This is a genomic window from Acidobacteriota bacterium (assembly GCA_003225175.1).
In the GTDB taxonomy this organism is placed as follows: domain Bacteria; phylum Acidobacteriota; class Terriglobia; order Terriglobales; family Acidobacteriaceae; genus Gp1-AA112.
Genome location: QIBA01000031.1, coordinates 57,672 through 115,342, shown reverse-complemented (window position 1 = coordinate 115,342; position 57,671 = coordinate 57,672). Strand labels below are relative to the sequence as shown.

Genomic DNA, 57,671 nt, shown 5'->3' with positions numbered 1-57,671 from the left:
CCGAACTTCGGGAAGGTGACATCAACATACGATCCTCGTGTGCTGCAGCTTGGCGCGAAGTTCAGCTTCTGATTTTTGACACCACGCACTTGAGCGCGACGGAAATTCCGTCGCGCTTTTTTTGAAAGGCCCTTTACACGCCAGGCGTGTAAGCAGAGTCGTTTCGGCTGTTGGAGGCATTCCGTTGATCGCGAGGTCCTTGTGTTTTTGCGACCCTTCGAAGAATAGCCGCATTGAGAATCCATCCTTGTTGCAACGAGATAAACGATGAGAACGAGTTTGCTGAATGCCGGGGTTCTAGCGATAGGTGTATCTGTGTGGTTTCCTCTGGCGGCACAAGTGCAGACGGAAGTTCCTCCCCTAGTCCCCGGTGCAAAGCCTGCGACGGTGGAACACCTGAAGGTCCATGCGCCAGCCCTAGAAGGCAACCTCGAGGGGAATGCGGTCGATCGCAAGGTGTTTGTCTTTCTGCCTCCCGGCTACGCGAAGGAAAAATTGCGACGATATCCCGTTGTATATGCCTTGCACGGTTATTCGATCGGTGCGGAGCAGTGGAGTAAGGAGATCCAGGTGCCACAGACCATAGAAGGCGCTTTTGCGCAGGGCGCCAATGAGATGATCGTGGTCCTGCCTGATTCAAAGACGATCCACAATGGATCCATGTATTCAAGCTCAGTAACTACCGGGGACTTCGAGCAGTTCATTGCCCACGACCTAGTGGCATACATCGATTCCCATTACAGGACCCTTTCAAACCGGGAGAGCCGCGGATTGGTTGGTCATTCCATGGGGGGATACGGCGCGACCCGCATCGGTATGAAGCACGCCGACGTCTTTGGGAGCCTCTACATCATGAGCCCATGTTGTTTGTCGCCTCGCGCGGCTGCACGGGCAAACCCGGAAATCGAAAAGGCCCTGGAGGCGGTGAAGACTCCGGAAGACTCGGCCAAGCTGCAGTTCTTTGCCCGCGCGCAACTCGCGAGTGCAGCGGCGTGGTCGCCCGATCCAAAGAACCCTCCGCTCTATCTGGACTTACCAACGAAAAATGGCGAGGCTCAACCGGATGTACTCGCCAAGTGGACCGCAAATGCGCCGTTAGCTTTTATCGATCAATACATAGGGAATCTGCGCACGTATCGCGCTATTGCGATCGATGTCGGCGACCAAGATCGCTTACGCGTGGACACGGAGAAGCTGCACAACGTTCTCGACAAGTACGGGATTGCGAACAGCTTTGAGGTCTACTCCGGCACGCACACCAGCAGAGTCGCCGATCGTTTTCAGAATCACGTAATGCCTTTCTTCAGCAAGAGTCTGTGCTTTCAAGCAGGTTGCAAATAAGAGCAGTTGAATACCTTCCGGGAGAAGAGATGAACCATTTGGGGAAGTTCATACTAGCCGTCCTAACCACCTGCATCGCGTTCCTTACCTCCACCTCGATCGCACAAGACAGTTCCAACCTTCCGTACATGAATCCGAAGCTTTCGCCAGAACAGCGCGCCTCCGACCTGGTACACCGCATGACGCTCGCGGAGAAAGCTTCGCAGATGCAGAACAACTCCGCGGCCGTTGCTCGGCTAAAGATCCCTGCCTATCAATGGTGGAGCGAGGCCCTTCACGGCGTGATCAACGAGCGCGTCACGGAGTATCCGGAACCCATAGGGCTTGCCGCCACCTTCGACGCCCCGGGTATTCACACGATGGCCGGGCAGATTGGCATCGAGGGCCGCATCAAGCACGTGCAGAACGCGCGTGAGGGGCACACTGGCATCATGGGAGGACTCGATTTCTGGTCGCCCAATCTCAATATCTTCCGCGATCCGCGTTGGGGGAGGGGACAGGAGACCTATGGCGAAGATCCCTTTCTGACCGGGCAGATGGGGGTCGCTTACGTAACGGGATTGCAGGGCGACGACCCGAAGTACTATCTCGCCATCGCGACACCGAAGCACTACGCCGTGCATAGCGGGCCGGAGCCCACGCGTCACTTCGCCGATGTGGACGTCAGCAAGCACGACCAGGTGGACACCTATCAGCCCGCATTCCGCGCCGCTGTCGTCGAAGGAAAGGCTGGATCGGTGATGTGCGCCTACAACGCGATCAATGGGCAGCCTGCATGCGCAAACGAATATCTGCTGCAGGACCAATTGCGGGGCAAGTGGGGTTTCCAGGGATACGTCGTATCCGATTGCGACGCAGTCAGAGACGTTGCCGCAAATCATCGTTATCGTCCCACCCAGGCGCAGGGCGCGGCAATCTCTGTCATTCGCGGCATGGACAACGAATGCGTCACATTTACTTCGCGTTTCGGCGATCCGGTTGAAAAAGCGTACATCGATGCCGTTCAACAGGGTTATCTGCCGGAAAGCGTTCTCGACACAGCGCTCATTCGCCTCTTCACCGCGCGAATCAAACTCGGCATGTTCGACCCTCCCGACATGGTGCCCTACACAAAGATCGACGAGAAGGAACTTGACAGCGCGGAACATCGCGCGCATGCGCGCAGGCTCGCGAATGAGTCCATGGTTCTGCTGAAGAACGACGGCCTTCTTCCCCTGAAGCCGGAGATCAAGAAGATCGCCGTCGTCGGTCCTCTCGCTGACCAGACAAGACCGCTCATTGGAAACTATGCCGGTCAGCCCACGCATATTGTCTCCATCCTCGACGGGCTCCATGCTGAGTTCCCCAATACAACCATCACCTTCGTTCCCGGAACGCAGTTCCTTCGCACGGATGGAAGCCCAGTGCCTGACAGTGTCCTGACCACGCCAGATGGCAAACCCGGGCTGAAGGCTGAGTACAACGAAGGTATGCCGAGAGGGCAACTTGCCCCCGGAGCGAACACCAAGCCGATCGTCAGCCGCACCGAGGCCAACGTAAAGCTCACCGACAGCAATCTGCCGGCAGAGATTGCCGGGAAGAAAACCTTCGGCGTGCAATGGTCAGGATTTCTCACCCCCACGGAGACGGGCGATTTCCTCCTTGGCATGCGCTGCCAAGGATTCGGGAGGCTGATAGTTAATGGCAAGCAGGTAGCGACGGCTTTCGGCGGTGGCACGCGCGGACTCGCAGCGGGCGTAGGTCGTGTCCACCTTGAGAAGGGACACAAGGTCGGGCTCGAGATCTCGTACGGAACCAGAAACAGCGCGCCGCATGCGGAACTGATTTGGGCCAAGGCGATAAATGGGGTTCCGTCGGAGGCAATTGCGGCGGCGAAGAATGCCGATGCCATCATCGCCGTGGTTGGAATCACCAGCCAACTTGAGGGCGAAGAGATGCCGGTCAACGAACCTGGATTCCTCGGCGGAGATCGCACCAGCATCGATCTTCCTCAGCCGGAAGAAGAGCTTGTTGAAGGTATTGCTGCCACCGGCAAGCCCCTGGCGGTCGTTCTCATGAATGGGAGTGCCTTGGCTGTGAACTGGATCAACGAACATGCCAATGCCGTTCTTGAGGCGTGGTATCCCGGGGAAGAAGGTGGCGCGGCAGTGGCTGAGACGCTGAGCGGAAAAAACAACCCAGCAGGCCGGCTTCCGCTTACGTTCTACACCGGCGTGGACCAGCTGCCCAACTTCGAAGACTACGGTATGGCGAATCGGACCTACCGCTACTTCGCCGGCAAGCCGCTTTATCCGTTCGGTTACGGCCTCAGCTACACGAAGTTCAGTTACGGCGACCTGAGCCTAACTGAGCAGAGCGTTGCTGCGGGAAAGCCCTTGGGCGCCGATGTGACTGTGACCAACACCGGCAAGGTTGCGGGAGACGAGGTCGTGCAACTCTATCTCGACTTTCCGGCAATTAAGGGAGCTCCCCGCGTCGCTCTCCGTGGATTCCAACGCATCCACTTCGATGCTGGCGCGAGTCAAAAGGTGCACTTCGAGCTGAAGCCGCGTGACCTCGGCATGGTCACTGAGGAAGGGAATCCCATCATCGCGCAAGGGGACTACACCCTCAGCATCGGTGGTGGCCAGCCCGATACGGGAGCGCCTGGCGCGACGGCTCATTTCCACGTTGACGGCCAGTATGCATTGCCTGAGTAGGATTGAGCGCGAGATCCACATAAACCACATAAAGAGGAGATGAGGCAAATGAGGCAGGTTGGGATATTCATAGTTTTGTTCGCGAGCCTTTGCTGGGCACAGGAGCCCAGCGATTTTCACCCCGCTGCCACCAATGTGTGGAGAGCGGAATACCCGAAAGTTGATAGTGCAGGAAGAGTGCAAATCCGTGTGAAGGCTCCCGATGCCGCAAAGGTACGCCTCAACTTCTGGAGCGGGCCCAAAGTGGATATGGAGAAACAGTCAGACGGATTCTGGACATTCACGACTGAACCTCTCGTTCCCGGTCTGCACTACTACACGTTGAACATCGATGGGGCTGATGCCAGCGACACCAATAGTCAGGCATTTTTTGGTGGAGGCAGATATGCAAGTGCGGTGGAGGTTCCCGAGCCGGGCAGCACTTATTACTTACCCGAAGATGTACCTCACGGGCAGGTTCGCGAGGTCTGGTACAACTCCAAAGTCACGGGAACCTGGCGGCACGCGCTTATCTATCTACCGCCGAAGTACGACGCGCAAACGAAAGTGCGTTATCCGGTGCTCTACCTCCAGCACGGTGGTGGGGAAGACGAAACCGGATGGATTCGGCAGGGTCACGCAAATTTCATTTTGGACAATCTCATCGCGGCTAAGAGTTGCAAGCCGATGATCGTGGTGATGGCATACGGGTACGCTCGGCGCGCGGGACAAGCTCCACCCGATCTCACCGGGAAACCGTTTGGCTCGCCGGAAATGATGAAAGCCATGCGGGACATGTCCGCGGCGTTCGAAGATGATATGACACAGGCTATCATCCCCTACATTGATTCAACCTTCCGAACGATTGCGGATCGCGATCATCGTGCGATGGCCGGTCTATCTATGGGAGGCATGCAGACATTCCAAGTTACGCTCGACCATCTGGATCTCTTCTCCTATATCGGCGGATTCAGTGGCGCTGGCGGGATGCTAGTGATGGGAGATAGAAAACTAGATCCCAAAACGGATTACAACGGAGTATTTTCCGATCCTGCTGCCTTTACAAAGAAAGTACATCTTCTTTGGGTTGGTGTAGGTACTAAAGAGCCTGAGAGAATGCGTGCAGGACTCTTACGGCTGCATTCGTCTTTAGACGAAGCAAACATTCCGCACATCTTTTACGAATCATCAGGCACGGATCATGAATGGCAGACATGGCGTCGCGATCTGAAGGATTTCGCCCCACGGCTCTTTCACGAGAAGGCGTCCACTAAACAGGAAGTAGCTCAACGCTAATCTCGAGTCTGTCTTGAAAACATGATCCGCAGATACAGTCTCATCATTCGAATCAGAGTATGTCTCCTCTTGGCCCTGAGCTCCTGCCCAAGCCTGTTCGGCGCCGATTTTGCCATGAAGGTGACCGACAAGAATTACCTCGACACGCAAGGTTTTAGCCTATTTCTCTACGACAGTATGTACCATCCGGTGTTCGTTGACCAAAAGAACACAGCCATGGAGATGATTCTCCACGGCCAGCGCATCGCCACCAACGGCGACGTGCGGCTGATACCAACGCCCGAGCAGTGGGACCTGGTGGCAACCGTTCTCCGAAGACGTAACGAAATTGGAGTCAACGTCAGACTGTCGCTGCCATCGTTTATTGAAGCGACATCCCCCGCAGATAGCAATTCTTATCCTTGGCGGGTGTTGTTTCAACTTCCCTAGCGCTCCACTCTTCTCAGCTCGACGAGAACGGTCGAAGGGGGGTGGGAAGGCCCTCTCGAAGGATCCGAGCCGTCCGGCGCAGGTCCAATCTCAGGGGCATCGGAAGCCTTCTCGGGTGGCTTTGTTGTGCTGGAGCCCGGACTGCCTGAGCGCTGTAGCTCAATGCGGTCTCCTTTGATGTTCCCGGCAAAGCTGCTGTTTCCCACTCTAAAGCTAATCGCGCTTCCATCGATCTTCCCGGCTTCGATAGGAGCGGGGATGTCACCACCGCCGAAGAAACTTGCTCCTGTGCCTTCCACTGTCCCGGTCAGGCTGCTGCCTTCCTGTTTAAAGGAGTAGATGGAATCTCCGATTGCGGGAGGCGCAGACGACTCCGGTCCTCCGTCGGCAGGCGCCGGCCTCCACAAGCCTGTGATGCCTTCCCCTTGTGGAATCTTGCGTTCCCACCGCGGCACTTGCGGTCGCAGCGTTGCGGCTTTCACTAGAAGCGTAACTGTCGCGGGTGCGAGTCCGGGTGAGGCGGCCTCGACTGTGATGTTTCCGCCCTGCTTTGTTGATTGCACTACTGCCATGCAATATCCGCAGAAGGCTTTTCGCGAAGGTGCTTTGTCCGAGCCTTGATCGGTTGGATCGCCATTGCCAACGCCAATCAGCTTTCCTGCGCCCGATACCTTGAAGGTCACTTCGTTCTCGGTGATCGGCACAACACGGTTCTGCGCATCGCGAACTTCGACGGCGAACATTGCGACATCCTCGCCGTCGCCCGAGAGTTCCTGGCGATCGGCAGACATCGCGATCTTTGCTGCCGGACCGGTGGTTTCGCGTTTTGCTGTCAGCACGACCTTCTCGCCTTTGTAACCGCGCGCTTCGATGGTTCCGGGCGCGTACTTCACCACCCAGGCAACGTGCGAGTCTTTCTTCATCTCTTTCGTGCCCAGGCTTTGGCCGTTGTGCAGCAATTCCACCTTGTCAAGGTTCGAATAAGCCCACACTGCGATTCGCTTTCCTTCCATACCCGGCCAATTCCAATGTGGGAACAGATGAAGAACCGGCTCGCTCGTCCACCATGCCTTGTAGTAGTAGAACGAGTCTTTTGGAAAGCCGCAGATGTCGATGATTCCGTACTGGGAGCTGATGTTGGGCCAGCCGTTGGGCGAGGGTTCGCCGCGATAGTCGAATCCGGTCCACACGAATCCGCCGGAGAGCCATGGCCGCGCATTGCAGAAGCGCCACCAGCCTTCCGCGGAGGCGCGTCCAGTGGTTGTGTATGGGTCGTAGGCCGCTACGTATCCTTTGGAGTAATCGGTGATGTAGATTCCGCGAGTGCCGACGGCGCTCACCGTCTCGGTACCCATCACCGGCTTTTTGGGATTCTCGTTGTGGTACTGCTCGGCCTGCGGATCCTGGTAGTTGTAGCCGATCACGTCGCACACGGCCAACCCACCGACCCCAATCGCGCGAATGGGAGCGATCGACACCGGTCGCGAGACGTCGAGTCGGTTGGCCATGGCTTTCATCGCCGTAAGGATCAACAATCCTTTGTCTGTATTTGCCGTACCTTCCTCGTTGCCCATGGACCACATGAAGACGCTGGGGCGATTGCGATCGCGGCGGACAAGATTGACGAACTGGCTCATGCCTTCAGGGTTTGACGACATCATGCGCGTTTCGTCGAAAACCAGCATGCCGAGTTCATCGCACGCATCGAGCAGCTCAGCAGTGGGCGGATTGTGCGAGGTGCGCAGTGAATTGCAGCCCATCTCCTGCAGCTTGCGCACACGGTAGTACTGCACTGCGTCCGGCACAGCAGCGCCGACCCCAGCATGGTCCTGGTGATTGCACGTTCCCTTCAGCTTTACGACCTTGCCATTGAGAAGAAATCCTTTTTCGGCGTCGAAGGCCACGGTACGAATACCGAAACGGGTCTCGTAGAGATCGACCAGGCCTGTTTCAGTCTGAACTTCTGTCACCAGCTTGTACAGATTCCGCGTTTCAAGTGACCAGAGGAGCGGCTTCTTGACATTGATCTTCTGCTCGTATGTTTGCTTCTCCTGGTTCGGAATCATTTGCGGAGAACTGGTCGCACTTCCAACGGTCTCTCCCGTCGGGCTCAGAACCGTCGAGATCACGCGCACGGTCTTCGCGGTAGCGCTCTCATTGTTAACCTCCGTAAGGATCGACAAATTTGCTCCGTCGGGCTTCACGTCGGCTTTCACGAACGTGCCCCATTGCGGCACATGAACTGCGTTGGTCTTCACCAACCATACGTGGCGGTAAATTCCTGCGCCTTCGTAGAACCATCCATCACTCGATGTGGCATCGACTCGCGCCAGCAACACGTTGCGGCCGCCTGGCGTGGCGAAGTCTGTAAGATCAAAAGTGAATGGATCGTAGCCTCCGCTATGACGACCAATGTAGAAGTTGTTGAATATCAGCATTGCTTCGCGATATGCGCCGTCGAACTCCACGGTGATGCGCTTGCCTTTGTCTTCAGCCGGCAGCTCGAAGACGCGCCGATACCAACCGACACTGGTGGCTGGATATTTCTTTCCGAGTGGATAGAAACCCTTGGACCTCAACGCGGGATCGTTTTGAAACGGCAGCTCGACAGCCCAGTCGTGTGGTAGGTCGAGGTCGCGCCATTGGCTGTCGTCGAAGGCCAGTGCGCCGGGAGGCACGAAATTGCCCGTTTTCTGGAAGTTGCCAGTGAATCCGAAATCTTTCGCAGGTTCGTCGGCGTGCCCAAAGTGGAAGCGCCAACCAACATCTAACAGCAGCCGCTCTCTCCGGGCGCGCTTCATCGCTTCATCGTTCGTATCGCGCAGGGGAGGTGCAAAAAATGGCTCCGCTGCATCGGGTGCAATCTCTATTGCTGCCGCAATAGGTGCTACGCCATGCACGGTTGCTGCTGCGGAAGCAAGCACGCTGGTCTTCAGAATGTCTCGGCGTGAAAACTTTTTCATGAGTCCTCCACACAGCCAAAATGACTTACCTGATGTAAATCGGAAAAGCTTGACCTATCGGAGCTAGGCAATCCAGGAAAGCAAGTCTTTCAACTCAGTCGCGTTGTTTGATTCCGTTCCTCGCGGCATCGAAGGACCGATGGCGACGGCTTGGGTGTGCCCTTCGAACCAAACCAGAAAAGAGGATTGTTCTGTTCCAGGGAGTCGCTGCTGATTAAGCCAGTTGTAGTACGCGCCCATATCTCCGTCGATGAGTGAGCCGATCACATCTGGTTCAGCTCGTTCCCGGCTCGCGGATAACAACTCATTCATCGGCCTTTGTCGTTGCCGCGGGGCGAAGCGCACGAGCAAGGTCAGCGGTTGGGAACGTCGCAATGCCTCGCGAGCGGCCCATTGCGCGAATGTTGTGCTGAAGATCTGAGTTCCGGAACCTTCTGTCAGCAGTTTTAGCTGAAAGCGATCGAGGATCGCGTTTCCAGAGTTACCCAGTCCGATGTCAGCCGGTCGCATGCGGGCAAGAATGGTCCGAAGCGCTTCGGGTCCCATTCCGGGACGATCTATTTCAGACCGCATCTTTCGCAACAGAGCATTCCGTGCCGGCTCCAATGATTCATAAGAGACACAGGTCAGCGCACTGTCGTGGTCATCCGCTTTGCCACCGTCGATATACCAGTGCGCGAAAGCAACGCGATGGGCTTTCGCCCTTGCCGCAACTGCATCGAGGAGTGTCCTCAGGCCATTCTCCGGATTGACACGATTGAAGTAAGCGCCTTGGCCTCGGAGTTTTCGAAATAACGGCGCATCATAGGAAGACATTCCCTTTCCAATAATAGTGATTCCGAGCCGTGGAATTGGCGGAGGCTGCGGAGGAGCTGCCGCGCGGAGACGATCCGCATATGCCATGGCCGCGCTTCGAAAGCTGTCGAGCTGATGTGTCGTCCAAAGGTGTGCCGAGAGTTGTTCGACAAATTGGGAGGGCGCATTCACCCAGTCCGAACGCTCTAGTTCGCCTGAAACGCGAATCTGAGCAAATCCACTCAACCATGAACCCAATTGCTCTGGCGATAATGAACTCAAGACTTCGAGTTCGTTTTCCAAAGCATGTCGGGATCCTAAGCTTCGGAATGAATAAGTGCCGAATGCGCTCTTGTGCTAAGAACTAGTCTTTTGTTTCTTGGAATAATTGTTCTTTCGATGGAATCTGCCTCGCCATTTCATCGCGGATTTTTTCCGCTTGCTTAGCGAGCTTCTTCTTATCGAGGCCGGGTCTGTAATTGAATACAATTCCTACGGCACCGATTCTCTTGCCAGCCTCATCAAGCAGCGGAAGTTCATCTTCGAAGTGATTTCCAGTTTTGTTTACTTCCAGATTGCTCACGCCGGTATCGATCACTCGCATATCGTCTTCGTCGGCTTTCTTGCCGATCCGGCCAATATTCGAGGCGATGATTACATTTTTCGATTGATTGGGTGGCGTGACATGGAAGGCCATGATCACAACTTCCTTGTGCTTGGCTAAGGTGTCGTTCACGAGTCTCTGGGCGTAGATTTTCGGTGGCTGAGAATCGGGTTTTGTTTGGTCCTGGGCCAGCACCTCAAAGGACAGAACCAAGAGTGACGCCCAAACAATTGCTCTTGCTAATGTCATAAATTTCCTCAGTTCAATTTGGATAATCGGAACAACCTCCCGCCCCAGCATTTGCGCCTTGGGGTGGTTACCTATCCCGCAATTCCACTCCTACACAAACGAGACTCCCAGAGCCGCTGCTTCATGCCTGTGCATCGCTTCAAAATAGCCGCTCACCAGCTGATCTTCAGCGCAACCTGAATCTGGCGCGAGGCGGTCTGAGTTGAAGTGACCAAACCTGCACCAGTGATCGGTGTTGTTCCTCCGGTCACAGGGAATAATGTCTTTCCCGAACTGGGCGGAGCAAAATTCGTGAAATTTAGGATGTTGAAGAACTCCGCTCTGAATTGGACGTTGAACGCCTCTGAAATTGCGGGAATCTTGTTGTTCTTGAAAATCGACAAATCAAGGTTCTTCAGCCCTGGACCGGTGAGCGAATTGCGCGTAACGTTCCCAAGTCTTGTGAGTGGGTTAGGGGAGGCGAAGCAGCTCAAGTTGATGTATTGGACCTGACCTTGAGCCGGAATGTTGTATTGCAGCCGCGTTGGCGAACCGCATCCTGGGACTCGGTCGGGAACGTCGTATGGGGCAGTGTTCTTGAGCCCAAGTGGGTCGCCGCCTACCAACGGTGTAAACGGAAGTCCGTCGCTAGCCTGAAAAATTCCACCGAGCTCCCAACCATTGGCAGCCCAGGCAAGTGGACCGTGCAACGACTGTACCGCAGGGGCAATCCAGATCAGATTCTGAACAAAGTTCTTTCCGATGTTGAAATCTGCAGGACCGCGTCGCGATCGTTCGTCGAAGAAGAAGAGCCCAGAAATGGAATTTGCGAATGGGTCTCCCGCAAGACTTGCAGAACCGTCATCGATGGCCTTGCTGTAGGTGAACGAACTTTGACTCTGGAGTCCATGACTCATTCTCTTTACAACCTGCAACTGAAGTCCATCGTAGTAGGAATGTCCAGTCCACGCGAGTGCTGCGATCTGTCCCACATTAGGATTTAGTTTCGTTCCGCTATTTCGCGGCGTTGGCCAGAGTAGTCCCTGCGGTGTAGCGGTTGGCAGCACCGTGTTCACATCGTCTGAGCGAAACGGCTGATGAATTCCGCGCGTGCCGACGTACCCAGCTGTTACGGTGAGGTTTTTCACTATCTGCCTCTCGAGGAAGAGATTCCATTGCATAACGTAATTGCGGCTGGGATTCGGCTGGATATAGGTCTGCCGCAAGGCACTAGGCGACGCGGAAATGAGTGAAAACGATCCGTTGGGAAAAGCCCCAGGAGGGAGCGGGACTGCGCTACCCAACTCCAGGAAGGGCGCCGCCAAGGATGAGAGTAGCTCAAATTGATAGGGGAGGGGCAAGCTGTCGAAGAAACCAAAGGCTCCGCGTATTGAGGTTGTTCCAGTATGGAAAGGATCCCAAGCAAAGCCAATCTTAGGCTCGAAGTTTTTCGTCGTCGGATTGGAGAAATAGGGATCGCCCAAGTGCGGTTGTGCGTCGGTCAGACTTCGGAGAGTCGAGAGTTTGCCGTTCACCTCAGTGGGAACCGTAGCCATCTCGTAGCGCAATCCCAGATTAAAGGTTAGATATGGCCCGAGGTGAATGTCGTCCTGCAGATAACCAGCAAAGAGATTCTGCCGCATATTGCGAGGGGACGTTGTGCCGGGAACGCTCGCGTCGAATTCGTTGGCCTGCCCTGCCATGAAGGTGGCAACGGAGTTGAAGCGGAACAGCCCGCTAGGATTGGACAGCGCGAGAATATTGTTTCGCATGCGCTCGAACGCAAAACCGAACTTTAGGAAGTGCTTGCCTTTGGTGAGAAAGGCGTCGTCATAAGCCTGAATCGATGTCCATCCGTAATGGTAAGCCGATGGCCCGTTCACGCCGCCACCGAAGGTGATGATGCCAGCAGTGATGAGACTGGGCGCGTTCTGTCCAGGCACCACTCCCAGTTTGGGATCGTTTCCTGCCGCCACGGGTCCTGGGGCTGAACCGTTTATATCTGCGGCCACGCGACTTATTCCGAAGCGAACGGTGTTGATTAGAGTTGGGCTGAAAGTATGCGTTGTTTCACCTGAACCAGATTGCCGCCGAGTATGTGAGCGCAGGAAGATGTCGTTGAGCGAATCCGGCTGAGTAAACGTACCGTTGTCGAACATGTACGAACCATGCAGTGCGTCTTTGTCGCTGATCCGGTGGTCCCCACGAACAGTAAAATAGTCTTCAGGTGTGATCTGTTGTCCGACAAGTGAGTACTGTCCAGTCAAGCTACCTGCAGGCGTGGGTCCATTCGGCAGTGGATAGAAAATTAGATAAGGCTGAGTTGCCGGGCTGGCAGTCGCTCGCGCAGCTGGAGAAGGCACTTGTCCGATGGAAGTAAATCCGAGCGATTGGCGGAGTCCTTCATAGTCTCCAAAGATGAAAGTCCGATCTTTAGTAATCGGACCTCCCGCTGAGGCACCAAATTGATTCCGCTTGAAGGGAGGAATCTGCGCGCGGTCGAAAAAGTTGCGAGCATCCAGGGCGCTATTGCGGAAGAACTCGTAGACACTGCCGTGAAACTGGTTAGTGCCAGCCCGGGAAATTGCGTTGATCACGCCACCCGAAGTTCTTCCATACTCCGCCGAATAATTGCTCGTGACTACCGAGAATTCCTGGATTGCATCGACTCCCAAATTGAGACCTACGACGCTACCAGGTGCACCATTGGAATAATCGTTGATGCTGATTCCGTCGAGGCGATAGTTATTCTGCTGCGGTCGAGCGCCAGCGATCGTGATCTGCACGCCATAGCCGCGATTGCCGCGATCGGCTCCGACGGCTACGGCTTTCTCTGTTCTGACTGCCGCTACTCCGGGTTGCAAGATTGCGAGCTGGGTCCAATCGCGTCCGTTGAGTGGAAGCTCGCGGACTGTCTGCGCGTCGACCACCTCGCTGATTTGAGAGGATGCCAGCTCAACATCAGCGGGTGAGTCCTTTACTTCGACACTTTGTGTCACGTTGCCGGGTTGCAGGCTGACGTTCAGTAAAGGTTGAGCGCCGACCTCCAACTTGACGCGCGACTGCGTCGTCGCAAATCCGCTCGCTGCGATTCGTATTTCATAGTCGCCCGGCTGAAGATTCGGTGCGACATAAAACCCTTGTGAGCTTGATGTGACTGTGGTCACGCTTCCCGTTTCAGTGTTGCGAATCGTGACTTGCGCGTTCGGAATCACTGAACCGGACGAATCTGCAACCGTACCCGATACTGTTGCGCCAACGGTCTGCGCTCGCAGTGAGGATGCCAGTAAGCTTACGAAAACTGCGACTGCGAAGTAGAAACACGCACGCTTTTGAATTCGAGTGAACATCGCTGCCTCTCCATTGCCGGTTTTCGATGAGCCGGCGACTCTTCAGCAAACCTTCTTCTCAGGAGAGGAGTAGCGTTCAGTTCAACTGTGGACTTCAGCGCTCCAGATGCAGATATTCTCTTGCCGCGCTTTCCTCGGTCGATTGAGCTCTACCATTAGCCCGGGGCATCTCGATACGAACCCGGGTGCCCTCTCCTTCACTACTGAAAATCGATAACTCCCCACCCTGTGCCGAGCAGATCGACTGCACGATCGAAAGTCCGAGGCCCGCACCTCCCGAGTCTCGCGATCTGGCTTTGTCTGCTCGATAAAACCGCTCACAAATGTGCGGCAACGCGCTGCCTGGGATCCCAATCCCGGTGTCGCGCACTTCGAGCACTGCCTTGGATCCTTGGATCTCAACTAGGAGTTCTACTGAGCCGCCCGAAGGTGTGTACTTTATGGCGTTGTCAAGAAGATTGACCACGACTTGCTTCAGCAGCGATGGGTTACCCACTACCATCACTCCGCAAGAAACTAGATATTCCAGTCGAATCGACTTTTCGTCGGCGAGCAATCGCATTTGCTCTGCCGTGGAGGTTGCAAGCTCACCGAGATTCACAGTCGTAACTTCTCTGGTCGCATCACCGGCCTCAAGCCTGGAAATCTCCAATAACTGGCTCACGATCTTGCTCAGCCGCGCAATCTCCTCGAGTGCGCTGCCGACGATTTCCAGGGCTGTGGGTGATAAGTGCTCATATTGCGTAAGTGATTCAAGCTCGCCTCGAAGGATCGTGAGTGGTGTACGCAATTCATGTGATACATCCGCCGAGAACCGGCTGATGTGACGGAAGGAGTCTTCTAGGCGCGCCATCATGCGATTGAGTGATGTGGTGAGGCGCTCTATTTCGTCCCCGGTTCGAACTACGGGCAGCCTCTCGCCGAAATTGCGAGACGTTATTGTTTCGGTCGTGTGCGTGATCTCGTCAAGCGGACGCAGAGCACGCTTCATGATCACGATGCCACCCAGGATGGCTGCCGCGATAATGACAGGCATCCCAAACAGTAGGGTGAGGATCAGCCCGTGCAGGACTGACTGAATATCGCGGGAGGACGCTCCAACCTCTATCAAAAAGGAAGTGCCGTTGGGTATGACAAAGGGAACGGCTTCAATCAGCACGGGATGGCTGCCGGCTCCCGACTCCACAAGCGAAAACGGACGAGAGCCCCAGCTTCGCAAAATGGGAATTCTTGATGGAAGGAACTTTTGATTAATGGGAGCCGGGGATTGGTACAGTGTGCTTCCGTCGCGCCGTGTAATGCGGATGAATCGTCCACTGATTTCCGGCGCCATTTCGTTGATTTCGCCTGTGACGAATGATTCGCCCTTCCGTTTCACATCGACCAGCAACTTCTCGCCGATTGATTGAGCATCACTCCGAAGCGAGTTTCTTAGATTGGAATCGAGATAGCGTGCCAGCCCCAGATAAACCGCCGCACCGAAGATCACGAGGCAAACGGCAAGCACGCCGGCGTACAATGCTGCCATTCGTAAACGGAGGGAATTGAAGTTCATCCTTCCGCTCCTTCCCGAATTGTGTAACCCACTCCGCGCACCGTGCGCAGAAGTTTGGAATCATGGCCGGTATCTACTTTGTTTCGGAGATGCCGGATGTAAACGTCGACGATGTTGGTTATTCCGTCGAAGCTCTCATCCCACACGTGCTCGATAATCATATTGCGCGAGAGGACTCGTCCGGCATTGCTCATAAGATACTCAAGGAGCGCGTATTCTTTGGAAGTAAGATCGATGCGCTGTCCGGCGCGCTTGACTTGCTGCGAGAGCCGGTCCAACTCAAGATCGCTCACTCGAATAGTGCTCGCGCGATTCACTGGACCTCGTCTCATCAGCGCCTTGATGCGAACCGACAGCTCGGCAAACGCAAAGGGCTTCGTGAGGTAATCGTCGGCGCCGGTCTCCATATTCGCAACCTTGTCCTGTACGGTGTCGCGGGCAGAAAGAATCAGCACTGGCACGGAAGAGTTCTCCCTCCGGATTCGGCGCAGCACTTCACTGCCATCCATGCCGGGCAACATGAGGTCAAGAAGTACAAGGTCGTACTGGTACGCTTGCGCGAGCTCCAGTCCGCTTCGACCATCCTTGGCAACATCAACTGCATATCTTTCGGCGATCAAGCCTCGCTTGATGAAGCTTGCTAACTTCACTTCATCCTCGATCAACAAAATGCGCATTCTCGGCTCCATATTAGGCGCGGCTGCAATGAACCGCACATGAACTCAAAATGAAAGTTCGTTCATAAAAATGGTCATTTGGGCTAGCGCGACATTCTCCCTCGGTTCGAGCGTATTTCCTGAATGAAATTTCATCCTCACTTCAGGAACGGCTCATGCTCTCTAACTAAGCTTCAAAATGCGTGGGGGAAAGAACATGAGGAGAGCTTTGCTAACGTTGGCAGTTCTCTGCGTAACGTGTGCGGCAGCCAGTGATAGCACACCGCTAAGACTTGTAGCGAGCGTTGATTTGCCAAAGTACTCTGGCGACTTCGATCATTTTGCCGCTGATGTCAATGGCAATCGGCTGTTCCTGGCAGCCGAGGACCACGGCACGCTGGAGGTCTTCGATCTGAAGAGCACCAGGTGGCTCAGGACAATCCGAGGCTTCGAGGTGCCGCACAGCATCCTCTATCTTCCTGCCTCACAAAAGCTGCTTGTGACCGACGGCGGAGAGAGTATGTCGAAGGTCCTCAACGGCCCAGATTTTCAACTCCTGAAGAAAGTCCCACTTATCCCGGGCGCGGATTCGCTCGCTTACGATCCGGACAAGCACCAGGCTTATGTGGTTACCGGGGGCAAAGACGTACAAATGAAGGAGTCGGTGCTTTCGGTAATCGATACGAGGGACTTTAGCAAGAAGGCCGATCTCAAGTTTGACTCCGCGCACGTCGAAGGCATGGCGCTTGAGTCGCAGGGTAAGCGGATGTTCGTCAACGTCACGGACCATAATGAGATTGACGTCGTAGATCGTGACAGCATGAAGATCGTTGATCGCTGGCGGCTTGAGAGTGCTGGCGAGAATTCGCCGATGATCCTCGACGAACCCAACCATCGTCTTTTTATCGTCTGCCGCAAGCCGGCCAAGCTCGTCGTTTTAGATACGCAGAGTGGTAAGCAGGTCGGGGCATGGGAGACAGCTGGACATTCTGACGGCATGGCTTTCGACAGGGCGCGGAAGCGCATCTATGTGCCTGGAGCTGAGGGATATATCGCCGTGTATCAACAGAAGGATGCCGATCACTACGAGCTAATCGCCAAGGTACCCACTGCGCCCGGAGCGAAGACGTGTCTCCTCGTTCCCGAACTGAACCGCTTGTATATAGCAGTGTCCCCTGGCGAAGGAAAATATGGTGCCCGTGTCCTTGCTTTCGAGACTCTGCCATAGTCTTCCTCCGGGAGAACTCGCGATCAAGCCGCACGCTGAGTTTCATTCGCGGGCCGTTCGCCCGGTGATGCGCAGGTCGATTGATGGCGTAGACAGCGCCACGCGAGCAGGATCAACTCACAACAGCCGCACCACGGTAGGCGGAAATGCATGACAATTTCCAGCTGCTCGCAAGAGTAGTGAGGATTTGAACCTCCGACGCTTGCTCTGGAACCGAAATCAAAAATCCAAGTGCTTGCTTTGGTGTGCTTAGGAGCCCAACACACCGTTCGTTCTCTCTCTCTCTCTCGTTGTACCGAAGTTGTACCGATAATCCGTGTGTGTCCGCACTTCACATATCCGCGAATTGGTTGAGATCGACCGCGCGAAAGATTGCGGAACCCAGCTGATATTGGCCTCGAGTTTCCATGAACAAACATTAAGGAAAAGTTAATGGGCAACCTGTTGTATCGTCGCGTCCAATTTAGCGGTGTAGCAGCGAAAGCGAGGTTCGTATGCGTCGTCGTGATGCGTGCACATTCGTCGTTGCGTTGATTATCGCAAGTAGCGTCGTATCCTCCGTCTCTGCCCAAGTCGCCGGCGGAGTCATTGCCGGCACGGTTTCCGACACTTCTGGAGCTGCTCTGCCCAATGCGAAAGTGATCGTGCACAACGTCGCCACGAGCGTTGACACCGAGTTGAATTCGAATGAGAGCGGGTTCTACCGTGCAGCGAACCTTTTACCTGGAACATATGACGTGACTGCCTCCGCGCGGGGATTCTCGAACCTTGTGCGAAGGAGTGTTGTTCTTACAGTAGGAGCTGAACTGACTATTGATTTGATCCTACGGGTCGGCGCCGCTCAGGACAAAATTGAGGTTACAGCGGAAACACCCATTGTGGATACGTCGACGTCGACGCTGAGCTCAGTCGTGAATGCTTCCACGCTTCGCGAGCTTCCGTTGAACGGGCGTGATTGGACGAGCCTGGCAACGCTGCAACCGGGTGTCACCAGCGTTCGCACGCAGTCGACAGTCGGTGCGACATCCTCACGCGGCAACCGTGGCTTTGGCGACGAGCTCACCGTCGCCGGTCACCGCCCACAGGAGAACAATTATCGGATTGACGGCGTGAGCATTAATGACTATTCGAATGGCGCACCTGGCGGCGCCGGCGGTGCCAATCTGGGCGTCGATGCAATCAGCGAGTTCTCCGTTTTGACCAGCAACTATTCTTCGGAATACGGAAGAACTTCTGGCGGTGTAATCAATGCCATTACGCGTACCGGGTCCAACGCATTCCATGGCGCGGGATTTGGTTTCTTTCGCGACAGCTCGCTTGATGCACGCAACTACTTCGATGCCGCGACGAAGCCTCCGCTACGGCGTTACCAGTTCGGCGGGTCAGCGGGAGGACCGATCATCAAGGATAAGACATTCATTTTCGGTAACTACGAAGGCTTGCGCCTGAACCAGGGTGTCACATTCAGCGACACGGTTCCATCGCAGGCTGCGCGAAACGGGCAGCTCTCGACCGGCAACGTGACCGTGGACCCTGCCGTGAAACCCTATCTCGATTTCTGGGCGCTGCCGAATGCGGGGCTCCTTGGCGCCGGGGATACGGGCGTCTACAACGTCGCCACCGACCAAACATTGAAAGAGAACTTCTTTACCACGCGGATTGATCATCACTTCTCGAACACAGACAGCTTGTTCGGCACATATATGTTTGACGACGCCAGCTTTGACGTTCCTGATTCGTTGAACAACGAGTTCTTCGGGAATCTCACTCGCCGCCAACTGATCGCGATCGAGGAAACTCACGTCTTCACTCAGAACTTCATCAACACGGTCCGAGGGGGCTACAACCGGACCAAAGGGTTCGTGAACACTGCCGGAGCTGCGATCAATCCCAAGGCTGCCGATCTCAGCTTAGGTACTGCCCCTGGCCGGGCGGCTGCAATCATCACTGTTCCTGGACTTACGACCTTCAACGGAGGAGTTGGAGCGAACTCGTTTTTCGACCATATTGGAAACTCATACCAGTTTTACGACGACGCTTTCATTACACACGGCACGCATTCGTTCAAGGTCGGTTTCTCGTTTGAGCGATCGCAGTACAACCTGTTCGCGCTCCGCAGACCGAACGGTCTGTTTGCCTTTGGCTCACTGGCGAAATTCCTGACAAACCAACCGACCAGCCTGTTTGCCCTCGATCCAGCCCGGTCGAAAGAAGCCGGGCTCAGGCAGTCGATCATCGGCGGCTATTTCCACGACAACTGGCGGTTTACCCCGTCGCTGACTCTCAATTACGGCATACGCTATGAAATAAGCACCAACCCGATCGAAGCTCACGACGGACTTCAGACAGTTGTGAACTTGAACGGCGGAGCGCCAGTGCCGGTCCACACGTATTTCACAAATAATCCAACCCTCAAGAACTTCGAACCGCGGATCGGCTTCGCATGGGATCCGCAGAAGAACGCCAGGACGGTCGTGCGCGGTGGTTTCGGTGTTTACGATCACCTCCCGCTGCTTTACATTTACACGCCGAAGGCTGCTCAAGGTACGCCATTCGTAGTAAGCACGACGGTGCGGAATCTGCCGGCCGGCTCCTTCCCGAAGGGCGCATTCAGTCTGGCAAATTTCTCCTCATTGACGGGACTGGGTAGCACCTACATCCAGCCCGACCCACCTCGCAACTACATCATGAACTGGAATCTCACGATCCAGCGCCAGCTTATTTCCGACTTGACGCTGCAGGCCGCGTATGTTGGGTCTCGTGGAATTCACAATGCTTTTACGATGGACGATTCCAACATCGTTCTGCCTGTAGCGAAAACTGCGCAAGGCTATGTATGGCCGACGCCGCAAGGGAGCGGGACGCGGCAAGACCCGAACGCGGGGGTCTTAAGGTCCGACTGGTGGGATGGCGACTCGTACTATCACGGATTGCAGACCATGGTGCGCAAGCCGCTCAGCCATAGTTTCCAGATTCAGGGCTCATATACCTGGAGCAAGTGCCTGGACACCGGCTCGGCAGCATCGCGCGGCGATCAGTTCCTGAATGGAATTACCAGTCCTCTATTTTTTGATAAGGCGCACCGCAAGGGATTCTGCGATTTCAACATCTTTCACACGTTTACACTCAGCTCTCTATGGAATGTGCCTGCACCGAGCGGGAACGCGCTCGCGAGGGCCATACTAGGCAATTGGGAGCTCGGAACGATTCTGAACTCGACTTCGGGAACGCCATTTACAGCGATGATCTCTGGGGATCCGCTCGGCTTAAACAGCGACGATCCCATCGGATACCCTAACATCCTGAGCACCCCCGAATGTAAGCACCCAGTCAATTCCGGCAACGCACAGCACTACATCAAGACGCAATGCTTCACATTCCCGTCGCCCGCCACGCTACTCGGTAATTCGGGCCGCAATGGCGTCGTCGGACCAGGCCTGCTCGACCTTGACATGTCCGCATACAAGAATGTGCCTGTTTCGCGCATCTCCGAAGCATTTCGGATGCAGTTCCGGGCCGAGTTTTTCAACATTCTGAATCACACAAACTTCGCGGTGCCGCTGAGCACGAACGCAATCTTTAACCAGTCGGGCAACCTGCTCGCCAACGCGGGCCGGCTTACGGCGACGCAAACGACGTCACGCCAGATCCAACTCGGAGTCAAGGTGATCTGGTGAGCGGAAACCGATCCTTGTTCGTCTTTCGATTCCTACACACCTGAGGACTCAGAATTACTTCCGGAACAGGAATGGCAAGGTTGAACCGAGACAGCTATTCGTCAGTCGCAGCAAGGGCAATTCCTAACGGCGCTGGTGAGTTGCTCGTCCCGTTCAGTTCCGCATGAGTTCGTTAGGTGCTGGCCTCTTTGCGATGTGCCGCTGATTCCCTGATCCGCAAACTCACAATCGAGCGTTCATCCGGGTATTGCGAACTCTCGAAGATCGTGTATCTCCACGTCTCGGGTCTGAGTGGTGAAAGGTTGTTCCTATCGAAAGTTGCTGGTAAGGTCACAGGCGGCTCGCGATACGATTCAGTGCCGTGGACAAATCCCGGCCAGTGTTTGTATCGTGAGTCTGGACGTCCATCGGCCGCAACACATTCGAATTAGTTACGTATCGACCATTGTTCCTTTCTGCTCCAGCGCTTCTTCAGTTGCTTTGAAAATCATTTGCGAGAGTCGGGTAGGTAATTTGGGTTGCAACGGCAGGCCGGATCTAACGCGCACTGACGGGAACCGCGGCTTGCGCCTCCAGGCTGCTTTTCAGTTCTGACCTCGCAACCAGAGTGGCAGCCAATCCACATGCCGCTGCAAAGGATAGCCATAGTCCCGGAATGGCTCGATTGCCGGTTACATGAATTAGATATGTGCTGATGGCAGGCGTGAAGCCGCCAAAAATAGCCGTCGCGAGGCTGTATGCAAGAGAAAAACCAGATGTTCGGACTTCAATGGGCATCATTTCTGTGAGAAAGACAACCATTGCTCCGTTATAACTCGCGTAAAGAAATGACAACCACAGTTCGACCACGAGCAATCGGGAGAACGACGGCGCAACCACTAACCACGCCAGTGCTGGGTAGGCAGTGATGAGAGCAAGCAGCGTGCACGCAAGCAACAACGGCTTTCTCCCCACACGATCTGAGAAAGCCCCCATAATCGGCAGCCAAAATAGGTTGGAGGCTGCCACACACAACGTGACAAGAAGGCTGTCGCTACTCGGAAGACGCAGCACGGTACTACCGAACGTCGGAGTATACGCAGTAATCATGTAGAAGGACACCGTAGTCATCGTTGTCAGAAGCATCCCGATGGCCACAACACGCCAATTATTCGCAAGCGAGACCAGAATTTCGCGCCCGCTCAAACGAGTTCTTCGGCGTTTAAATTCATCTGTTTCTTCGAGCGTTCGCCTCAACAGAAAAAGGAGCGGCACAATGCTGCAACCGATCAGCAATGGCACACGCCATCCCCAAGCCACCATCTGTGCCGGCGAGAAGCGTGAGTGGAGTATTACGCCCAGAATAGCTGCAAATATAACGGCTACTTGTTGGCTAGCCGATTGCCAGCTTACGTAGAACCCTTTGTGTCCTGGGGTGGCAATTTCGGAGAGGTAAACAGAAACGCCACCCAACTCAGCACCTGCCGAAAATCCCTGTAGTAATCGGCCCAGCAAGACGAGAAGTGGCGCAATGAGTCCTATCTTCTGATACCCAGGCAGACAAGCGATTGAGACAGTGCCGACTGACATCAGCCCGAGAGTCAAAATGAGGCCTGCGCGACGGCCATGGTGATCGGTGTAGGTCCCAAGTACGATAGCTCCAAGAGGGCGCATCAGAAACCCAGCACCGAAGGTCATCAGAGTAAGCATCAGAGATGCGAATTGACTGGCAGTCGGAAAGAATGTCCGAGCGATCTCTGGGGCGTAATAACCAAAGACCATGAAGTCATACATTTCGAGGAAATTCCCGCTGGCAACGCGCACAATCGACCAGATCTTTGGAGCTTTCGAGATTCGGCTTAAATTTTCCATATAAGAACCTCAGGGCTCCTATCTCAGATCAACAACATACTGATCCATATACATAACGCTGTCAGCTTTTGACCAAACTCCGATTTTGCCGGTGACTGGCTGCGTGAGTTGATGTTCCAGCAGCAACTTTCCATCGAGAAAACCTTCTACCTTGGTCCCCGCTACCTTTACCTTTAGGTCATGCCACTGCCTAGTAGCAGTCGGAGTATTCCGAACCCACTTCACAGGACTTCGTTTTCCATTCTTGAATTGCCACAACACGAGATTGTTTTCTAAGGCATTGGCACGCAGTGTCAGATAGTCGCCAGTCGGTTTCAAGTTAAAGAGAATGCCTGCGCCCTGGTCGATTCTTCCCGCTAAAGGCTTAAAACGCATGCTAATTTCCCCTTCGCGGAAGTCTTCAACGTCCTTTGCAACGGCGTAAGGGTAATACGCAAAAGCCCGCACATTGTCGAGGAACTCTGCATATCGATCGCCATACAAAGCACGCGCTTTGTCTGCCAAGTTCGTGGCCGGCTGACCCTCCTTCCATTTACTACCGTTCACCATGAGCACTTTCTTGTCTCCCTCTTGGGCAATCGTCCAGACGCCAACAACAGGTGTCATACTCTTGGGCTCTGTTCCTAATGCTTCGGAGGAAAAATCAATAACTCTTGCCGCAGGCAAAAAAGTGACGGCTGTCAAGATAAGCACAAAGAAACACTGCATACTTAGCTCCTCATTGAATGCACTAATCCTAAGAGTGAGATCGACGGCAAAGCGAGATAGAAACATATCTCGGATAATCGGGAGGAGTGAATTATGTGAGGATAACCGCGATAAGGAGATTCAGATTGCTGGATTGGAGGGTCGATTCCGGCCAACTCCCACAGTAGTGGCAGAATCTCCTCTGGCGATGTGGAACGGCTTTGTGCCTCCTTTGTTCCAACCGAATAAATGATCAACCCGTATTTGTCTTCTTGAGTCGATCCGAGGAATCCGCCCCCGCGTCCCAACGGAAAATCCACTTTGGTTTTAGGTAGTGCACGACGAAGTTTCGCAAGAACGGATTGGCTGAAATCAAGGAGACGAGGATCTTCGGAACCCAGATAGACAGTGATCCGAATCGGTTTCTGAATCTGCCTTAATGCAGTCACCACGGCTGGCGCAAGGGAATGTCGCCGATCTTCTGTAAAATCCGCCGATCCTGTGTATCTTGCGAAAACAACAATAAATATCCACGCAATGACGATTGCTGTTGAAGCGTATGATTTTTCCCACATCAGCCTACCTGGGTGCCACCAGACCGTGGTGAGCACAAGGAACATAAGGATTGCAGTACTGCCACCTACGATCGTGGCCCCGACGAGAAGACCTTGTTCAAACGGTTTAAGAGCTGCCGTCAAAGAGAGGCGTGCAATGCCGCGAACAAAAGCGTTACTGCCGAGAGCGGCGAAGTCCAAAACCCATGAACCCAACGTAAAGCCAAGGGCGACGATCGCAGCGGTGGAGGCACTCCCTGTGATGGCTGCCGCGAAAAGTGAGATGGCACCAATGATTAGTCCGTAGAGAGCGTGACCAAGCAATATAGAAAACACTTCCGGTACATAAACGTGGCCACCGGAGACTCGCCAAAGAACGATGGCCAGAATGCCTGGAATTTCTACTACCAGAAGAGCGCACGCTAGCACGAGAGTCTTAGAGGCGATCAAATCAACAGCAGATGAGGGTAACTGAAGTAAGATGCGAAATGCTCCTGAGGCTTTGTCCGTTGACAACATGCGAATGGCCAGAAATGGGAAAAGCAAAGTCAAGACGAGATATAGTCCGCCAAGAGTCGGGACAATAATTCCATCGAATGGGTTCAATCCCGTCGCTAGCTGAGGCGATGTCAAGGCAGCGCGGCTGGACTGGTTATAGAGGTCAATCGCTGTCATAAAACTATAGCCAGTCAGAGGAGAAGAAATGAGCAGCAGGATCCAAAAAGCGCGAGATGCAAAGAGGGTGCGCAACTCGATCAGGAATAAAAGTTTGAGCTTAGACCAGTGCATAAAACACATCTTCCAAATTGGCATCTGGGCGTCCAATCTTTACTTGCAGCTCAGGCAAAGTGCCAGCAACCACTACTCCACCAGAATTCAAAAGCACAAACCGATCGCAGGATCGCTCCGCGTCTCTCAGTTGATGGATTGAAAGCAGTAGACTCCTGCCGCATCTTGTCAGATCTCGCAAAGACAATGTAACTCCGCGCACCTGTCTTAGATCCAGACCATCGAAAGGTTCATCGAGAAGCAGCACTTCTTGGTGAGCGAGCCAAGCTAGGCTTAGGAGCAATCGTTTCAAAGTGCCTTTTGAGAGAGATTTAATCCGGTTGGAGGCATAACTTGGAAGGTCAAACCTCTCAAGTGCTTCATCCCTCTCGTTGCCCCCGCGTCCGAAGATCTTTGCATAAAAATCAAGGACAGCACCGACGGAAAGATCAGGATGTGGAGCAATTCCGTCCTCCAGATAGAACAGTAACTTTGGCCGATTTCGAAGTGGAACTTGAACTCCATTCCAGCTTAGTCGTCCTGAGCTCATCGGAAGGAGACCAGCGAGGCCCTGCAGAAATGTCGTCTTACCTGCGCCATTAGGACCTATGAGTCCCAGAATTTGGCCATCCGGCAGGGAGAGCCCGACCTCTTTCAGCGCACACACAGATCCAAAATACTTGGAGAATTCTTCCGCGATCAACATTTCAATTTCCACTCATCGATCACACAGCGGGCTTCTCAGATCTTGCTGCTGCCGTGCCTACAATCAACATTAACGGGGCACGATGCGCTCTGCGATAAATCCGTGGGGCTCGTCGCGGATGTGTTCCGTCTTGATGTCGTTTAAGGCCTTCCATGCCGGATCCAAGAGAGAGCGGATTTTTGATTTATTTGACACGCGCAGCTCGAACGTTTTTGTATCCGAGTACTCCGACAGGATCAGATAGCTCCAATCAGTTCCTTCATATTTGTTGAGGTATAGACCGTATCCAGCGAGGACACTCTCCTTCACGAAAGCTTGGAGCTGTGGCGTAACGTAGCCCTGCACGAAGTCCTTACCGGCAGCCAATGGAACTTTGAACTTGTAATACGAGACGTCATAGACGGCTTTCGCTGCACCTCGCGAGCTCATTCCGGATGCGTCCAGCGTCTCTCCAACGTTCAAATTTTCGGGAGGACCGATAGCCAGAATCTTTGGCGGCAAACCTGCCGGCATTGCCCGCTCGACTTCTCTCCATTTGTCCGTATCGCCATAGGTATCGAAGTCGATGCGAATCAACATGTCCCAAGGCACAGAGTTTATGTGGACGTATGATGCAAAGAGAATCATGTAATCCTTGAAGACACCTTCGGACTTCCATTTCTCGAACTGCGCCACGCCATCCGTCTCGATGTATTTCCGTAAAGCGGGACGATTCTCGGGTGATGAACGGTAGCTGTAGAAGATGACGAACTGCGGATACCGGGTTGCGCTTTGGGCAGGTTCCTGAGCCGAAAGCGTAACGGCTGAGATCGACAGAAAAATAACCAGGGCAAATGTGAAACAGCATCGCTTGTCAAAAGACATGCGGAGGTGGAGGGCTTCCATCATTAAGGGTGCTCCGAAAATTGGTTTGCTCGGTACATCCCTGTTCACGGCCAGGCCAGTGAGTGAGCTTCGATAACTCACAGCGGTGGAAAGAATAAGCTTGCCCAGCAGAAATCCAAGGTTAATTCCTGTTTATTTTGACCTCAGCTGCAGATCATATGGCTGAGCAATAGCCCTTCGCCGACAAAGCCACTCGGAGATCCGGCACGCGTCTGACCTTACGCAGCAGAAGTAACCTCTGAACTCAACGGCAGCCAACACAGCATCTGTCCTGAATTTACACCGCAATAGCGATGGGATCGTTGGCTTAAAAAAAATTAATGAGGCTCTCATTTACCGGGGGGACTATTCTCTCGCGGTACGCGCGAGATCTCAGCCTGCTGTCGCTCCGAAGGGTGAGTTTGTAAAGGGGGTCGTGTTAATGAGGCAAAAATGTGTCTTAACGATCTTTGTAAGTCTATTTCTTGTCAGTGCCGCGCATCCCCAGACGCTACCTCCGCGCACTTATCGCTTTGTTTCAGAATGGAAAACTCCGCCGCAACATCTGGTCGCATACACGTCAGAGCTCGACAAGAACGTTCGTCCTGTGCTCGAGAGACTGATGCGTGATGGAACGATTTTTGATTTTGGAGTTTACACAACGATTGTCAAGGAAGACGAAGGCGTGACGCACGGTTACTGGTTCGAGATTCCGACACTGCCTTCCTTGGACAGCGCATTGAATGCCCTCTCCAATTTGCCAACGAGCGAGATCGGGAATTCCTCCCTTAAACAACATGACTTTCTTTTCCGAATTCTGCTACGGGGGAGTCGTTCGGCTTCCGGCAAGAATGGCATCTTCTATGTCAATTCAACTCTGACTCAGCCGGGCAAACGCGACGATTGGAGGGAGTGGTGGGACAAGTATCAAAAACCGATGTATGAGCAATTCCTTCACGATGGATGGATCACGTCCTATGAAATCGACACAGGCGAGGTCCACACGATGGATGCGGGTTGGGTGTATCTCGCGTATGTGGCACCAAGTCTTGAAGCGGTCGACAAGATCAACAACGCGTTTCGCATCCGAGTTGAGAAGCGCGCCCCCGAAGAAAATCAGGCGATCAACTCTGGGCTTCAGGCGATTGCTGTGGCTGGTTCCCACCGAGACTACATGGCACGCGCAAACAGCTATGCCACGAAGTAATCGCTGCAAACCGCTTTACACGCGGACATCCTGCCCGTCGTGCGGAGCTCCTTAATTTAAATTAATGATTTATTTCGTTTTTTTCGGAATATTCTCGGTTCCGCTTAGCGAGCCGTCATCACCTGCAAACCCACGCGCGACTCCTTAGCAAAATCGATTCGGAGGTCCGTGATGACCCTCAAGAAGTTCAGTGTGCAAATAATTGTGATTCTTTTTATATGCCCACTGAGCGTGGAACGCGGTTCTGCTCAAGTGTCCGGTGGCACTATCGTTGGTACGGTGCGGGACACCTCAGGTGCAAACATTCCGAGTGCAAACGTGACAATCAGGAATAATGCAACCGGAATCGTGACGACAGTTACGACAAACCAAAGCGGTCTCTACCGTGTGCCGAATCTAACTCCCGGTACATACCAGGTCACGGCATCTGCTACTGGTTTTGCCACGACGGTCGAAGACAATGTGATCGTTGATGTTGGATCAGAAATAGGTGTTAACCTGCAGTTGCGTGTTGGAGCACTGACCGAAAAAGTGCAGGTTACGTCGGAGGCGCCTGAAGTTTCGACCACGAATTCTACGATCAACGCTGTCGTGAATGAAAACACAGTTAGGGAGTTGCCGCTGAATGCGCGTGACTGGACTGCTCTCGCAAGTCTTGAGCCGGGAGTTGCCACCGTAAGAACCGCAGTGGGGCTAAACGCAAACCCAGGAAGAGTTAACCGGGGGTGGGGAACGCAGCTGACCATAGGAGGAAATCGACCGCAACAGAATAACTATCGGATGAATGGCGTCAGTATTAACGACTATGGAAATGGTGCACCCGGGAGCGTTCTAGGCGGAGACCTGGGCGTAGACGCTATCCAGGAGTTCTCGGTAGTAACGAGCAATGCCTCCGCAGATTATGGACGCAGCTCGGGAGGCATTATCAATGCGATCACAAGATCCGGCACCAATTCTTTTCATGGCTCTGCTTACGAATTTATCCGTAACAGTGCGCTCGATGCTCGCAATCCGTTCGACTTTAATCCAGTGAACGGCTTGCCTTTCATTCCACCTTTCAAGCGGAATCAATTCGGTGGCACGGCGGGAGGTCCAATCAAGAAAGACAAGATCTTCATGTTCGGTGACTACGAAGGCTTGCGCCAGACTCTCGGGGTGAGCCAGCGTTCTGTCGTGCTATCCCCCAACGCGCGAACTGGCCAGCTCGTTAGTGGCCAAGTGACGGTAGATCCCAATGTAGTTCCTTTTCTGAAAATTTATCCGCTTCCCAACGGAACTCTCCGCGGGGACCGCGCGGACTTTTTTGTTGTAAACACTCAAATCGCGAAGGAAAACTTTGCTACAACGCGGTTCGACGAAAAACTATCCGAGTCTGACAATCTAAATGCCACCTATATGTTCGACGACAGCGATACACAGGCTCCGGATAACTTGCATACAGTGCTTTTGGGCACTTTGTCACGACGCCAACTCTTCACAACAGAGGAGACACACACATTTCGGCCAAACCTGATCAACACCGCGCGCTTCGGATTCAGTCGATCAGTTGCTTACGCGCCGAAGAACCTGGCTGCGATCAATCCAGTTGCGAAAGACACGTCATTGGGCTTCTTTCCGGGGAGAAACGTCGGTGCACTCAGCGTCTCCGGTCTTACCCTTTACCAGGGTGGCTTAGGGAGTGCAGGTGAATATGACTTCCACTTCAACTCGTTCCAATACTACGATGATGCCTTTTTGACGAAGGGGATACATTCCCTAAAATTCGGCGGTTCCGTAGAGAGAATTCAAGCTAACCAGATTGGCAGATCACAACCAAATGGACAGTTTGCCTTCGGCAGTATCAAGAATTTTCTGACAAATCAGCCCACGAGCTTCAATGCTGCCCTTCCGGGCCTAGTGACTCCCCGCGATCTCCGACAGCTCATTGTCGCTGGCTATGTTCAGGATGATATGCATTCCTTCTCAAATCTGACCGTGAATCTGGGGGTACGCTACGAGATGTCTACTGTACCGACAGAGACTCGTAACAAGCTTACAAGTCTTCATCAGATCACCGATACACAACCGGTTCTAGGGCCTCCATATTTTTCGAACCCGACACTTCGAAACGTTGAACCGAGAGTCGGATTTTCCTGGGCACCGTTTCACGACGATAAGACCGCAGTTCGAGGAGCATTCGGAATCTACGACGTGCTGCCCTTGACATATGAGTTTCAACTAGTGTCGATCTTGTCGGCTCCGTTTTTTGAGTCAGGATCAGTCGTCCGACTCGCGCCAGGAACTTTTCCCACTGCAGCAGCTGGTTTGTTGGGAGCAAACAAACTCCGCTATCTGAACCTTGAACCAGATCCGCCAAGGAATTACGTCATGCAATGGAACCTGAACATTGAGCACCAGCTCATGAAAGATCTTACGGCGTTCGTAGGTTACATAGGCTCGCATGGCGTGCACCAACCGTTTCGTTCTGACGACAGCAACATCGTCCTACCGATTGCAAAAACGCCTCAGGGCTATGTCTGGCCGACTCCAGTCGGCAGCGGTACCAGAATCAATCCAAACGTGGGACAGGTCAGCAGGCTTTTTTGGGAAGTCTCCTCGCACTACAACGCGCTACAGGTACGAGCTTCTAAGCGCATGAGCCACGGTTTGCAATTTGGAGGAGCGTACACCTGGGCTAAGACTATCGATGACGGATCGTCAACGTTGGCCGGCAATGCTTTTGCAAACTCGATTTCAAGCCTTTATTTCTTTGATCCGCATCTCAGACGTGGACTTTCTGATTTTGATATTCGGCATAACTTCGTTCTCAACTACATTTGGCAGCTACCTACGCTGGAGTCGCTGCCCGGGGCTGCTCGGTGGGCGCTAGGCGGTTGGCAGTTTGGGGGTATCTTTCAGGCGAGTTCAGGACTTCCATTTACACCTCTCATTTCCGGGGATCCCCTTGGAATGCTGAGTGCGAGTGAAGACACCTTCTCGTTCCCTGATCGCATCACCGGAGCCGGATGCAGTGGCAACCCTGTGAATGCGGGCGACCCGATTCACTACATTAAGACTGCCTGCTTCGCAGCTCCCAATCCGATCACAAGACTTGGCAATGCCGACCGAAACTCTGTCATCGGTCCTGGCTTGGTGAACTTTGATGTGTCGTTGGTGAAAAACAACGTCATCAAGAAAATTTCCGAGCACTTCAATGCTCAGTTTCGTTTTGAGGTCTTCAACGCATTGAATCGCTCCAATTTTGCGCCGCCAATCAACAATAGTTCTCTTTTCGATGCTTCCGGTGGTCCCATTAGCACGGCTGGTCAGATCGACCAGACAGCGACGCCCTCTCGGCAGTTACAGTTTGGATTAAAGCTGATTTGGTAACAGATGGTGGCCAGGAGAACTAGATCGTGGTGACGAATAAGGACATCGCGGCGAGTAAGACCATTGCGTTGCTATTCGCGATAGCGTTCTGCTTGCAACACCCAACCTGTAGCGCACAAGCGCAAGCCACGAATGCGACTGATGTGGCTGTGGCTCAGGTCTTCCTTGACGTATCTGAAAGCAGCAGGAGGAGTGAGTTTGAAGAAGGGATGGCCAAGCACGTCGCATGGCTCAAAGCGAACCACGAAAGTTGGACCTGGCTCACATGGGAAGTCCTTACGGGAAGAGATACGGGCAAATATATCGTCGGTAGTTTCGGGCACAAATGGGAAGATTTTGATGCGCATGACACGTTCAGTGCTGCCGCAAATTTGAATTTTAAGCAGAGCGTAGGACCGGCTCTGAGATCATCGTCTTGCACGTTTTACGTGCTGAGAACAGACCTTAGTCTTTCGACCGAACCAGGCACTCCGCCTAAATTTGAGCAGTTGAACATCTTTGATGTTCGACCAGAAGGTGCGAGAGAATTCTCGCAATCTATCAGGAAGATGAATGCTGCGCTGAAGCAGACAAATTTTGGGAGTGAGTCATTCCTGTCTCCGAATAGTGCAGGTGGTCACTCCCGTTGGTATTTCATGACGAATGGCGGCCAAGGCCCGCAGTACGTATTAGCGACAGATCGCACGACCTACTCGGATTTTCGACCTGTAGGGACTTCGCTGGACGATGTAATGGAAAACGTCTATGGCAAGGATGCAGGCGATTCCATTATGACAAATGTACGAAAAACATTTGTTCATGTGTACAGCGAGCTTCTCCGCTTTCGTCCTGATTTGAGTTATCGACCTGGAGGTGAACCATGAATGCATGGTTCTACTAGACTAAATCCACAAGCAGTCGGTTCATTTCTGCAGAAGCAGTTCGTCTGCGACCACAGTCTCCTTCTCAACTCGCATGTTCAATTTGGTATCGCTGAGTGCTTTCCAGTCGGGATTCGACTTCAATGCCGCACGCACTTCCGCCATTGTGCGCTCACGAGCACCAAAGGAGTCCGCATCCTTATATTCCAGGACAAAAAGGACCTTCCATGGCCGAGAAGTCGGATATCGATTCACATAGATACCGTAGTTCGCGATCACCCCCTTTGACACCCAACCCTTGATCTGCGGAATGACATATCCATTCGTGTATTTAATGTATTCCTCGATCGTGTGCGGGTAGTAATCGTAAGGAATAAGGAAAAACACCGTGTGGCCTCGAGGTGAAACCGATGAAGAAGATCCGTGCCAAATCACGTCCATGGAATAGGTATTCAGCGGGGTAATGAACGCAAGCCCTTCCTCTGTCAGACCACCAGGAAATTCGGCTTCAATTGCAGCCCACCTTTCGACATCGGAGTATTTGCTGAAATTCAGGATCGCCATCATGTCATACGTTTCAGCGTCGTTGTAGCGATTGAACAGAATGCGGTAATCCGCCAGGACGCCGTCTTGCTTCCATTTCTCGAACCGTTGGACACCTTGTTTTAGCATGTAGCTCCGTAGCAAGGGTCGCTTTGGTGGAGTGCATCGATATGTAATGACCAGATTCCGAGGACCGGAGTTTCGCTCCGCGGTATCAGCAGTCTCTTGAGCATGGGCTAATGACACTAGTACGCACGACAGAACCACCATTGCAAAGCAGCGGACTCGCAGAAGCATTTTGAAATATCCTCCTACACTATTTTCCGGACTTGGCCGGCAGTTGAATCTCAGCTATTTCGTTCCTACCACAATAACTTCAATGCGAACTTCGTCACCGCATTGATGATTCCACCGGAGCTTTTGCCATAATCAGCTTCGGCGTTGCTTGTGATAACAGAGAATTCCTGAATGGCATCGACGCCCAGGTCGACGCCCAAAACACTGCCCGGAGCCCCATTGGAGTAATCGTTGATACTCACGCCATCTACGCGGTAATTGTTTTGCGTAGGCCGATTCCCGCCAACCGTAAGCTGAGTACCTAATCCTCTTATGGGTCGATTGTTAGTGATGGTCAACGCAGGTTGCGTTCGGATTGTCACCACGCCTGGTTCTAAGGTTGCTAAGGCCGTCCAGTCGCGCGCGTTCAACGGCAATTCGTGAACTGTGTTCTCATTGACAACTCCGCTGAGCGTCGCAGTTGTTGTGTCAATAGCAGCTGGCTCACCACGAATCTCTACCGTTTGAACGTCGGAACCGATACGCAGTTGGACGTTAACCTCAAGGGCTCCCCCCCACGGTCAGTGACAGCCCTTTGTGCAGTGACACCGCGAATCCAGCGGACGTCACCCTCAACTCATATGGTCCAGGTACCAGGTTGGGAACGCTGTAGAATCCCGATCCATTAGTATCCACGTGATGTACCAGATTGGTATTCGCATTGCGAATTTCCACACTCGCATGCACAACTGCAGCTTGCGACGGATCCGTAACAGTTCCAAAAATGGTTCCCCCCGAAACCTGAGCATGCAATGATGATGCGCAAATCAGGATGATCAACAGACCCAACCGCGATGCGATGTGCATCGTCCGTGTGTTCATATAGATCCTCTCCTGCGAGGCAGTCTAGCTTCGCCAATGAGCGTGGAGCGCAGTCAGCAGACTCATTCCGAGGCGCGGCGCGGATTATACGCGTTGCCCTCGCACTTCCAACTGAACCAAGGATTAACTTTTGTTTAAGAACACTGGATGTGCCATGGAACTCGAATCGGACGACGGATTAGCTCCCGCTGATTGGAGGAATCTCACCATTACGGCTGCGACTTCGTACCGCAAGGAGGCGTTTTCAACTCGACTCGAATCGTCTCGAGCGGATAGTCAGTTACATTCTCACTGGCATGCCTAAATGGGCTTCGTGCGGGGACAAACCTGACAGCTCCTGCCTGTTCGGTTTTGCCCTCAAGAGTGGTTCCATCAGCATTCACCTGATGCATCCTTCCGCCCCCCTTAAGAACAACGATTACCACGGCATTTCCCTGATGCTCGTGGAACGGCGATTTCTCGTGAGGATCATAGGTCACACGAACTACACGAACTAGGTCATTCTCGAGTTCCACCTTATAGTTCTTGGCTGCAGCGACTGTCGCGTCCTGTTCTGAAGTGGGGTACTTAATCGGCTCACTAGGCTTCTCTTGAACGGAAGCTCCCGCGGCCAGGATGCAGCCCGCAACAAAACTCAGAATCGAACGCTTCATATCGTCTCCTTCGGTAAAGCAGTCGAGAGTCTATGACGAAAAGCGATCCTGGGCGGCGCATTTAAAATATTTAATGTCGATTTCATGTCTTAGCGCGGACGGAGGTCGCTATGATGCGAACGCCAACGGGTAAAGACGAGACACGAGCCTGAAGGAGAATGAGAGCAAATCCACTTCCGCTTCTTGTCACATTTGCAGTCCTATTCTGTGGTTCCCGCGCTCTGTGTCAAAGCGAGGCACAACCGCGTCCATTGCGTTACGTGTCAGAGTGGGAGGTGCCACGAGATCATTGGAATGAGTTCGAGACATCTGCTGAGCACGACATTCGGCCCTTCATGGAAATGCAGGTAAAAAACGGAACCCTGTTGAGTTGGGGACTTTATCGCAGCATGCTCATCCAAGATGGTGCTGCCACTCATGGGCTCTGGTTCGAGACACCTTCGGTACAAGGTGTGGAAAAGGTACTTGATGAATTGAGCCGTCTTCCTCCGTTGCCTGTGCCGGCTAATTCTCGACACCACGACGTCCTCTATCGAGCTCAACTGCGTCGTGCAAAATCGGGCCAAGGCACAGGCGGCTATTTGTTTGTGAATACAACTCAAATTCAACCGGGGAAGCGACAGAATTGGAGAGAGTAGTGGGATAGGAACCAGAAACCAAATTTTGAGCAATACCTCGCTGAAGGATTAGTGACTGAGTATGAACTCGTGGGAGAGGAAATCCATCATGCAGGACCGAACTGGGTTTATCTGATTTACGTGACTCCAAGTGCAGAAGCACTGGACAAATTGAACGCCACATTCGCCACAAACACGGCAAAGCGTTCAGTGGAGGAGAATCGTCTCATAAACGAAGCTCTCGACGCTGTTGTCATTCCTAGTGGCCACCAAGACTACATTGCACGGGCACTCGCTTATTCGCAGCGATGAGGGGCGCCATGTACCGAACTGTACTCGAGAACATTACAATCGTCATTGGTGTCCTCGCACTTATCACGACTCCGACGAAGGGACAAAATTCCGCTGCAATGGGTGAGCGTGACACCGGACCAAAGCACCTGCTGATCACTTATCACTGCCCGGCAGCAAGTCGCTCCGCATTTCACGACTATATGATCAATCAGGGAGTACCCGCCTTCCAGGACTGGAAAAGGACCGGAGTCGTCGGTGATTACTACATCCTTTTTAGCTGGTTTGTGGACAGCGATACTTGGGACATGCTGTCCATTCTGAGTTTCAACCAATACGCTGCGGTCGATAAATGGCGGCAGGTTGAGCACACCGCCCCAGGAGGACTAAGGCGCGAAGGAGTTGCTTTGTGCAGCCGCGCAATAACCTACGCCATGGATTTGCTGTGGCAAAGTCGTTCTCAGCATAGTACGAGCACTCCCGGTGCTACGGTTTTCTTGATTATTCCCTACGTTTACTACCCTGCTAGCAGCCTAGAGCAGTATGCAACATACGTCAGCGGGTATGTGATTCCACAGTTCGACGCTTGGATTCGTGACAACATACTAGTGAGTTACAGAATCTTCGTTAACCGATTTCAGACAGGTCGCGAATGGCAAGCAGTGTTTGTGCTGGAATACCGTGATGTCGAAGCTTTCGGTCAACGCGAGAAAGAAGTGGACAAGGTTAAAGCGCAATTGCAATCCGATGCCAATTGGAAGGCATTAGGAGATCGCAAACTCAGCGTGCGGACGGAAAAGCAAACGACTACTGCTGAAGAATTGACCGCTTCAAAAGAGCGATAGCGAATGCTTCTGCTCCGAAGTCCTGATTCGGAAAAGGCAAGTCACAAACAAAATCCCCAGCAGCTCCCAGAGCCAATCAGGACAGCAGTTTATTCTCTTGGAAGAGGTTGACTCAGTACCGCATTCACCGGGGCTGAAAGTTTGTCGGCATTCGCAAGCATAACGCTCACCTGCCACATTTGCGTCGACGACAACGACTCGCGGAATGATGGCATGCCAGTCAACCGAATTCCATTTTCCACCTTCCAGTAGGTCTCGCCTGGGGGGTCGTCACTGACCATATGCTTTGGATCGAACAACTGTGGTGGTCTGGGATACATACCCTTTGCCACCGACGTTGGCTGTTGACCTTCTGCACCATGACAGACAGCGCAATGTTCGCGATAAATGTACGCACCGGCTAAGTTGTTCCCGTCGTTGACCTGAACGGGAGCATTGCGCGGATATTCTCTATCCATCCGCGCATGAAGCCCCATGCGGGCAAAGGTCTTCTCGAAGGGCATTGCAGCTGCGCCAGTAGCCACGGGTGCCAATCCAAAACGAAAATAACAATATGTGGATATTGGAACAACAATTAACCCGACGATGAGGCCGAATAGGAACGCTGGAACGCGAGAAGATCGCATGGGTTGCTGATTAGTCACTGCGGCTGATAAACGCGGATCTCAGCACCGTTTTTATCATTCTTTGGCAATGCGACGTACAGGCGATCAAGCTCCGGCACGTAGAGAGACGTACGAGCTAGATAGGACGTTGGAATACGGGCGGTCTGCTCGTAATGATCAGGGTCGTTTTGACGATAGACGACTAAGAAACCCTCGCCCCCCGATGCATAGACCTGCTTGTGTTTAGCACTGAAGTAAAGTCCGTCGAGGACTCCAACGGTTTCCGTTTCAGCGACGGTTCTGCCCGTATCCGTGTCATAAACCACGACGCGTGGCGGTTTTCGTGTGCCCACCATCAGCCGATGATTTGCCTCATCGAGCGCCAGCGCAACTGGTTGCTGCGTATCCGACGGCAAAGGCCAAGACGCAGTAACTTCCTGAGTCTTGCGGTCCACGACCACCGTCTCATTGCTCTCTGGGAGCGTCACAAACATTCTGCCTCGGCCCTTTTCCAAGGCGAACCCACCGGGATGAACTGCTGTTCTAATATCTCCAACATGCTTGTCTGTTGCGGCGTCAATCACCGCTATTTCGCCGTATTCTTTACCGGCGTCTTTACCGCCGTGTCCTACATAAATTCTACCGGCCTCGGGATCGAAGTCCATCTGATCCGCACCTAAGGACAATGGTACGGAAGTTCGAATCGCAAGCGGATTACCTCCTAAAACCTTGCACGTACCATCGTTTCCATTCGCCACGAAGACTTTCTTCAGCTTAGGTACATAGTAAACACCTTGTGGCTTACTGAACCCGGGCATACTCTGCAGCTTCTTGTCTTGATTGACGTCAACTACTTCCAATGTATTGTTGACTAGTGCGGCAATGAACAGCCTATGTCCTTTCGGGTCAAAACCCATGTGATCGATGCGTCCCTCGACGTTAGGCAGAGGAATCGATTTCACAAGTTTGAGCGGCTGTTCTTGAGAGAATGCAGCGATAGAAAGAAGCAGAACGATGAGGTTGATCACAGGGACCACGGATCTTTTCATTGAAAAACTCCCCGTTCTAACAAGCGTTCAAATTTGTCGGTTCCCTCGTGCTGTGCCGCAAGTCCTAGGGCCATTGTGCTCATCACCTGGGAACAAGAATAAAGTCCAAAACCCAAACCAGGAGCAGATAACAATCAGTGACGAGTGAGGGATTCGAGTACTCGGTTGAGTGGTTGCTCAGTCTCAAATCCCGCGCCTGTCCCGTCATTTCGAAGGAGTATAACGTGAACACAATGTGGGAATGCTAAATGTGAAATTAATATGCGTTAACTCTCTAAATCAGTCGTTTGACAGCGCGGAAACCCTCTGTACGCGGGTCAATCACAACTTTCCCAAAGGCGCGGCGTGGTTCAAGTAAAAATACACAGCCGGTGTCACCAGCAGCGAGAGCACCATCGAGATTAGGATGCCGCCAATCACGGCGATGGCTAAGGGCTGGAGCATCTCCGATCCTGAGCCAATTGCAAAAGCGAGAGGAAGCATTCCAGCAACCGCAGCGATGGCGGTCATCGCGATCGGACGGAGCCTACGCCGGCCAGCCCGCATCATGGCCTCTTCTGGCGTGAATCCAGCTCGGCGGAACTCGTGCTCGGCATCGAGCAGCAGAATTCCGTTCTTGGCCACAATGCCGATTACCATGATGAGTCCCATGAACGCAGAGACGCTGAAAGTAGTACCCGTTACGAGGAGAGCGAGAAATACGCCTGCCGTAGAAAGAAGAGCAGACGAGAGAATGGCGGTCGGGGCCGAGAAGCTACGAAATTCGAATAGCAACACAGCAAACACAAATGCAAAGGCCATGATGAAGACGAAAACAAAATCGCGGAACGTTTGCTGTTGCTCCGCATAAAGCCCGCCGTATTCCACACGAATCGACGAGGGCAAATTCAGTTTGGCAATTGCATCTTTTACCTTCGCAACGCCAGTGCCAAGATCTACTCCTTCTAATCTCGCCGTGACTTGAAGATCCCGCTGCAGGTTTTCACGACGGATTTCGGTCTGTCCAGGGATTTGCGTAACTGTCGCCAGCGAGCCAAGGCTGGCCGTTCTGCCAGCTGAACTCGTCAAAAGAGTATTGTTCATCGCTTCAATGCTCGCGCGATTCCCTTCGGGAAAGCGCACTCGCACGGTGTATGCACGATCGTTCGTTACTACAGGGGCAGTGGCTGGTTCTCCCTCGAGAATCGCTGCCGCGTCGATCGCCACCTCGTCGGGAGTGAAGCCCGCGCGCGCGACCGTGGGCGGATCAATCTGATAGTTCACAGCGGGCCCACTCGTAGTGTTCTCGACCCCGTTCTGAACGTCCACCACGCCTTCAATCTTAGAAATAGCATCCGCTACCCGCGGACCAGTCTTTACCAGTAAATTGCCATCCTCGGAGAAGAGCTTAATCACGACCGGCTCGGGGGCGCTCGTAAGATCCCCAATCATGTCCTGGAGCAGTTGTGGAAACTCAGTATCTAACTCCGGCTCCTGTTGCTTTATCTTCACACGCAAATCGGCAATCACCTCTTCCGATGAGTGTTCGTGCTTTGGTTTGAGCTTCACGGCAATGTCGCCGGTATTGGCCTCAGTAACTGCCGCCAATCCGAGTTGCAGTCCCGTGCGCCGTGACGTGCTCTCCACATCAGGTTCGGAGCGGATGATCTGCTCAACGTGGCTGATCACACGATTCGTTTCCGCGAGTGAACTGCCGGGGGGCATGATGTAATCGACGATAAAGCCCCCTTCGTCCATTGATGGCAGCAGGTCGGAACCCAGCCCGCGGTAACAGAAGTAGGCCACGATGATCAGTACAACACTCAAGCCGGCCAGCAGCAGCGGACGCTCGAGCGCGCGTCGCAGCCATCGCTCATAAAAATCGACTACTGCGTGGAATCGCTTGCCGTACGAGGCTTCCTCGGCTTCGATCAGATGTTCCAAGCGCTCGCGCTGGGTCCAATCGGCAGCGGCAACCTCATCCAGTTCGTGCTCCGACTTGCGCCGTACAAAGTACTGGCTGAGATTTGGGGTCCACGTCAGCGCCAATGCAAGCGAAGTAAAAAGTGCTACGCCCATCGTGACTGCAAGTGCTCGAAAGAAAGTGCCGTATACGCCGTGAATGGCGATGAGTGGCAAAAAGACAACAACTGGAGTAACGGTGGATCCGATCAGTGGAGCTGTGACTTCGCGTAACGCGCTGTAGATCGCCTGCAATCTTCCCTGACCTAAGTCGCGGTGGAGAACAATGTTTTCGATGACCACAATGGCATCGTCGATGACTAGACCGACGGCGGCAGCTAGACCTCCGAGCGTCATCAGATTGAAGCTCTCTCCCATCACTTTCAGGACAATAAAAGTGATCAAGATGGTGATCGGGATCACCATGCCTGCCACTGCGGAGCTGCCCCAATCACGCAGAAACAGCACGATGACGATCGAAGCCAGGACCAATCCGATCAGAATGGCATCACGCACACTGTTGATCGAATCTCTGATTAAACCCGATTGGTCATAGTAAGGCTCAAGATGGATGCCCGGGGGCAAGGTCTTTCTGAGTTCGTCAATTTTCGCGTGGATCTGATCAGCCACTCTTACTGTGTTGCTGTCTGGCTGACGATTAATGGATAGCAGCACAGCCGGCTTCCCATTCGCCGTCACGATGGTGTATTTCGGTTTGGTGCCTCGGCTGACCGCAGCTACGTCCGTAATGTGGATCGGGATACCGCTGTTACTGACCTTAACCACGATTTGACCAAGCTGTTCGGGGTTGCGCACCTGACCATTGACTAACCCCAGCACGAGCTGGTGATTGTCCTGAATCAATCCTGGAGAATCGACAGTGTTGGTCTTGGCGACAGCATTGAGAATGTCACTAACGGTAATTCCGGCGGTCAGCAACTTCGAAGGTTGAGGAGTGATGAGGTACTCCGGTTCATCTCCACCTTGCACTAGCACGGTGGCCACACCATCGAGTCGATTGAGTTGCGGCTTGAGGCTATACGTCGCAAGTTCCCACAGCTGAGTCTGAGGCACGCTATCTGAAGTGAGGCTGTATCCCAAAATAGGAAAGCTTGCGAAAGTAAGGCGGTGCGTGTCGAACTTTGCGGTGTTGGGAAGCGCTGTTTGTACCTGAGCAACCGCAGAGTTCACCAGTTGCAACGTCTGTACCATGTCCACGTTCCAGTTGAAGAACAAATCGATCTCAGCAGAACCGCGGCTGGTAATGGAATTGACGCGCTGCAGCCCAGGAACACTATTCACTGCATCTTCAACAGGCCGCGTAATCGTAACCATCATTTGATCGATCGGCATTACTCCGTTATCGATGCCGATGATGATGCGTGGAAAATTCACCTCGGGAAATACAGCAACGGGAATTGTGAATGCCAGATAGATGGCGATAATGGAGAGGGCAATAATGATGAAGATAAGGGGTTTAGAGAGACGCGAAAACCAGAACTCAGGTGCCGCAACTGGAGCAAGTTGCCTGGCATCCTCAATGGATGTGACCTTGTTGAACGTATTCACACCTCAGCTCCCTTTTTCTTCCATATCCTTGTGTTGCTGTTCTTCGTCGACTGGGGGAGCTGCTTCAATCTTTACCTTAGTTTTATCGGGGAGACCGTAAACACCGGTTTCTACTACTCGCTCTCCGAGCTTGAGGCCGCTGACTATCTGGACTGAGTCTGACGTCTGAATACCGGTCTCGACCTCCCGTTTCACGGCCGTTCGATCTTCAGCAACGACCATGACAGACTTTTTTCCTTCTTCATCTGTGAGTATTGACTGCGCCGGAACGATGAGGGCGTTGCGGACCGTCTTGGCAGTGATTGTGAGCATCGCTGACGCTCCTGGCTTAAGGAGGCCATTGGAATTGGGTGCCTGTACCCACACTTCAACTGTCGTGCTGCCAGGATCCAAAGCGGGACTCACGAGTGTTACCTTACCGGTGATGGCATCATCGATGCCCGACACTCTCAGAGTTGCCTTGTCTCCTTTCTTTAGGAGTGCTGCCTGACTATGCGGAATGTGACCTTTAGCGATCATCTGGGAAAGATCCATCACAGTGACCAGAGGAGCGCCCGCCTGCGGTACCATTCCCGGATACCAGGGCCCATCTGTGACCACGCCGTCGATCGGGCTGCGAATCTCGGAATACTGAAGTTGAGCTTCAGCGCCTTTGTACTTGCCTTCAGCGCTGGCGAGCTGTGCATTGGCTGACTTGAGTGCTTGTTGGTGACCAATGGCCTTCAGTCCATTCCAATGCTTTTGCGCCTGTTCGTATTGCGCTTTTACCTGAACGAAGGCAACGTTGGCGGCATCAAAGTCCTTACGCGGTATGGCCCCTTGAGCGAACAGACTCTTGCGGCTTTCATAGATTTTTTGTTGTGCGTCCAGATTCTCTTTTGCCGCCTGAGCGTCAAATTCCGCTTTCTGCAGTTCTTCGGGTAGCGAGTTGTTGGTCGCTATCTCTCTTGCTGCTTGCGCCTGCTCAAGATTGCCGCGATTCTCTTGGACAGCCGCCGCAAGATCTCTGTTTTCCAAAGCAACTAATAGCTGTCCTTCCCTAACCTTGCTGCCCCGCACCACATAAGCCTTCATCACAGGCGCAGTAATTTTTGGAACGATCGTCGCTTGATTGACCGGAAACAGCACTGCATCTGTGGTCACAATCTGGGAGATTGTCCCTTGCTTTGCTGGTGCTACCTGGACGGCAACCTCTGGTTCAGGCTGAGCTGACTCTCTTGTGCAGCCGCACAGCCAGACCACGCTCGCGAGAGCAAGACTGTAAGGTGCATATTTGAAGATTCGTGTATTTACCATGGCTAAAACACACCTGTGAGAGTTTGGAGATTGGCAATCGCCACTCGATACCGGGATTGGCCGTCGTCGAAGTTGTTACGGGCAGTGACGAGCGCGTTTTGAGCATCTACCACTTCCAGCGCCGTCGCTTCCCCTCCTTGGTATCGCAGCAATGTGAGTTGGACGCTCTGAGCTGCAAGATCAGCTGATTGCTGCAATACGTCGAGTTGAATTCGCGCAGCATCCGCCTCGGCGTACAACGTTCTTAGGCCAGCAATTAACTTGCGCTGTGCTGCGGACAGCTCGATCTGCACCTGCTCGCGGCGCAATTCACTTTGCCTTACCTTGCTGTGTATCGCACCCCAGTTCCAAATTGGAATGTTCAGAGTAGCGATCGCGGAGTACCCCAGATTGCGAATTCGGCCCTCGGGTGTATTGCTGTAAGTGGCGAATCGATTCGCATCGATGCCATAGAAGTAATCCAGGCTGAGCGACGGCAGGTAAGCCGCCTTTGATGCGAGCACTTCGTACCCCGCTGCACGGAAGCTCTGCATCGCGGCATACAGCTGTGGGTTCTTGACTTTTGCCTGTTGCTCGAGTTCTTGCATCGGAGGCAGCGGCGGCGCCAGCCGAAGGTCATCGACCGTGGAGAAGTTTTGGTTGAAGCTTTGAAAAACGAGCACTGCCAATTCAAGATGCGTCCGCCCCATTGCGAGCTCGGCTTCGCGTTGAGCACGTTGTGCGTCGTTGGCTGTCAATTGCGCCTTGATAACATCCGAATGGGCGACTTCTCCACCCTGCTCAAGCTTCTGAGTAAGTTCGAAGAAGCGCTTGGTTTCATCGGCTGCCAGCTGCGCATTCGCGTATTTGCGCCGGGCAACTACCTCCGCGTAGTACGCCGTCACGACGGTCGCAACTAGACCTCTTGAGGCGATTTCAGCATTCGCCCGCGCCGCTGCCGCAGCAGCAGAGGTTCGATTGAAATCAGCAAACTGTGCCCCGCTAATTACTTGGTGGATGTTCCCTTGGGATACATACTCGTGGACTGCGTTGTTTGCGATATAACGGGGCGTCGAGGTACCAGTGCCGCCCTGTGTGTACAAGTACTCGGTATTTTCTGCAACACTCGGCAGCAACGCTGCCCGTGCTTGGACGTGATCCTCTTGCGCTATGCCCGCGGCGGTTAATGCGGTGCGGTAGGTGGGATCAAGATTACGAGCCCGCTCCAGGGCATCACGCAGCGTAAGCACAACAGGCGCTTGAGAATCAGGCGCGGAAGCCTGCGGCTGCGCATTTGGAGTCCCAGTCTGCTGGCCCATAGCGGGACCGCAGAACGCCGTAGTCAGACAGATTGCCTGGAAAATCCTTAATGCACAGCCCATGTTCGCACCAGTGTTTGCCGAGTGTTTCTACTCAAATCAAAGTAATGTCCAGCTCGCACGGGAAGGCAGTTCAATCCTGGGCTTCATAAACCCATACCGCAGCGCCCTGATTGGCCCGGCCTGGAACTGCCAAGTACAATCTGTCCCGCTTCCCATACCAAACCCCAGTTCTGGCTCCTATTGCACTTGGAATTCTGGCCATTTCTTCGTAGTGATCAGCATCCTTCTGCTCGAAGACGCTGATGAATCCTTCCCCTCCCGGTACATACACGCGTTTCCGAGAGTCGTCGTAATACAGGTCGTCCATGTCACCGGCGGAGGGCACATTTGCAACCATTTTTCCGCTGTCCGTATCCATCACAACCAAGCGGGCGGGCTTGCGCGTTCCAATGAACAAGCGGTGATCGGCTTGATCAAGCGCCATAGGAAAATTGGCTTTCACGCCAGTCAAAGGCCATTCTTTAACCTGATGAGTCTTTCGGTTCATAACGGCGACCTTCTCTTTGGAAGCGATATTGATGTAAATGTTTGAACCAGGACTCTCTACCTGGAAAGACTCAGGATGGGAATCGAGTTTTCCCGCATCGTCAAGTCGCTGATTGGTAGTAGCGTCGACCACACCGATTGCCGACTTCTCGTCTTCTCCGTAACCTACGTAGATCCGCTTCTCGTTCGCGTCATATCGCAGGTTGTCGGTGTTTTCTTGAAAATCTAAGGTTGAAATCAGCGCGTAGGACTTGCCGTCATAAATTCTTAACTTCCCATCTTCGGCGCTGGCAACATAAAGCTTACTGATCGGGTCTGGTACAAAAAGCACTCCCTGCGGTTCAGGAATTCCCGGAACCGTATGGATCACGCGACCCGCAAACACATCTAAGACTTCGACCGTGTTGTTCCCGAGAGCGGAACCAATGACCAATTTCCGCTTCTGGTCCAAAGTAAAGTGATCGATCCGGCCCACCACATTAGGCAACGGAATCTCTTGCACAATTCTGAGCGGAGGACTCTCGCGATTCGTGTTTGCTTGTGACGAGTTAGCGTTGGATTGCCCAAAAACACTGGCGATCATGATGAGCAGTGCCGTTATGACTCGCGTGACTTTGGCATGAACTCGCATTCGTGGTTGCGCTCCTCTGAGATCAATTTTTGAAGAGATAATTCCCTAAGTCCTAAGGGGAATGGCGATTCACGGCAGAGTATAGAGGACACACTCTATGCTGTGGCTGAAAACTAGATTAAATACCGTTTAGATGAGGAATGAGGTGGGCGTCTGCATTTTGACTATTGCAACGTTCATGCCTGGATGCTGTCGTTCTTGAGCGGCAAGACGATGTTGAAACTTGTCCCCTTACCAACTTGAGTAGTGCATTCTATCGTGCCTCGCTGAGCTCTTACGATCGCTTGAGCAATGGCAAGTCCCAGGCCTCCGCTGCGCGCCTCGCTTGTTTCAGGACCAGCAGCGCGATAGAACCTTTCGTAAATGTGGGGTATGTGTTCGTTGGAAATTCCAATTCCCTGATCCTGGAATGCGATCCGCACGCGGCCATCATTTCGTTCCAGACCGACGCGAATCGCGGTGTGTTGGGCTGAATATTTAACAGCGTTATCCAAGAAGATCAGAAAGAGTTGACGCAGGAAAACCTCATCTCCTTCGTAGGGAATTCCCTGCTGAATCTCGCGCAGAATGGCAATTGATTTTGCCCTTGCTAGTGGCAGAGCCATTTCGCAAGCCTCCTCCAGGACATCGTCTAAGTGCAGCGGATCCTTTGCTAAACGAAGCTGGCCGGCATCGGCCATTGACAACGTGAACAAAGCCTCAACGATTCGGCTTAACTTAACCAACTCACTCTCAATGATTCGCAGCGCAGCTTGATATTCTTGCGGATTTCTTTCTTGGGAAAGCACTAGCTCCGCTTCTCCGCGCAAGATGGCTAGGGGCGTCCGAAGCTCGTGCGACGCATCCGAGACGAATTGTCGCAACTGAGCCAAGGCAGAATTCACCTGCATAAACAAGATGTTGATCGTAGAAGACAGCCGCCCTAGTTCATCCCGCGGATTGGACACCGGGAGCGTTTTGCTAACGACACTCTTCGAAGGCTTGGTTAGACTCTCAGTGAGCTGTACAGCATGTTCTGTGAGGCCCACGATCGGCCGAAGGCTCTTTCCAGCAAACCAGGCAGCAACGATCGCCGTCACAGCCAGGCTCAGGGGAAACAGAGTCAATAGCATTCTTCGGAAGCTAACAACCATTTGCTCGGTGTCACGAGTAGGCACGGCTAAAAGCAAATAGAGGCTCGTGCGGCCTACTACAAACGGAATGGTTGTGACGCGCATTCGACCGAGCAGTTTGTCTTCGTCTGTGTAGAAAGTTGGGGATTGAGAACTCAGGTCTTCAGCTCTGACCGGAATTCGATGCGTGCCAAGGTTCTTGGAATATTGCAAGATTTGGCCTTTAGCGTCTGCCAGCTCCAAATATTGATTGGGCAGATCGAGCATGAAGACATCCTGCTCGCTTGGGTTGGACACAAGATCTGCCACGATCGGATTTGCAGTGTCTACGAGCCGATGATCGAGTTCACGCGTCGCGTCTCTTACAAAGATTGAATAAATGAGGAAATAAGAACTGCCCAGAAGCACACTTACAACGGCTGCGAACAGCAACATCATTCGAAAACGAAGTGAGCGATTCCGGAACACAATTACTGCCCTAATCGGTATCCCACACCGCGAACAGTGTGGATCAGTTTGATGGGGTGGTCAGAATCTATCTTGTGCCTAAGCCGATTGATGTATACCTCGACAAGGTTCGTCTCAGTATCAAATCCGTACGACCATACCTGCTCGACTATTTCAGTACGACCGACAACCTCCGGTGATCGCAAGAGAAGAAGCTCAAGCAAAGAAAGCTCCTTTGATGTGAGCTGGATTTCAGTGCTCGCCCGTGTAACGCGTCTGCGCTGTCGGTCAAATTCCAAATCGGCGCATTGCAGCTTCGCTCCTCCCTTGTGAAAACCACGACGGGTCAGCGCCCTGACGCGTGCGTGCAGTTCAGCAATAGCAAACGGTTTCGTCAGGTAGTCATCAGCGCCAGCATCCAATCCTTCAACACGTTGTTCCACGAGACTCCGCGCGGTCAACATGAGGATTGGACTTTCATTGCCGGAGTCCCGCAGTTCGCGACAAACCTGGAGACCACTCATTCGTGGCAATCGAAGATCCAGAAGAATCGCATCGTAGTTAATGCGACTCGCCATTTCGAGACCCTTCTCTCCGGTTTCGCTGACGTCTACCGTGTAACCATTTTCGCGCAGCGACCGCGCAATGAAGCTCGCCACTTTCCGTTCATCCTCGATGAGAAGCAGATGCATCGCCAAATGATGGGTGAGCAGCGGTCCACTGTCAACGTGTTCGAGTTTCGAAGACATCATTTCTGAGCGTAGCTATTCGCATGGGCAAGATAGTCCCGATGAGTTCCAGGCACGATTACCGCGTCGTACGCGTCGGAGATTGCCCGGCTCTCTTCCGCGTTGCGCTTGCTTCCTCTCGCCTGAAATGCGGCATTGATTTTGTCGAGCGCCTCTGCACTTGGTGCGACATACGCCAAGTAAACCCAGCTCGGATCCATCGTGTGGATCTCTCCAGCCTCGATCTCATACATACTCACGAGGCCTTCCGCCAAAAACTGCTCATACATTGGCTTTTGGTACGTGTCCCACCACTTCCGCCATTGATCGCGTTTTGTAGATTGGAGCAGCGTTGAATTGAAATAGTAATAGCCATCTTTCCCAGCCCCCTCTTTACTACGGCGCAACGTGGTTCTCAGCAACAGGTCGTGGTGCTTTACGTCCGCCGTTAGGAGCTGACTCTCCTTTAACTTCGCAAGTTGGCTCAGGACCTTGTCAATGCCGGCCATAGTGGCGGCTTCAAACCAGTAACCATTGCTAAAACCGTTGTCGTCGTATACGGCAGTCGTGTAGATTCCCCAGTTAAGCACGGTGCTGTCGATAGACAGCTTCTCAAAGATTGGCCGGACGTTCTGATCTAGATAAGCGACATAGCTAGTACGTTGTGCAGGGGGAAGACTCCATTCAGAAACGAAACGCAGCGTATACGGGATCTCTTGAGGCAAAACAGAAATGGATGCAAAGAGCAAAACAGTAAGTCTGAGTAAGCGGCTTCGCATGTTCAGTTCCTCGTTTGTTGCCGTGTTTTAGTCATCCGAGCGCCACACCACAGAGCCGTCATGGTCCACGTAGGCGTCATGAGCTTGTATGCGCACCTCGCCCAAGCCGTCGGCGAACGTCTTAGCGTCGTCAAACTGGGGCTGAATCACGAACCTGCCCGCCTTATTTATGTAACCCCATTTGCCATTGGTTTTTACTGGAGCCATACCTTCTCCAAATTCCCCGGCATCCTCGAACTTGAAGTCGATCACTGTCTGTCCCGTTTTGTCGATAAAGCCCCAGCGTTCGTCTAGTTTCACGAGCGCAAGACCTTCTCCGAAGCCAAAGGCCTTTGCGTATTTGGAATCTATTACTGCTTTCCCATCCTTATCGATGTAACCCCATTTATCCTTGATCCTCACCGGAGCCAATCCCTCCTCGAGAGGACCTAGTTCATCGACGTGAGGCTTCAACACCGGCTTGCCTTTCGTGTCGATCAACATCCATTGGTTACGACTTTTGACTCTCGCAAACGTGAGCTCAGCACCGGGAACTCCAGAATCTACGAAGCTCTTCGCCACGTCGTATCGAAGGGGGATCACCCACTTTCCTTCGCGATTTATGTATCCCCATTTGGTACCCAGCCTGACAGTTCCCAACCCTTGATAAAAGGTCCGAGCTTCATCGAAACGAGGTGAGATGACCCATTTTCCGGTTGGATCGATATACCCCCACTTACCGCCAGCTTTGACAGAAGCAACTCCATCCTGAAAGTGAATTGCGTCGTCAAACTGAGGTTTGATAACCATTTTCCCAGCACGATCGATGAAACCGATCTTTCCCTTTGTGTGAACGGCATAACGAGGAGCGTCGTCCGTCCAAAGCGCCGGTGCTACTAATCCACACAGGGCTAGCATTAGAATCCGAGTCGTCTCTCTGCTTGCCATCATCAGCTCTCCTCGTCAATCGTGTCACCAGACAACATAAATCTGCCAAGCACGAATTAATGATTAATTTCTTTTTAGGTTCACCCCTGTGTACAGTCTGGGACTGCCGGATGGCGTTACAGCGCGGAAAAGTCCAGCGCAACGTTACGGCCTAAAGAGTTGATCATTAGGGAACAACCAGAGGTGGTCGCCAATTCTATCTATCTAGGGAACTACCGTAATGAAGAAGTGTTGCGTGACACAACTGACACATTGGCCGCTTCTTAGGCACGCAGGAGCAAGAATCAGGGTTTCATTCCCGGTGTGAGTTGCGCGATAGAGTACCGTTCTGCTGTTCTCGTGTGCATGCTTGATGGTACTCAATGCGTTGCCACTTTGATCGCGTCCATGGAGTCTGCAACACGGCCACCTGACCAACGTGCAAAGTCGTCTGTTGTTCAGCTATCAGCGGCACACGATTTGCTTCTCCCGCCCAGAATGGCGAAATCATCAGCGCCATGCAGCAGTGCAGGCCAATCGTTCGCATGTACTTATTGTGTGCGCTGCTTCTGTGCGCGCGTGACTGCAGCAAATCGAGCGTTTCAGCGCCGGAAAGTCCAGCGCAACTTCACCGCCAGGAGTTGATCGTTGGGTATCAATGAGAAGTGGTCGGAGCTCAAGATATCGCTCCAGCTCCGGTTCCAGATGATAAAGAAATCGTCTCCAGGACGAATCGTCCAACGAAAACGCGTGTTGCTTCCGACGTTTCTGGATTGGTTGTCGTACTGAATGAAGCTGCTCACGCCAATTTGTGGATTGAGTGCGAACGTGAACTGGTATTGCCAGAGACGCTGCACGAAATTTCCCTCTCGCAAATGACCGAAATTATCGAGCATCGTAACCGCCGTCTGTACCCGTGCATCTGGAGAGTCCCACTTTAGATATGCTGTCCATTCATGCAGGTCACCCGAATAAAAGGTCCCCAGCCAGTTAGTAGTTCCGAGTTGCCAGCCACGATGCTTGCTGCTCTGAAGCATGAATCTCACACGCCGAAAATCGTACGAGCCTGGAGCAATCTTCAAACCTTTAACGACTTCGAATGGTTGCACCAGTAGCTCGTGCTGAAAAGCAACATTTATCTCAATGTGCTCACCGCTTTCGAAATTTGTGCTCACGGGAGAAACGAAGTATCGCCAACTTTCATTGAAACCATTGAGGTTGGAAATACGTGAAAAGTAATTTTCCACGGCTTCCTGGCGTATCCACCGGAACCTGCCCTCTTTCGATGGTCTCTTTCGAAATTCACAGCCGCCTTGATACCAACGTGTACCGGGTCGGGGAAGAAAACCTAGCGCGGGAACGAGCGAAGCTCCGAATTGATTAATATTCATTTCGCAATCGACGGTGTCATTCGGATACTGTGCTGCCGCTCCCCACGAAGGGCCGTTGCTTCTAGGGAGTTGTCCAAAACTGCGGGCAGTCCATGTGCCAATAAGCAGGTTCTTGTCCTGCATGAACTTGGACGTTCGGTATACCGCGTCAATACCTGCGAGCGTGTTGGAAGTAAAGTTCTGCGGATCACCATTGGTAACGATCCCGCCGATGCGCAGTTGATCGGTGACATCTCGAGAAACGCGTCCTGCAAACAAATTGGTTCGAGGGCTTGTGGATGTGTCCCGAGTTTGGACGTCCAGAACAGCCAGATTCCATCTGCCGGTGCGTCCACTTAATTTCGTACCGAAGTTTATGGGTACTGGTCGGCCATCCGAATCAAGTCCTACACGCCTGGTAAAAAATGGGATAAAAGAATTCCCAATTCCGTAACGCGCCGTCTCGTTGCTTGTAAGGCCCAGCCCGAACGCGAACTGATTGACGCCCTCAAGAAAGAACGCTCGCTTTTCAGGAAAGAATAGAGGAAAACGAGTTAGGTTTACCTGTCTTGCATCGACCTCAGTCTCAGCGAAATCGGTGTTTACTGTAATCGAGCTAGTGAGGTGTGGGGCGATGCGCCAATTGACATCAAATCCTGACGCGCCTTGCCAGGCTCGATCGTGAACGGGGAAGGCATCAGTCATTCTCCCAGTTATGTAGGGAATGAACTCCAAGCCCTTTCCCCGTTCGAAATCTCTGACGCCGCTCAACAACCCCGCGCGGCTAAAGTCGGCAAGAAATGAATCGAGCGTAGGAGACGCCCAGCGCAGAGTAATGATGTTTCGCGCAACGAAGCGCTCAAAGTTGATTCCCCAAGCGTCGCTTTCTGAGAAAGCAAGAGTGCGGGCAGGAATCTCAATTTCGGCGGACCAACCGTTTTCATTTCGTGAGGTTCGCGCGTCCCACACACCATCCCAATCAAGCGACATGGTTGTCGCACTTGAAATCAAACCATCAATACGCGCCCCAGCCGCGTTCACCTGAAAGAAATAGCCTGTTTTCCTGTCGAGATATGGGTCCAGGACTATGCTTACCGTGTCATCTCCTGTGACATCACCATCGCGCTGCAGTGTATGCGTACGAATCGCGCTCGGTTTAGGGTCCCGACAAGTAAATCCAAAATAGAGTCGGTCCCCGTGACGTAATACGCGGACCTCCGTTTTATAAGAAGTGGGCGCTCCCGGCCGTGGATTCTGCTGGGTAAGCTGAACAGGAATCGCTAGTTGCCACTCGGGTTCGTCCAACTTTCCGTCGAGTTTGATGGGCCCCGAGGACAATGTTGCCTGTATGGTTTCGATTGCGAACCCTGGGTCGAACGGCAATAGGGTAAAGCCGAGCAAAGCGATGAAAGCACCGCGAGAGACAATAGTGGTTCTTTGCAATCTCGCCATTAAAGCATTGCCGTGGAACTGCTTCAATGTATTCGTAACGCTCGCTCAAAGAGCCTACTAAAACGAAATTAATGTCGGTTTTATGTCCCTGGGCATCCGCCTATTGCTAAGCTTTTCGCGGTTGGAGTATGTCGTAGCTGCCTTTTGCCAATGACTACATCGCTACATCATCAGAGGAAGTCGGGGCTACAGTCCCGAATATTTAGGCACGCTTTGCCTTTCATTGGCTTAGGTTTTGTAGTTGCAGTGTTGGCTGCCTGCCTGGCCGCGGAGAGCGACAGCAGCGTCGTCGTCTACTCGAGCGAAGACCAAATCTGTTCCGAACCAATCCTGCACGATTTCGAACATGATAGTGGTATTCGCGTCAATGCCGTTTACGACAAAGAGGCGGCTGAGCAGGTGATGAAGCGCTTGCTAGCGGAAAAGGATAATCCCCAAGCAGATGTTTATTGGGCGAATGAGCCGATTCATCCTGACCTCCTTAAGGAAAAAGGAATCTCGACTCCATACCTGTCTACGAACGCGCAGAAGCTGCCCGCCATTTTCAAAGATCCTGAGGGATATTGGACGGCGTTTTCGGCGCGGGCTAGGGTGCTGCTCGTGAACAATCCGGACCCGGTGCAACCCACGTCCCTCGAGGCCTATGCAGATGCTCAGTGGAAGGACCGCGCGGTTTTGGCCAACCCACTATTGAATACCACCGGCTTCACGCTAACCGCACTTTTTCAACTTTGGGGTGACGAACGAGCTAAGAAATTTCTGACGAGAATAAGGGATAACGGTGTGAAGTTCTCTCCCGGCAACAGTGACAGTGCCGATGCAGTTGCCGCCGGCAAGGCAAGCTTCAGTCTCGTGGATATCGATGATGCATTTTCGGCCAAGGCCAAAAGCCATAACGTTCAAATCATCTACCCAGACCAGCAGAAAAATCAGATTGGATTATTTTTTGTTGCAAATGCGGTCACGCTCATCCGAGGAGGACATCATCCAGACAATGGCAAGAAGCTCATAGATTACTTGCTTACGCCAGCGGTCCAAAGGAAACTCGCCTACTCGCCTTGCGCTCAGACACCTTTGCTTGCCGGTATCGAGACACCAGAACGGGTGAAGCGGATTGAAAACATCAAGTACATGAACGTCAACTATTCCGCAATTCGGAAGAAATTCGACGCTCTCAAACCGACGTTTGAGTCGTGGGCTTCAAGCCTAACGAGATAATTCAGGAGCTGAATATGCTTAGAACAAGAAAGCAGCTGTTCGCAGTCCTTATCTGTGGGATTTGTTTCTCAGTGTTCTTGCTGGCTGATGCGAGCGGATATCACCTGCTCAAGAAGATTCCGGTCGTGAATAGTGAAGGCACGTGGGACTTTGCAAGCATCGATGAGTCTGCACGGCGCCTATATGTGGCTCACGAAACTCAGGTAGACGTGCTGGATGTGGACAAAGAGACTGTCGTAGGCAAAATACCGGGCGCGCAGGGCGCACATGGAATTGCAATCGCTCCAGATCTTGGTACTGGATTCATCACAAATGGTGACGGCGCATTCGTCATGCAATTTGATCTTAAGACTCTTCGCGTGTTGAAGACCATTCCGACTGGCAACCTGCCCGATGCCATCGTGTATGAACCGGCGACCCGGCGCGTACTGTCATTTAACACCGTCAGTAGAAATTCGACAGTCATTGATGCTTCAACGGGAAATGTTGTTGAAACCATTCCTTTGGATGGCAAGCCTGAATTTGCCGTGAGTGACTACGCTGGTCACGTCTTTGTAGATCTCGTCGACAAAGCCATCGTCGCACGAATTGACGCGGACAAGCTGAAAATCACTGATCGTTGGCCACTCGAGGGCTGTGACCGACCAACCAGCATGGCAATGGACAGGAAAAATCACCGACTATTTGTGGGATGCAGAAACCTTCTCCTGGCAGTTCTCAACTCCAACGATGGAAAGAAACTCACCGCACTTCCGATCGGAGACAACGTCGATACGACTGCTTTCGATCCCGAAACCGGTCTTATCTTCAGTTCTACTGAGGACGGAATCATTACGGTGATGCATGAAGACGGCCCGGACTCTTTCCGTGCTGTAGACACGATCAAGACCCAGAATGGCTCAAAGACAATGGCGCTTGACCTGAAGACACATCGACTATTCGTTCCTTCCGGGGAGGTCGCAAAACTGCCGCCAGCGACTCCGGGTGGCAAGGTGCGAAAGAAAGTGGCCGAGAAGACTTTCGCAATCCTAGTTTTAGGGAGAGAACAGTGATGAGAGTCTTTCGTTGTCTTCTTCTATCAAGCACGATGCTCCTGTTGACTGCGCTATTTGCCAGCACGAGTTATCGCGTTCTCAAGAGCATCCCTCTGGGACCGAGTGATGACACGTGGGACTTTCAAACGATTGATGAAAATGCTCGGCGCATGTACGTCTCTCATTTTTCTGAAGTGATCGTATTGGACATAGACAGCGGCAAAATCGTTGGCACGATTCCGGACACCCCTGGCGTTCACGGCATCGCGGTCGCTGCGAATGTTGGCAAGGGATTTGTTTCAGTCGGGAAGAGATCCTCCGCCGTGGTGTTCAACCTCAAGGATCTTCATAAAATCCAGGAAGTCAGCGTCGGCGCTAATCCCGACGCCATCATCTATGACCCTGCATCCGGACGGGTCTTTTCGTTCAACGGAGATGGCAATGACGCTACGGCGATCGAAGCGGCTACCAGTAAAGTGGCGGGAACGGTGCCCATTGGTGGCAAGCCTGAGTTTGCGATTGCTGACGGCAAGGGCCACGTCTACGTAGATTTGGTAGACAAGAACGCAATCCTTCCGATTAACTCCCAAACGCTAACGAGTGAGCGCCCTTGGCCCACTATGCCATGCGATCGTCCTACGAGCATGGCTGCGGACCTGGCCTCGCAACGACTTTTTGTGGGCTGCCGCAATCTCATGCTCGCGGTTTTCGACCTAAATACTGGGCGTTACATCACTCAGACTCCAATTGGTGACAATGTTGACACCAGTTCATTTGATCCAGAGACGAGGTTAATTTTCAGTTCGACTGGGGATGGCTGGGTCACTGTGACGCACGAAGACACTCCGGATACCTACAGTCTTGTAGAAAAGATCCCGACACACGACCTGTCAAAAACCATGGCTTTAGATCCCAAGACTCACAAGCTGTTCGTGCCGGCTGGAGACGTGAAGTGGTTGCCGCCTGCTCAGCCTGGTGGGCGGCCAGTGAAGCGCATCGCAGCCGGAACATTTCGCATGCTGGTGATAGGAAAATAGCCGGAATCGAATGGGTCTTCACCGGAGACAAACAACATGAGAACAAAGATCGCACTTAGTGTAATGGCGCTGTTATGCACTGCCGGCATTCGAGCGCAGCAAAATGAAGCGCTTCGTCTCGTCGGCACAATCGTGCTACCCGGAGTCATTGGAAGATTCGATCACTCTACGGTCGATTTAGATGGTCAGCGTCTATTCATTACCGGCAGGGATGCCAACACCATCGAGGTGGTAAATCTACGAATTGGCCGACATGTACGTACGCTGGCAGGGTTTCCCCAGCCCCAAGGGGCTTATTACGTTCCCTCCCTCAAGAAGCTCTTCGTAAGCACGCGTGATGATGGAAGCTGCAAGGTCCTCGATGGCGATTCGCTTGAGGTGGTCAACTCGATCAAACTATCGATCGGAGCGAATGTCATCGCGTACGATCCAGCGACGAAGTACCTCTACATCGGTCATGGTGGCAAACAAGTTGGCGATGCGCCGGGGCAGAAGCGGGACCCAGGTCAAATCGCAATCATTGATTCAGTCAACAGCAAGCTCATCGGAAACATCGAGACCGATCCGGAACTGCGGCCTGGCGCAATCGTACTCGAGCAACACGGGCCAAGATTGTTCACGACCAATGCACTTGGCAGTCAAATCATCGTTGTCGATCGAAAAAAACGGAAGATCCTCGCGAAATGGCCTCTTCCCAATGCCGAGAGAAGTGGCACGGTTGCATTGGATGAAGCCGGCCATCGGCTATTTGTTGGCATGCGGAACCCCTCGCGGGTGATTGTCCTCGACTCCGATACAGGCAAAGAAATTACGAACTTCACAACGGTCTCCGGCATTGATCGCCTGCTTTACGATCCCAATAAGAAGCGGATCTATGCAACAGGCTCTGCTAAGACGGGAGAGCATGAAGGATCGATTCAAGCTTATCGGCAGGTCGATGCGGATCACTACGAGCCCATCGCGAGAATCCCGACGGGTCCTGATGGCGGCACCTCGTTACTGGTTCAGCAGACTGGAACGCTGTACGTGGCCCTCCCACGATTTGGCGACAAGGATGCCGAGATACGCGTTTATTCGACTGCCGCTGACGCAAGCAAGATTGCGACGGGGATCGGGTCTCCCAGGCTCCGAAAGTAACGGCTCGACAGCATATTTCGAGGGGCGCCAGAGGTGCGTGACTCTGAAGTTCCTGCGCGCTCCAGCGTGCTTCGTCTAAATAGCCTTCTCTCAGTATCGCCAACCTTAAAAGAAATTAATTGGATTGTTCGAGACCTTCGGCACTATTATGCCGCCCGTTTGCGTTCTGCTGCAGAACCGCACCTGACGGGCGGACATATTCATGAATTCTGACGGAAGCACCAGGCCTAATCCGTTCCGCAAATCGCTGTGGCAGAAAGAAGAAAAATGAGACTCCCACATTGCCGTGTTTTCGTCGCATCTGCGTGCGCGTTGTTGCTGCTCTGCGGTTCAATTCGGATAGTTGCGCAAGTCACTGGCGGCACAATTCTGGGCACCATCATCGATACCAGTGGCGCGGTCGTTCCAAAAGCAACTGTCACCGTCAAGAACCAAGCCACCGACCTCAGCCGTATAGTCTCGACCAATCAGGACGGGCTATACCGAGCACCTAATCTCCTTCCCGGGAAATACGAGATCAGTGTCTCCGCCACTGGATTTGCAACCGCTGTCCGCAACGATGTCACGGTTGATGTCGGCCAAGAGTTGCAGATTGATCTTCAGCTACGTGTGGGCCACGCGACTGAAACTGTTCAGGTGACTGGGGAGCAGTCCGGCGTCACAACGACCACTGCGACTATTAGCGCAATAGTGAGCGGCACCGAAATGCGTGAACTCCCACTTAATGGCCGTGACTGGGCTTCGCTCGCCACACTCGAGCCCGGAGTTGCGCCAGTGCGAACTCAGATGCCGCTCGCCTCCGGAGCGAATGATCGCACTATCCGAGGGATTGGCTCGCAACTCACCGTCGGTGGAACGCGCCCGCAGCAGAACAACTATCGTCTAGACGGTATAAGCATTAATGACTCTTCCAATGGAGCGCCAGGCAGCGTACTTGGTGCGAACCTCGGCGTAGATGCCATTCAGGAGTTCTCGGTCATCACCAACAATCCTTCCGCCGAGTATGGCCGTAGCTCAGGTGGGATCGTGAACGCAATCACACGGTCGGGCAGCAATAGACTTCATGGTTCTGCTTTTGAATTCTTACGCAACAGTGCACTGGATGCGCGTAACTATTTTGACGGTCCTCAAGTTCCGCCTTTCAAAAGAAATCAGTTCGGCGGCAGCCTCGGAGGTCCGATTCTCAAAGACCGGACGTTCTTCTTTGGGTCCTATGAAGGTTTACGCCAAAGCTTGAGCATTACACAAGTCGACTCCGTTCCATCGCCGAACGCTCGCAACGGACAGCTGACGACTGGAAACGTTGTTGTCGATCCAAATGTGAAGCCATATCTGGCTTTGTACCCGCTGCCTAACGGCGCCATCAATGGCAATTTCGGCACGTTCACGCTTGTCACCGCTCAGGTGGCAAATGAGGATTTTGCGACCGGGCGAGTCGATCATAAGCTTTCGAGTAACGATTCCCTAGCCGGCACCTACATGTTTGACACGAGCACAAACTCGTCGCCAGATCCTTTCGATGCTGTGGTGATGGCTGCCGAATCGCGGCGCCAGCTCGTGAGCCTGGAGGAAACACACACCTTCAGTCCGAACTTTGTTAATGCGCTACGCTTTGGATTCAGCCGGGTTCTGTCCGACGGCCCAAAAACATTGAGCGCCATCAATGCCGCAGCGAAAGATCCCACGTTGGGTTTCGTACCGGGCAAGAATGTCGGCAAGATTCAGGTCCCGGGCTTGACT

44 protein-coding genes and 1 pseudogene (2 of these 45 cut by a window edge) are annotated in these 57,671 nt (G+C 53.1%); 18 read left to right on the top strand and 27 right to left on the bottom strand.

Annotated features, from left to right (window positions below; translation table 11 throughout):
• The 5 genes and pseudogenes from DMG62_03760 to DMG62_03740 all read left to right on the top strand — a co-directional run.
• Positions 1-72 carry part of the coding region annotated (locus DMG62_03760; protein PYY24419.1) for a hypothetical protein on the top strand (this coding region is incomplete at its 5' end). The annotated region extends 2,446 nt beyond the left edge of the window, so 72 of the 2,518 annotated nt are shown.
• 195 nt (positions 73-267) lie between these two features.
• The gene (locus tag DMG62_03755) at positions 268-1,341 is read left to right on the top strand and encodes an esterase (protein PYY24412.1); all 1,074 of its coding nucleotides are present in this window, start codon (positions 268-270) and stop codon (positions 1,339-1,341) included.
• 29 nt (positions 1,342-1,370) lie between these two features.
• The gene (locus DMG62_03750) at positions 1,371-4,040 is read left to right on the top strand and encodes a beta-glucosidase (protein ID PYY24411.1); all 2,670 of its coding nucleotides are present in this window, start codon (positions 1,371-1,373) and stop codon (positions 4,038-4,040) included.
• Between the two features lie 48 nt (positions 4,041-4,088).
• Positions 4,089-5,315 (top strand): esterase, encoded by a 1,227-nt coding sequence (locus DMG62_03745; protein PYY24410.1) that lies wholly within the window; start codon positions 4,089-4,091, stop codon positions 5,313-5,315.
• Positions 5,316-5,429: 114 nt separating this feature from the next.
• Positions 5,430-5,621: pseudogene (locus DMG62_03740) on the top strand (hypothetical protein).
• 119 nt (positions 5,622-5,740) lie between these two features.
• On the opposite strand, the gene DMG62_03735 reads toward DMG62_03740, so the two are convergent.
• The 6 genes from DMG62_03735 to DMG62_03710 form a co-directional block, all read right to left on the bottom strand.
• A complete protein-coding gene (locus DMG62_03735) occupies positions 5,741-8,707 on the bottom strand; it encodes a beta-galactosidase (GenBank protein PYY24409.1) in 2,967 nt (988 codons plus the stop codon).
• 63 nt (positions 8,708-8,770) lie between these two features.
• Entirely contained in the window at positions 8,771-9,805 is a 1,035-nt protein-coding gene (locus DMG62_03730; GenBank protein ID PYY24408.1) for a hypothetical protein, read from the bottom strand.
• Positions 9,806-9,866: 61 nt separating this feature from the next.
• A complete protein-coding gene (locus DMG62_03725; protein ID PYY24407.1) occupies positions 9,867-10,406 on the bottom strand; it encodes a hypothetical protein in 540 nt (179 codons plus the stop codon).
• Positions 10,407-10,507: 101 nt separating this feature from the next.
• The gene (locus tag DMG62_03720) at positions 10,508-13,684 is read right to left on the bottom strand and encodes a hypothetical protein (GenBank protein PYY24406.1); all 3,177 of its coding nucleotides are present in this window, start codon (positions 13,682-13,684) and stop codon (positions 10,508-10,510) included.
• A 94-nt stretch (positions 13,685-13,778) separates the two neighbouring features.
• Positions 13,779-15,239, bottom strand: a complete 1,461-nt coding sequence (locus DMG62_03715; protein ID PYY24405.1) for a hypothetical protein — start codon at positions 15,237-15,239, stop codon at positions 13,779-13,781.
• A complete protein-coding gene (locus DMG62_03710; GenBank protein ID PYY24404.1) occupies positions 15,236-15,916 on the bottom strand; it encodes a DNA-binding response regulator in 681 nt (226 codons plus the stop codon). The genes DMG62_03715 and DMG62_03710 overlap by 4 nt, the downstream gene beginning before the upstream one ends.
• A 217-nt stretch (positions 15,917-16,133) precedes the next feature.
• Here DMG62_03710 and DMG62_03705 point away from each other — a divergent pair, with 217 nt between their 5' ends.
• On the top strand, positions 16,134-17,123 hold the full coding sequence (locus DMG62_03705) for a hypothetical protein (protein PYY24403.1): 990 nt from the start codon (positions 16,134-16,136) through the stop codon (positions 17,121-17,123).
• A 494-nt stretch (positions 17,124-17,617) separates the two neighbouring features.
• On the top strand, positions 17,618-20,800 hold the full coding sequence (locus DMG62_03700) for a hypothetical protein (protein ID PYY24402.1): 3,183 nt from the start codon (positions 17,618-17,620) through the stop codon (positions 20,798-20,800).
• A gap of 537 nt (positions 20,801-21,337) precedes the next feature.
• Here the strand turns inward: DMG62_03700 and DMG62_03695 are convergent.
• From DMG62_03695 to DMG62_03675, 5 genes are all read right to left on the bottom strand, one after another.
• The gene (locus DMG62_03695) at positions 21,338-22,651 is read right to left on the bottom strand and encodes a citrate-proton symporter (GenBank protein ID PYY24401.1); all 1,314 of its coding nucleotides are present in this window, start codon (positions 22,649-22,651) and stop codon (positions 21,338-21,340) included.
• An 18-nt stretch (positions 22,652-22,669) separates the two neighbouring features.
• Positions 22,670-23,206 carry a hypothetical protein gene (locus DMG62_03690; GenBank protein ID PYY24418.1) on the bottom strand — a complete coding sequence of 179 codons (537 nt, stop codon included), beginning with the start codon at positions 23,204-23,206 and terminating at the stop codon, positions 22,670-22,672.
• A gap of 155 nt (positions 23,207-23,361) precedes the next feature.
• Positions 23,362-24,681, bottom strand: a complete 1,320-nt coding sequence (locus DMG62_03685) for an ABC transporter permease (GenBank protein ID PYY24400.1) — start codon at positions 24,679-24,681, stop codon at positions 23,362-23,364.
• Complete coding sequence (locus tag DMG62_03680; protein ID PYY24399.1) at positions 24,668-25,366, bottom strand: ABC transporter; 699 nt, start codon at positions 25,364-25,366, stop codon at positions 24,668-24,670. The genes DMG62_03685 and DMG62_03680 overlap by 14 nt, the downstream gene beginning before the upstream one ends.
• A 69-nt stretch (positions 25,367-25,435) precedes the next feature.
• Positions 25,436-26,254: a hypothetical protein gene (locus DMG62_03675; protein ID PYY24398.1), complete on the bottom strand. Its 819-nt coding sequence runs from the start codon at positions 26,252-26,254 to the stop codon at positions 25,436-25,438.
• Between the two features lie 418 nt (positions 26,255-26,672).
• On the opposite strand from DMG62_03675, the gene DMG62_03670 reads away from it, so the two are divergent.
• The 3 genes from DMG62_03670 (at position 26,673) to DMG62_03660 (ending at position 31,669) form a co-directional block, all read left to right on the top strand.
• Positions 26,673-27,437, top strand: a complete 765-nt coding sequence (locus tag DMG62_03670; protein PYY24397.1) for a hypothetical protein — start codon at positions 26,673-26,675, stop codon at positions 27,435-27,437.
• Between the two features lie 171 nt (positions 27,438-27,608).
• Positions 27,609-30,806 (top strand): hypothetical protein, encoded by a 3,198-nt coding sequence (locus DMG62_03665; protein PYY24396.1) that lies wholly within the window; start codon positions 27,609-27,611, stop codon positions 30,804-30,806.
• A gap of 26 nt (positions 30,807-30,832) precedes the next feature.
• Entirely contained in the window at positions 30,833-31,669 is an 837-nt protein-coding gene (locus tag DMG62_03660) for a hypothetical protein (GenBank protein PYY24395.1), read from the top strand.
• A 39-nt stretch (positions 31,670-31,708) separates the two neighbouring features.
• On the opposite strand, the gene DMG62_03655 is transcribed toward DMG62_03660, so the two are convergent.
• From DMG62_03655 to DMG62_03640, 4 genes are all read right to left on the bottom strand, one after another.
• A complete protein-coding gene (locus tag DMG62_03655) occupies positions 31,709-32,338 on the bottom strand; it encodes a hypothetical protein (GenBank protein PYY24394.1) in 630 nt (209 codons plus the stop codon).
• A gap of 233 nt (positions 32,339-32,571) precedes the next feature.
• The gene (locus DMG62_03650) at positions 32,572-33,033 is read right to left on the bottom strand and encodes a hypothetical protein (GenBank protein PYY24393.1); all 462 of its coding nucleotides are present in this window, start codon (positions 33,031-33,033) and stop codon (positions 32,572-32,574) included.
• Between the two features lie 13 nt (positions 33,034-33,046).
• Positions 33,047-33,367, bottom strand: a complete 321-nt coding sequence (locus DMG62_03645; GenBank protein ID PYY24392.1) for a hypothetical protein — start codon at positions 33,365-33,367, stop codon at positions 33,047-33,049.
• Positions 33,368-33,576: 209 nt separating this feature from the next.
• Positions 33,577-34,020 carry a hypothetical protein gene (locus tag DMG62_03640; protein ID PYY24391.1) on the bottom strand — a complete coding sequence of 148 codons (444 nt, stop codon included), beginning with the start codon at positions 34,018-34,020 and terminating at the stop codon, positions 33,577-33,579.
• Between the two features lie 158 nt (positions 34,021-34,178).
• Here DMG62_03640 and DMG62_03635 point away from each other — a divergent pair, with 158 nt between their 5' ends.
• Genes DMG62_03635 through DMG62_03625 form a run of 3 tightly spaced genes read left to right on the top strand, consistent with a single transcriptional unit; the run spans position 34,179 to position 35,773 of the window.
• Entirely contained in the window at positions 34,179-34,658 is a 480-nt protein-coding gene (locus DMG62_03635; protein ID PYY24390.1) for a hypothetical protein, read from the top strand.
• 51 nt (positions 34,659-34,709) lie between these two features.
• A complete protein-coding gene (locus DMG62_03630; protein ID PYY24389.1) occupies positions 34,710-34,949 on the top strand; it encodes a hypothetical protein in 240 nt (79 codons plus the stop codon).
• An 8-nt stretch (positions 34,950-34,957) separates the two neighbouring features.
• A complete protein-coding gene (locus DMG62_03625; GenBank protein PYY24388.1) occupies positions 34,958-35,773 on the top strand; it encodes a hypothetical protein in 816 nt (271 codons plus the stop codon).
• Positions 35,774-35,862: 89 nt separating this feature from the next.
• Here the strand turns inward: DMG62_03625 and DMG62_03620 are convergent, their stop codons facing one another.
• The 12 genes from DMG62_03620 to DMG62_03565 all read right to left on the bottom strand — a co-directional run bounded on the left by DMG62_03620 (position 35,863) and on the right by DMG62_03565 (position 51,532).
• A complete protein-coding gene (locus tag DMG62_03620; protein PYY24417.1) occupies positions 35,863-36,399 on the bottom strand; it encodes a hypothetical protein in 537 nt (178 codons plus the stop codon).
• 14 nt (positions 36,400-36,413) lie between these two features.
• Positions 36,414-37,427, bottom strand: a complete 1,014-nt coding sequence (locus tag DMG62_03615; GenBank protein PYY24387.1) for a hypothetical protein — start codon at positions 37,425-37,427, stop codon at positions 36,414-36,416.
• A gap of 321 nt (positions 37,428-37,748) precedes the next feature.
• Complete coding sequence (locus DMG62_03610) at positions 37,749-40,910, bottom strand: AcrB/AcrD/AcrF family protein (protein PYY24416.1); 3,162 nt, start codon at positions 40,908-40,910, stop codon at positions 37,749-37,751.
• A gap of 30 nt (positions 40,911-40,940) precedes the next feature.
• Complete coding sequence (locus DMG62_03605; protein PYY24386.1) at positions 40,941-42,233, bottom strand: efflux RND transporter periplasmic adaptor subunit; 1,293 nt, start codon at positions 42,231-42,233, stop codon at positions 40,941-40,943.
• A gap of 2 nt (positions 42,234-42,235) precedes the next feature.
• Positions 42,236-43,594, bottom strand: coding sequence for a TolC family protein (locus DMG62_03600; protein ID PYY24385.1), 1,359 nt, complete (start codon positions 43,592-43,594; stop codon positions 42,236-42,238).
• Positions 43,595-43,664: 70 nt separating this feature from the next.
• A complete protein-coding gene (locus tag DMG62_03595; protein ID PYY24384.1) occupies positions 43,665-44,711 on the bottom strand; it encodes a hypothetical protein in 1,047 nt (348 codons plus the stop codon).
• A 176-nt stretch (positions 44,712-44,887) separates the two neighbouring features.
• Entirely contained in the window at positions 44,888-46,261 is a 1,374-nt protein-coding gene (locus tag DMG62_03590; GenBank protein PYY24383.1) for a hypothetical protein, read from the bottom strand.
• Positions 46,262-46,293: 32 nt separating this feature from the next.
• Positions 46,294-46,962, bottom strand: coding sequence for a DNA-binding response regulator (locus DMG62_03585; GenBank protein ID PYY24415.1), 669 nt, complete (start codon positions 46,960-46,962; stop codon positions 46,294-46,296).
• A gap of 56 nt (positions 46,963-47,018) precedes the next feature.
• On the bottom strand, positions 47,019-47,777 hold the full coding sequence (locus DMG62_03580) for a hypothetical protein (GenBank protein PYY24382.1): 759 nt from the start codon (positions 47,775-47,777) through the stop codon (positions 47,019-47,021).
• A gap of 27 nt (positions 47,778-47,804) precedes the next feature.
• Positions 47,805-48,707, bottom strand: coding sequence for a hypothetical protein (locus DMG62_03575; protein PYY24381.1), 903 nt, complete (start codon positions 48,705-48,707; stop codon positions 47,805-47,807).
• Positions 48,708-48,996: 289 nt separating this feature from the next.
• On the bottom strand, positions 48,997-49,275 hold the full coding sequence (locus tag DMG62_03570) for a hypothetical protein (protein ID PYY24380.1): 279 nt from the start codon (positions 49,273-49,275) through the stop codon (positions 48,997-48,999).
• A 10-nt stretch (positions 49,276-49,285) separates the two neighbouring features.
• Complete coding sequence (locus DMG62_03565; GenBank protein ID PYY24379.1) at positions 49,286-51,532, bottom strand: hypothetical protein; 2,247 nt, start codon at positions 51,530-51,532, stop codon at positions 49,286-49,288.
• Between the two features lie 123 nt (positions 51,533-51,655).
• On the opposite strand from DMG62_03565, the gene DMG62_03560 reads away from it, so the two are divergent.
• From DMG62_03560 to DMG62_03540, 5 genes are all read left to right on the top strand, one after another.
• Positions 51,656-52,723 carry an iron ABC transporter substrate-binding protein gene (locus tag DMG62_03560; protein PYY24378.1) on the top strand — a complete coding sequence of 356 codons (1,068 nt, stop codon included), beginning with the start codon at positions 51,656-51,658 and terminating at the stop codon, positions 52,721-52,723.
• Between the two features lie 14 nt (positions 52,724-52,737).
• Positions 52,738-53,775, top strand: a complete 1,038-nt coding sequence (locus DMG62_03555) for a YVTN family beta-propeller domain-containing protein (protein ID PYY24377.1) — start codon at positions 52,738-52,740, stop codon at positions 53,773-53,775.
• A gap of 35 nt (positions 53,776-53,810) precedes the next feature.
• Positions 53,811-54,794, top strand: a complete 984-nt coding sequence (locus DMG62_03550; protein PYY24376.1) for a YVTN family beta-propeller domain-containing protein — start codon at positions 53,811-53,813, stop codon at positions 54,792-54,794.
• A gap of 63 nt (positions 54,795-54,857) precedes the next feature.
• Positions 54,858-55,931: a hypothetical protein gene (locus tag DMG62_03545; protein PYY24375.1), complete on the top strand. Its 1,074-nt coding sequence runs from the start codon at positions 54,858-54,860 to the stop codon at positions 55,929-55,931.
• A 267-nt stretch (positions 55,932-56,198) separates the two neighbouring features.
• On the top strand, positions 56,199-57,671 hold the 5' portion of the coding sequence (locus DMG62_03540; protein ID PYY24374.1) for a hypothetical protein. 1,719 nt of this gene lie beyond the right edge of the window; 1,473 of the gene's 3,192 nt are visible here — the first part of the coding sequence; it begins with the start codon at positions 56,199-56,201; the stop codon falls past the right edge of the window.

Bases quoted from the DNA above. Each gene is read 5' to 3' on its own strand.
- DMG62_03755 (PYY24412.1), top strand. From the start codon at position 268: ATGAGAACGAGTTTGCTGAATGCCGGGGTTCTAGCGATAGGTGTATCT.
- DMG62_03750 (PYY24411.1), top strand. From the start codon at position 1,371: ATGAACCATTTGGGGAAGTTCATACTAGCCGTCCTAACCACCTGCATC.
- DMG62_03745 (PYY24410.1), top strand. From the start codon at position 4,089: ATGAGGCAGGTTGGGATATTCATAGTTTTGTTCGCGAGCCTTTGCTGG.
- DMG62_03735 (PYY24409.1), bottom strand. From the start codon at position 8,707: ATGAAAAAGTTTTCACGCCGAGACATTCTGAAGACCAGCGTGCTTGCT.
- DMG62_03725 (PYY24407.1), bottom strand. From the start codon at position 10,406: ATGCTGGGGCGGGAGGTTGTTCCGATTATCCAAATTGAACTGAGGAAA.
- DMG62_03720 (PYY24406.1), bottom strand. From the start codon at position 13,684: ATGTTCACTCGAATTCAAAAGCGTGCGTGTTTCTACTTCGCAGTCGCA.
- DMG62_03715 (PYY24405.1), bottom strand. From the start codon at position 15,239: ATGAACTTCAATTCCCTCCGTTTACGAATGGCAGCATTGTACGCCGGC.
- DMG62_03710 (PYY24404.1), bottom strand. From the start codon at position 15,916: ATGCGCATTTTGTTGATCGAGGATGAAGTGAAGTTAGCAAGCTTCATC.
- DMG62_03700 (PYY24402.1), top strand. From the start codon at position 17,618: ATGCGTCGTCGTGATGCGTGCACATTCGTCGTTGCGTTGATTATCGCA.
- DMG62_03695 (PYY24401.1), bottom strand. From the start codon at position 22,651: ATGGAAAATTTAAGCCGAATCTCGAAAGCTCCAAAGATCTGGTCGATT.
- DMG62_03685 (PYY24400.1), bottom strand. From the start codon at position 24,681: ATGCACTGGTCTAAGCTCAAACTTTTATTCCTGATCGAGTTGCGCACC.
- DMG62_03680 (PYY24399.1), bottom strand. From the start codon at position 25,366: ATGTTGATCGCGGAAGAATTCTCCAAGTATTTTGGATCTGTGTGTGCG.
- DMG62_03675 (PYY24398.1), bottom strand. From the start codon at position 26,254: ATGATGGAAGCCCTCCACCTCCGCATGTCTTTTGACAAGCGATGCTGT.
- DMG62_03670 (PYY24397.1), top strand. From the start codon at position 26,673: ATGAGGCAAAAATGTGTCTTAACGATCTTTGTAAGTCTATTTCTTGTC.
- DMG62_03665 (PYY24396.1), top strand. From the start codon at position 27,609: ATGACCCTCAAGAAGTTCAGTGTGCAAATAATTGTGATTCTTTTTATA.
- DMG62_03655 (PYY24394.1), bottom strand. From the start codon at position 32,338: ATGCTAAAACAAGGTGTCCAACGGTTCGAGAAATGGAAGCAAGACGGC.
- DMG62_03645 (PYY24392.1), bottom strand. From the start codon at position 33,367: ATGAACACACGGACGATGCACATCGCATCGCGGTTGGGTCTGTTGATC.
- DMG62_03640 (PYY24391.1), bottom strand. From the start codon at position 34,020: ATGAAGCGTTCGATTCTGAGTTTTGTTGCGGGCTGCATCCTGGCCGCG.
- DMG62_03635 (PYY24390.1), top strand. From the start codon at position 34,179: ATGAGAGCAAATCCACTTCCGCTTCTTGTCACATTTGCAGTCCTATTC.
- DMG62_03625 (PYY24388.1), top strand. From the start codon at position 34,958: ATGTACCGAACTGTACTCGAGAACATTACAATCGTCATTGGTGTCCTC.
- DMG62_03620 (PYY24417.1), bottom strand. From the start codon at position 36,399: ATGCGATCTTCTCGCGTTCCAGCGTTCCTATTCGGCCTCATCGTCGGG.
- DMG62_03615 (PYY24387.1), bottom strand. From the start codon at position 37,427: ATGAAAAGATCCGTGGTCCCTGTGATCAACCTCATCGTTCTGCTTCTT.
- DMG62_03605 (PYY24386.1), bottom strand. From the start codon at position 42,233: ATGGTAAATACACGAATCTTCAAATATGCACCTTACAGTCTTGCTCTC.
- DMG62_03600 (PYY24385.1), bottom strand. From the start codon at position 43,594: ATGGGCTGTGCATTAAGGATTTTCCAGGCAATCTGTCTGACTACGGCG.
- DMG62_03595 (PYY24384.1), bottom strand. From the start codon at position 44,711: ATGCGAGTTCATGCCAAAGTCACGCGAGTCATAACGGCACTGCTCATC.
- DMG62_03590 (PYY24383.1), bottom strand. From the start codon at position 46,261: ATGATGTTGCTGTTCGCAGCCGTTGTAAGTGTGCTTCTGGGCAGTTCT.
- DMG62_03585 (PYY24415.1), bottom strand. From the start codon at position 46,962: ATGCATCTGCTTCTCATCGAGGATGAACGGAAAGTGGCGAGCTTCATT.
- DMG62_03580 (PYY24382.1), bottom strand. From the start codon at position 47,777: ATGCGAAGCCGCTTACTCAGACTTACTGTTTTGCTCTTTGCATCCATT.
- DMG62_03575 (PYY24381.1), bottom strand. From the start codon at position 48,707: ATGATGGCAAGCAGAGAGACGACTCGGATTCTAATGCTAGCCCTGTGT.
- DMG62_03560 (PYY24378.1), top strand. From the start codon at position 51,656: ATGACTACATCGCTACATCATCAGAGGAAGTCGGGGCTACAGTCCCGA.
- DMG62_03555 (PYY24377.1), top strand. From the start codon at position 52,738: ATGCTTAGAACAAGAAAGCAGCTGTTCGCAGTCCTTATCTGTGGGATT.
- DMG62_03550 (PYY24376.1), top strand. From the start codon at position 53,811: ATGCTCCTGTTGACTGCGCTATTTGCCAGCACGAGTTATCGCGTTCTC.
- DMG62_03545 (PYY24375.1), top strand. From the start codon at position 54,858: ATGGCGCTGTTATGCACTGCCGGCATTCGAGCGCAGCAAAATGAAGCG.